Here is a 54,885-nt window from a genome sequence, read left to right on the forward strand (position 1 = left end):
GGGCGAGCCAGAACCCGAGCTGGCGTTCACGACACCGGCGCCGTGAGCGGGCCGGCCGGGATCGCTCCCCCAGACCGAGCACCGTGAGATCCCTGAACACCGGGGACACCAGCAGCATCGGCGATCCGCCTTCCCGCACGACCCTGCGGGAGCTCAGCTCCAGCTGATCCGCTCCCGCAGGAGTCGGTGCTGGGCCGGATTGGCGGTCAGCGTCAGGGCACGCTCGTCGCAGGCGCGGGCCTCGCCCGGACGGCCGAGGCGGCGCAGCAGCTCGGCGCGGGTGGCGTGCAGCAGGGGATAGCGCGCCAGCGCCTCGTCCAGGTCCCGCAGCTCCTCCAGCGCCGTCTCAGGCCCTTCGGCGTAGCCCAGGGCGATGGCCCGGTGCAGCCGGGTGACCGGCGACGGCGCCTGACACAGCAGCATGTCGTACAGCACCACGATCTGCGCCCAGTCGGTGGCCGCGAACGACTCCGCCTCGGCGTGACAGGCCACGATCGCCGCCTGCAGCTGGTACGGCCCGGGCCGGCGATGGGCTCGGGCGGTGCGCACCAGCAGCGCGGTGGCCGCCTCGATCACCGTCCGATCCCACAGGCGCCGATCCTGGTCGGCCAGCGGCACCAGCTCGCCCCGGGCGCCGAACCGGGCCGCGCCCCGCGCCCGATGCAGCCTGATCAGCGTCAGCAGGCCGATCACCTCCGGCTCGCCGGGCATCAGCTCCGCCAGCAGCGCGCTCAGCCACTCGGCGTCGTCGACCAGGTCACGGGCCTGCGCCCGTTCGGCCGTACTGGACAGGTAGCCCTCGTTGACCAGCAGGTAGATGACGGTCAGCACGGCCGCCAGCCGCTCGACGGTTCCGGCAGGCGGAGCCGCGCCAGTTTGGCGCGGTGGTCGGACTCCCGCCGCAGCACGTCCAGGCCGCGCCGGCGGGCCACGGTGAACAGCCAGGCGTCGGGCCGGTCCGGGATACCCTCGGCGGGCCAGCGCCGCAGCGCGGTCTCGATCGCTTCCTGCACCAGGTCCTCGGCGGCGGAGAAGTCGCCCAGCAGCGACACCAGGCTCGCGGCCAGCCGGCCCGCCTGCTCGCGCACCATCCGCGCCAGCACCTCGCCGGTGGCCGCGTCGTGCCGGTTCGCCGGAGCTGTCATGACGCCGGGCGGATCTCCACGACGGGGCAGGCCGGCCAGGATCCGGCCAGCTCCAGCGCCTCGTCCAGGTCGGCGACCTCCACCTCCGCGAACACGAGGACGTACTTCATCCTCGGTCTCCTTCCGTCGCCTGTCTTCCTCTACCCGCGCGGGAGCGCCCGTTCGGCTCGCACGCCGGTCCTCACCAGTGAGACGATCGGCCGGCCCCGCGATACGACATCGGCCGGGCCTTTTTCCCGGTGTCCGTGTGGGGTTGCCTCGCAGCGCCGTCCCAGTGTGCGCCATGGCTTTGACGTACCCGTGCTGCTGAATCGATTGGCGGACCTGCGGCGGCGGGGTCGCGGCCTGGTCGCCGGCGGGCCGAGCCTCGGGGAGACACGAGCGCAGCGGGGGACGCAAGCGCGCCGGGTCGGTGAGGAACACCGGTCCGGCGCGGCCGACCCGGCGAAGGGCCAGGTCAGCTGTCGGCGCATCCTGGAGCCACCGTAAACTGGACAGCTGGGGAAACCCGCGGATCCGGACCGGGGGACCAGGGATCGCTGCCCCAGGAGGACGTCATGCGGCAGACAAGACTGGCCGGGGAATCGGCGGCGTACCTCGCCGCCCGCGAGGAACTACGCCTGGCCGAGATCGACCTCATGCGCCACCGCGAGAGGGTCGCGGCCCAGCGACGGACGCTCCCGCAAGGGCCGCCCGTCGACGACTACGTCTTCATCGAGGGCCCCGCCGACCTCGACGCGGGCGACGCGCCGGTCCGCGAGGTCTCCCTCGGCGGCCTCTTCACCGGGCAGGACCGCCCGCTGATCGTCTACCACTTCATGTACGGCAAGCTGCAGACCGATCCGTGCCCCATGTGCACCCTGTGGATCGACGGCTTCAACGGCATCGCCCACCACATCGCCCGGAACGCCGACTTCGCCGTCGCCGCGGCAGCCGACCCGCCCGCCCTGCGGCAGCACGCCCGCAATCGCGGCTGGCACCGGCTGCGGCTGCTGAGCTGCGGCGACAGCACCTTCAAGTACGACCTCGGCAGTGAGGACAAGGAAGGCGAACAGGACTCCACCATCTCCGTCTTCACCCGCGACGGCGACGGCGCGATCCATCACTTCTACTCCGCCCACCCTCGCATGGCCGACGACATCGACGAGCGCGGCATCGACCTCCTCGCCCCTGTCTGGCACCTCCTCGACCTCACCCCGCGCGGCCGAGGCGACTGGTATCCGCACCTCGACTATTGACCTTCGCCCGATGGGTTCGATCTATCGAACGTTGAGCCTTGCCTTGAAGGTCAAGGTGGGTAGAGCGCCGCTGTGTCCGCGGTCGTCGCGTACTTCTGCTCTGACGGTCATCGAGGGGTGGACGCGGTGCCGCGTGAGGCGGCGTGGTGGGTGACGGCGGTGGCGAAGGCGGTGATGACCGGGTGCGGGCGGGTGCCGTCGCCGGCGAGTTCGGGCTGGAAGAGCGTGCCGAGGAAGAACGGGTGGCCGGGCAGTTCCGCCACCCGCACGGTCCCGTCGTCGGCGTGGCCGGTGAAGACGAGCCCGTGGGCGGTCAGGGTGCGTTCGTGGGCCTCGTTGAGCCCGTAGGAGCAGTTGTAGGCCTCGACGGTGTCACGGCCGCCCATGATGCGCTCGATGAGTGAGCCGGGCTTCAGCCGGACGGCGCCTTCGTGGCCGGCCAGCGAGCACGCCAGCGGCGTCAGCAGGAAGTCCGCCTCCCGATCGGCCCCGCCGTCCTCGGCGTACTCGGCGTGGGCGGCGTCCATCCCGCACACGCCGCGCGCGTACTCCAGCAGCATGTGCTGGAATCCGGCGCAGGTGCCGAGGAACGGGATGCCGCGCTCGCGGGCGGTGCGGGCGGCCGCGACGGCGCCGGCCTGGCTGCGGTAGGGGCTGCCGGGCAGCATCCAGATGCCGTCGAAGGCGGCCAGGTCGCCGGCGTCGGGGGTGGGGATCCAGTAGGGGTCGAGCGCGATCCCGTGGCGCTCGCGCAGCGCCTCGACCAGCAGCGGGATGCGGGTGTGCGAGCGCACGCCGGGCGAACGGTCGGCGACCAGGGCGATGTTCATGCCCCCATGGTGGCCGCCGGACCGGCTTAAGCGCCAACGATGAAATGTGCGGATGCTATAAGCATTACTGATGGATCCTCATTTGCTGCGTACGTTCGTGGCCGTGGCACGTCACGGTTCGTTCTCCGGCGCCGCCGGCGAGCTCGGCTACACGCAGTCGGCGGTCTCCCAGCAGATCGCGGCGCTGGAGGCCGATCTGGGCATGCCGCTGCTGCTGCGCCGTCCGGTGGCGCCGACGGAGGCGGGGGCGCGGCTGCTGGAGCATGCCGGGCCGCTGCTGCTGCGCCTGGTCGCCGCCCGCGCCGACGTGCGCCGGATCGCGGCGGCGCCGGCGCACCGGCTGACGGTGGCGGCGACGCCGCTGGCGCTGAACGCGGTGCTGGCCGTACGGCTGGCGCGGGGGCGGGCGGCTCAGCCGCGGCTGTCGGTGACGGTGCGCACCTGCGGGCGTGAGGAGGTGGCCGGGCGGGTGGCGGCCGGGCAGGCGGAGCTGGGGCTGGCCGACGGCGTCACCGCGCCGAGCGACCCGCTGCGGCCGGCGGACGTGGGGCCGCTGACCACGGCGATGGCGGCCGAGGAGCCGTTGGTGGTGGCGCTGCCGGATGATCATCCGCTGGCGGGGCGGGCGGGGCTTCGGCTGGCCGACCTGGTGGACGCGCGGTGGCTGCAGACGCCGCTGTGCCCGGTGGAGCGGCTGCGTGACCTGGCGGGGGACGGTTTCCGGCCGGGGCTGGCGTATCTGGGTGACGACGTGCACACGGTGCTGAACCTGGTGGCGGCGGGGCATGGGCTGACGTTGCTGCCCGCCTCGGTGGGGCGGGGGGTGCCGCTGGTCGCGCCCCGCCTGGTGCACCGGGTGGAGCTGCTGCACGGGGCTCTGCCGCCGGGCCCGGCGGCGGAGCTGGCGGCGGCGCTGTCGGCTTGAGGTCCGTTGCGGCGAACGTTCAGGCGAGGCGGGTGATGAGCCGGGCGACGGCCTCGGGCCGTTCGGCGAGCATGCCATGGCCGGCGTCGAGCTCGTGGATCTCGATGTTCGGGCGGGCGGCGACCAGGCCGGCGCGGAAGGCGGCCATGAGGCCGGCCAGCTCCGGCGGCGCGGGCAGGTCACAGGTGGCCGTCACGATCAGGAACGGGCCGGTGACCTCGCGGAAGACCGGCAGCGCGTCGGCGAACTCCGGCAGCTCGCGCAGCGCGCCGGTGACGTCGGGGCCGGGCCGCATCCAGGTGTGGCCGTCACGCTCGGTCAGCCCGCGCCGAGCCGCCGCCGCCCCCGCGCCGCTGATCATCTGGTCACCGCTCATGGTCGTCTCCCAGCGTGTCGAGCCGCTCGCGGATCGACGGTGTGGTGACGCCGCCGTCCGGGTGCGCGTGCAGCTTGCCGCGCCGTACGAGATCGTGGACGCCCTGACGGGTGATGCCGAGCATCGCTCCGGCGACGGCGTACGAGACCCGCTCGGCCGACGGGTGGCCGACGCGCCGGGCGATGGCGCGGCCGAGCGGGGTGCGCCACCAGTCGGCGGGCGGGTCGAAGGCGGCGTCGCCGGGGTAGAGCACCGCGACCAGGCGCGCGCCCCTGTGGGTGGCGCGGGCCTGGTCGGGGCCCAGCAGCTCGGCGGCCCAGGCGTCGGCGTCCTGCCGCACCCGGCGGCGCATCGCCTCGATGCCCGGGTCGGCGGCCGTTTCGTCGTCGCTCAGGAGGATGTCGAGCGGGTCCAGCAGCCTGCTGGTCACCAGCCGGATCAGGTCTTGTGCGAGCTCCTCCCGCTCGTGCCGTGTCACGCTGCCTCCGACGTCTCGCCCGGCCACTACTTGACGTACGATAGCAAGCACTTGACGTGTTACGTCAAGTGGCTAGTGCCAGCCTTCGACACCTCCGGGGACCGGCGCGGCCGGGTCGTAGGGGTCACGGGTGAAGATGAAGGTGTTGAGGTCGAGATGGTCGGCCGCCACCCGCAGCGTCTCACCGGCGTAGTAGCCGTCCAGGCCGAGCCAGGTGCCGTCGTCCTGCGGCGCGAATCGGGAGGCGCGCCCGGTGCCGCGCACCGGCTCGAGCGACAGGCCACCGCCGGGCAGCAGCCGCAGCAGGTAGGGGGCGGGCCCCCAGTGCCACAGGCCGGTCAGCGCCAGCAGGGCGGGGTCGGCGCCGGCGGGGGTCCACTCCTGGGGCAGGCGCGGCTCGTGCTCGTCAAGGATGTCGAGCAGGTCGGTGAGCAGCCCTGGCCGCATGCCGGAGGTGGTGTTGGCCACGAACAGCGCGCCGACGCGGTCGCCGGGGTCGGCCCACACGGTCGCCAGGAAGCCGGGCATCGACCCGGTGTGCCCGGCCAGGCGGCGCCCGGCGTGCCGGGTGAGCTGCAGGCCGAGCCCGTAGCCGGAGGTCCAGGCGTCGCCGTCGGCGACGGTGGCGGGCTCACGCATCTCGGCGAGGGTGTCCGCCGACAGCACCCCGCCGGTGTCCCCGGCCACGAACGCCGCCCAGCGGGCCAGGTCGGTGGTGGTGGACCACAGCTGCCCGGCCGGTGACATGGCGCCGGCGTCATGCTCGGGCTCCGGCAGCAGCACGTCGGCGTAGGGGTGGACGGCGTAGCCGGTGGCGTGCGGCGGCCGCGGCCTGGCGGTGGTGTCGTCCATGCCGAGCGGGCCGAGCACCTCGGCTCGCGCCACCCGGTCCCACGGCACGCCACGCAGGCGGGCGACCAGCTCACCGAGCAGGGAGAAGCCGATGTTGGAGTAGTGGTAGCGGCGGCCCGGCCGGTGCTTGACCTCGCCGGGGCCGACACGGGACAGCAGGTCGGCCATGTCGATGCCGGGGGTGCGCTCCCACCAGCCGGTGGGCGGCTCGGCCGTCAGGCCGCCGGTGTGCGAGAGCAGCTGGGCGATCGTGACCTCGCCGAAGCGGGTGTCGGGCAGGTGCTTGCCGATCGGCTCCAGCAGGTCGATCAGGCCCTCGTCACGCAGCCGCATGACGGTCACGGCCACGACGCTCTTGGTGATCGAACCGATCCGGTACTGCGTGCCGGGCTCCGGCGGCCGCCCGTCCACCTGGCCGCGCCCGGCCTGCCACACGATCTCACCGTCGCGCACGATCGCGGCCCGCACCGAGGGGATGCGGCATTCGGCCTGTTCGAGGGCGAGCCTGCGCAGCAGCGCCCGCGCCGTCTGATGTCCTACCTGACTCATGGGGGTCAAGCCTAATCCCGGCCGGACGCCCTCCCGGGTCGTTCGATGCGTTCAGGCCGGCGGGGCGGCGTCGAAGGCGTCCAGGATGAGCCGGGTGGCGTCCAGCTGCCGGTTGGTGGCGCCGAGCCTGGGCACCTCGATCGGGCCCGACCAGGTGTGGCCGCCGCCGCTGATCGTGTACAGGCGCACGCGGACACCGCCGGCACAGCCCGTCCAGGTACGCAGCCGTACCTGAGGAACGGGGGAGGAGGCGGCGGCGGGGGAGCGGCAGCCGAACGCGCCCGCCCAGCCGCCTGTCACCCGCTCCACCGGCTGCAGCGTCACCAGGTCGGCGAGCTTGCGCAGGTCGCCGGAGGCGTCGCTCAGCGGGTGCCCGCCCCGGTAGGGGACGACCCGGTCGGCGGTGCCGTGGAAGGCGACCAGCGTGGCCGGCTCCGGTCGCTGACACGGCTTGACGATGTTGACGCCGCCGACGGCCGCCACCCCGGCCAGCCTGCCGTCCAGGCCGCACACCAGGGCCGTGGCCATGGCGCCGCCGTAGGACAGGCCGGCGGCGAACTCGCGCCGGCGGTCCACGCACAGCCGCTGCTCCAGCCGGTCCAGCAGCGCCCGCAGGAAGCCGGTGTCGTCGGGGCCGAAGCCGTGCGGCAGCGTCCAGGCGAGCCGGTCCTCGGCCACCTGCGGGGTGGCCACGATGTAGCCCCGGCGGCCGCCCTCCTGCGGCAGGCGGCTGTAGGCGGCCTGCTCGCGGGCGTTGGAGCCGAGCCCGTGCAGGTTCAGCAGCACCGGGTGCGGGCCGTCACCCTCGGGCAGCGACAACAGGAAGACGCGCGCCTCGCCGGCGAACTCCAGCTCGTGCCGGCCTTCCTTGAGCGGCTCGCCGCCCGCGCAGCCGTCCGGCGGCGGCGCCGCGGCGGAGGGGGAGGGGCGCGCGGGCGCCGGCGCGCGGACGGCGCACCCGGCCCCGGCCAGCAGCAGCGCCGCCAGGGCCACCCTCAACACGCGTGCGAGCACCCCGGGCTACCGCTCCACCGCGCCCGCACGCTCAGGCCCGGCATGGGGCCTGGCATGGGGACGGCCGGCACCGGCGCGCGGCATGGGCATCCGACTCCTTGGCAGAGGTCAGATGAAACGCTACACGCGACCGCTGACACTCTCTCCCCGTCGCGCCCCCTTATTTCCGGTCAAGGCCCGCATCTCACCGCCGTGGACGAGCAGGGCGTAGATGACGAGGATGTCGACGGCGATGACGATCAGCGACCAGAACGGGTACGCGGGGAACCAGGCGAAGTTGACGATGGCCTGGATCGCCGCCAGGAAGATCCCGACCGCGCGCCCCCACGCCTTGCCCGACATGACGGCCAGGCCCGCGAGGGCGACGATCACCCCGAGGACCAGGTGGGCCACACCCCAGGCCGTATAGGTGACGGGAACGGCCAGGTTGTCCGCCGTGACGACGTAGAAACCGGTGTTGAAGATGCCGACGAGCCCCATCACCGCCTGGAAGCAGCCCACCAGCACCATCGTGAAACCGGCGAACAACACCCAGCCGAGCCACCCGCTCACCCGGGGCTCCGCCTGCTGCGGCGGCCCCGCCTGGGCCGGGCCTTCACGCTGCTGCGGTACGGCCGCCGCCGGGTCCTGGGACGTCTGGCCCGCCTGCGGGTGCCGTTGCTGTGCCATGGTCGGCTCCTTTCCGCCCTGCCCTCCCTTCCATCCGGCATATCACGACACTTTCCGCAGGTGTCCTATGTCCGCGTAAACACGACGCCGCTTCGGCTTGGCCGGACGACCCGCCCCCCTCCTAGGATGACGATCATGCGTCTCACCCCCCTTACTCGCGGCCCTCACCCTGTGCTCGCTCCTCTTAGCCGGCACGGCCCAGGCCGCCACCTACCCCATCCGCGACCGCGCCCTGACCGCGAACAAGCTCTACCGCAGCGGCGAACTACGGCCGAGCCAGTGCACCGAACGCCAGGTCAAGCCGAACGACGTCCCCGCCGCCAAGCGCTACCTGACCACGATCGTGAACTGCCTCAACCGATCCTGGGCCGCCCACTTCGCACGAGCCGGCCTGCCCTTCGCCAAAGTCAGGATCGGATTCATCACCAAACCACGGCGCTTCTGCGAAACAGCGTGGATCGACGCCTCGGCCAGATACTGCGACGACGAGCGGCGCTTCCTCGTCCTGCTGGACCGCGACCTGCTCAGCGAACCGTCGGACCTGTTCCTCTTCGACGTCGCCGCCCACGAGTTCGGCCACCACCTGCAGAACCTCACCGGCATGGGCCGCGCCTTCGACCGCCACCCCTACAAGGGCAAGAGCGAGCTGAACGAGCAACTGCGCCGCTACGAACTGCAGGCCGAATGCCTGGCCGGCGTGTTCATCCGCAGCACCTGGGAATCCCTGGACCGCACCACCCAGGACTGGGAGACACTCCTCGACATCGACCGGAACAGCGGCGACGAGCAGAGCGAGCACCGCACCCACGGCAAGGGGCGCACCATCGCCGCCTGGCTCGACAAGGGCTTCCGCTCCGGCTCACCCGCGGCGTGCAACACCTGGACGGTCCCCTCAGCCCGCGTGTCCTGACCCAGGGAGCGGCAGGCGGTAGACCGACACATGCGAAGGCGACTCGGCCGTGAAGTCGGCCCCGGCCCAGTCGGCCTGCCTGCTCTCCAGCTCGAACCCGGCCAGCTGCGCCATGAGATCCAGCTCCGAGGGCCAGATGTACCGGTGCGGGCTGCGGAACAGCTCGGCCTGCCGGCCCTCACCGAACCTGAAGTGATGCGACACGACATGCTGACGCAGCACGTCGTAGGTGTCCAGACCGATGTAGCCGGGCTCGCAGTTGTAGACCATCGCCTGCTGGCCCGGCGGCAGCCTGCGCAACTCCGGCACCCACAGCTCCACCACGAACCGGCCCCCCGGCACCAGATGCCGGGCCGCATTGCGGAAACACGCCACCTGCTCGGCCTGCGTGAGCAGGTTCGAGATGGTGTTGAAGACGAGATAGACGAGCGTGTACGTCCCCGGCGCGGCAGCCGTCGCCATGTCGCCGGCGACCACCGGGACCGTGGCCTCGTCCACCTTCGCCCGCAACTGCCGGATCATCGGGGCGGACAGCTCGATGCCGGTGACGGGCACCCCCCGCTCGGCCAGCGGCACGGCCACCCGGCCGGTGCCGATGGCGAACTCCAGCGCCCGCCCACCGCCCGCGAGCTCGACGAGGCGGTCCACCGTGGGGTCCAGAACCTCGGGCGCGAACATGCCGGTCCCGGGCGTGTCATATCGCTGGGCCGTCTCGGCGTCCCAGATCTCCTCCTGGCGCATGCCGTCCACCATGGCCACCGACCGCACACGATGTCCAACGATTTCCCGGCACCACCGAGAAGATCGCACCGTCCCGCCGAGCCGGAGGTGCTTCGCCGCGAGCTGGACCGGATGGACACGGCTCTCGAACGGCAGACTGACCTGCTGATCAACGAGGCGATCCAGCGATGGAGCCAGAATCGGGTCCCTGCCGGCCCCGCCGTCGAATGGACGGGGCCGGTGATGGTGGTCCGTCAGTCAGCGCAGATGGCGAAGACGCTGATCCCGACGTCGTTGCTGCCGGTCTGACGGCCGATACCGATCCAGCCGCGTCCATCGTCGGTGGGGAACGACCCCACCAGGATGGCGGCGTTGCCGCGGGCCTCCGCGCCGCCGCCGAGGACGCGCTTCGAGCCCGGGCAGTACAGCGTGCGACGCTGGAAGTTGGGGACGTTGGCGTTGGGCATGGTGACGAGCTGGTAGCCGGGCGGTAGCGCCGAGTGGTGGGTGACCGCCACGGCGGGAGCGGATGCCTGGAGGGCTACGACAGTGGCCGCAACACAGGCCGCCGTGGCCAGGGCGGCGATGGAAAAGGGCAGAGACTTCTTGAATCGCACGGTCTCTCCTTGGCTGATTCCCCTGACAGGCACAATGTCCGGGCAGCGCACGGCAAGCCGGCTTTGCGGCGCTGAGCGGACGGTATGAGATCAGGGGGAAGGGCGCTGACACGCTGAGTATCCGATCCGTTTCTCTCCGTGTCTAGGGGATGTCGAGCCGTTCTTTCGCTCCTCGACGCCGTTGCGCGCAACGCGCGGTGGCAAACCCCGCCAGATCCCTTCGAACCTGACTCGATCGTGCACTGACCTGCGGCTTTGTGACCTGTCCGTATTGCTTGCGTCAAGCAGCGGCGGTGGCCCTGACGATCCGTGCCCGCTCACGCTCGACCGGCCGCCTCGGCGGGGGAGAGGTGCCCACGCGTTCATGATGGATCGTCGGCTCAGCGGCGCGGCGGTTATCGGGTTGCCTGCTCCCGAGCGGTGGGCAACTGGTCGCCCAGGCGTGATCGTCCTTGGTGGAACCGCACGGCTTGCGAGGCCCTGAGCAATGGCCGCACGCTGGAGCGGTGGACATAGGCATGATCAGTCTGGTTGTCACGCTCACCATCGGCGTTGCACAGGTCTACCTCGCCTGGCAACAGCTACGCCATTCACGCAACCAGGCGACACCCCACCAGACGGGCCCGGCCGAGACCGCGTCGCCTCCCCTGTCGCCTCCGAGCGCCACGCTCGCCGAGCCGACGCCCTCCTCCGGCTCCGCGCCACCACCCCACGATGCCCCCGCCGAACCTCCGCCCCATCAGCGCCGCACCCCAGAGCCGCCTCCGCGCCCCGATCCGCAGGCGAAGGAAGCGCAGGCAGGGGAATCGCGCCCGTCCCCGCACCCCGACGCCCCCGTCGAGAACGACGCGCGCGACATCATCCCCGTCCTGCTGGCCTACATCGCGCCGGCGTCCCTGTGGGTGGCGGGCCTGGTCAGCCTCGCCGCCCTCGGCTGGATCTTCGGGTACGACGACCTGGCCGAAGATTACAAGACACCCACGGAACGCGTGCAGTTGTCCTCCAGCCTGTGGTTCATGGCGGCGGCACTCCTGATCAGCAGCACGTCGACCGGGTTCACCGCGTACGCGTGGTCCCGCGAGAAGTCCATCACCGACGACAACGAGGAACGCTTCAACCTGTACGTGGCGACAGCGGTACTCGGTCCGCCGCTCGCGGTGTGGCTCGTGATCGCCCGGCGCGCCGTGATGTTCTGATCCTCCGCCCGCCGCGGTAAGCACTGAAGCGGCTCGCAGAAGCCCCGGACCGGTCGGCGGCGGCGACATCGACCCGGTCACGGGGCTCCACGAGTGGTGCGAGCCGGCCCCGCGCACGAAGGCGGCGGCCAAGCGGTCGGCTGGCACGACCTCCTGACCCGTTGGCCGCTCCTGGAGGCGGACCTGCACCAGGTGTACGGCATCGACCTCGCCGAGCCGGACCTGCTGCGCCGCCGCCCACCGCACTGCAGCCGGTCCTGACCCAGCTCACCCCCCTGGTCGGTCAGATCGCAGGCGCCTTTGGTCAGCTCATCGTCGCGCTGCTGCCGCTGCTGCCGCTGCTGCCGCTGCTGCCGCTGCTGCCTCCGATCGCTCAGCTGGCTTCCACTCTGGCGTCGGCGCTGCTATCGCTCCGCTGATTCCGCTGGTCGGCCAGAAAACCCGTGTCGGCCGTAACCCCGTTCCTGCAACCGCTGGTCCAGCCCGCCACCGCCACCCTGCCTTTGATCACCGTCGTGACCGCCGTGGCGAAGCCTTTCCAGGGCGACTTCAAGGGCGCCGGAGCCCTTGCCCGAGAAGGTGACGGCCGGGGTGCGTCCTCGGCGGGACCAGGTGCGGGCCTTCGGCGGCCTCAGCGATTGTCCTGTTTCGTCAGATGGCAGATCCCACGCGGGGTGTAGGACAGGTGGAACGACCCGCCGACCAGCACCGTGATGCGCGCGAGGGTCCAGCGATGATCCTCGGTCCATCCCCAGGCGGCCGGACCGGCGTCCAACGCGGCCTCTAACCGTTGCACCTGCGCATCGCCGAGCCGGCAGCGCTGCCCGCCCGGCCCTTTCGACTCCAGTGCCCCGGTTCCCGCCGTGCGCCAGGCCTTGTGCCAGACGTAGGCCGACTTGCGGGAGACCCGCAGCTTTCTTGGCCGCCGCAGGCGGCGACATGCCCGCGGCGAACAACCCGGCAGCCTCCAAGCGGACCCGTTCACGCTTTGCTCGCGCCGCCGGGGTCAGACCACCACCATCCGGATAACGCATCCCACCTGCATACTCCCGAACTCCGCCGCGAGCAGGCAACGGCGCGGTGACACCTCAGTCTTTCAACCTCTGTACAGATGATAGCGCAATCTTGAAGTTATCATCGCGAGGCAGGTAAACAATGCCGACGAATCACGTTCATCCTCCCGCCCTTTACTCAATTGGAGCAAAGTTTTTCGTACTTAAAACCTTTCCACCCTATCGCCTTTACTGTTCGGCCTTACGTGAAATCGCCTGTTTGGCGACGACTCGCAGAAGGGAATAATGCTGACACCTGCGGACATTACTTGATCAACCCGTACGGTGATCCATGCAAGTCGAACCGTTTGGATCAGCAAGCGACTCCCCGCCAAAGGTGGATTATCCATGCCCGAGTCGGTATCCGAGTCCGATTACTACTTATTTGACGAAGGGGAGGTCCAAAGCGCCCTCGAGGCGGCAAAGGGAAACCCACTCAGAAATGAAACCGCAGGGGAGTAATGAAATCTCCCTGGCGTCCGTAGGAGAACTCAATGTCTCAGCTGGGTGCATTACCGTCACCGTACGAAACAACCGATTATGCCTGAACCTTCCGCCAGGGCTGGGAAGCCGCTACTTCCGACATACTCCAGTTGAACTCGCAGTTTCCATTTCCCGCGATCACCATGGTTGATGGGCGACCCGGTCGCGGCAAGGCATCCATCGGGTAGATACGGCCGGTACTGCATCTTTTTCAGCTTGCGTTTCACGATGCGAACCAGATCATCGAGATCGGCGACGACGAAGTTGGCCATCTTCCGGCCTCCGGCTCACCCCCACAGGTGTGGGGAGGACAACGAGGAGCCCTCGGCGAAGTCCCCCTGGGACGACCGTCTCCTCGTAGCTCCGCGGCCGTACGGCAGACGTGGCCCGGCCTGTGAACGTGCGGGTCCGAGCACACCGTCATCCCGACCATCCACGCAATGAGACGGATTAGGAAAGGCAGCAGACATGGCCAAGATCAAGGTACTCCTGGAGGTCGAGGCACCCCATGCCGAGGGCTTCGGAGCCTTCCGCGCGGCGCTGGGCTCCGAGACCGAGGCGTACGACCAGGCGGACCGTGTCCTGGACGCGGTCGCCGGACTCGGCGTCGAACCGGACGAGAACCTGGTGCCCGTTCCGATGTTCGCCGCCCACCGAGCGGCGGACGGAACCTACGCGCCGATGCTCGAGCTGAGGGAGTTCGCCTCCCCGGAGACGAACCAAGACATGGCCCCGACCACGATGGTGGTGCCCGTGGAGGTCGACCACACCAGGCTGGAGGAACTACGCGGACGCAACGGTGTCACCGTGTGGCCGAACTCGCGGCAATACCTGTACGAGCACTGGGAGCTCCTGGGAGAGCCGGATCCGGCGGAGGCCGCCGGCTCCGGGCCGTTCGACCTCGCCCGCTCGCGCGCGGTGACCGACTGCAGGCCGTTCCGGCCAGGGGTCGCCCTCCACGTCATCCGGACCCTGCTCGGAGTCTCCAAAGTATGGCAGGACGGCTTTCGCGGGCAGAACGTCGCCGTGGGCATCCTCGACGAAGGCGTCAACGGCACCGTCTACCCGGTCTCCGGCGGATTCGCCCGTCCCGGAGCCCGACTTCAGCCGGGAGCGGCCCCCATCACCAGCCACGGCTCCATGTGCGCCGCTGACGTCCTCCTCGCAGCCCCCGCCGCCCGCCTGTACGACTACCCCTTCCTCGGCGATCCGAACTCCGGCGGCGCCCTGGCGATGTTCCAGGCGGTACTCGACCAGCGGAGGATCGACGGGACCCCGCACCTGACCACCAATAGCTACGGGTTCTACCGCGTACCTTCCCGCGCGCAGGCTCCCGGGCATGAGATCTGGGACATCGACCACCCGCTCCACCGCAAGGTGCGCGAGGTCGTGGCCTCCGGCGCGGCAGTGTTCTTCGCCGCGGGAAACTGCGGTACCCCGTGCCCCAGTCTCAACTGCGACCCGAGCAGTATCGGCCCGGGGAAATCCGTCCACGGCTCCAACAGTCTCGCCGAGGTCATCACCGTCGCCGCGGTCAACAGTCGAAACGAGCGCATCGGGTACTCCTCCCAGGGGCCCGGTATGTTCGAGGTGAGCAAACCGGACCTCGCCGCGTACTCCCACTTTTTCGGCAACTTCGGGCCGGACCGTCCTGGTGGGACGGCGGCGCCCTTCGACAATGGGACCTCGGCAGCGACGCCCGTCGCGGCTGGTGTGGCGGCACTGCTGCTGTCCGCGTTCCCCGGGCTGACCCCGGCGGAGCTGCGCGAGGCTCTGCTGGCCGGGCTGGTTAACACGACGGGCAGGCCTTGGGACCGCGACTACGGGCGTGGGATCCTGAACGCGGCGGCATCCTATTCGTACATGCTGCGGAAGTAAGCTTGAGGGCTGGAGCGTGAGGGTGGCGCTGTACCGTCCGAGGGCTGCCCGATGAGGGGATGATGACCATGGATTGGCTTCTGACGGTGCCCGCCGACACCGACCTGGGCACCCTAGCGGCCAAGCTATCCGCGGTCGGCTGCACGCTGCGTGACCTAGACCCGGTGCCGCTTGGCCCAGACGAGAAGGTCGTGTACGCCCGAGGGCCGCATGACGTCTCCGCCAGGCTGGCGGCCATCGACATTCCGGTGAAGGCGAATCCGGACTCGGAACCCGAGCCTTACCGCGAGCCTGGCCTCTGAGCATTTCGAGTCGGGTGGGCGTGTCTGCTGCTCGCCGAGCGGATCCGCGCGGACGGCTTCAAGGTCACGTACTCCGGCGAGCCCTGCAGAAGACCGACCGGCACATCTACCGGCGCGACCTGATGGCCTCCCAGAGCAGGAAGAACTTCCCCCACGTCAACAAGACGTTCATGGCGTACGACGTCGAGGGGCGCCTCCCGTTCTGCGACCCGGTCGTGGTCCACCTGGCGCTGTCGCTGCAGCAGCACGCCGTGGCGGACACCCGGCCGCGCTCATCCGCGATGAGCTGGTCGGCGGCCAGGACCAACGACCCCTTCGCGAGCTTGAGCCGGGCGGCCTCATTCTCAGTCGCGATTCGCGCCCGCATCGTACGCCGGGTGACCGCCACGGGGGAGTGACCAGCCTGGGCCAGCATCACGTAGATGCCGCCCGGCACCTTCCGCCCGGTCGCGATTGGCGTGCCCTCCACGAGCTCGCGCGGGTAGATCGCCTCATCCAGCTGAACCGGGGCGTCGCCGATGAAACCGACCCGGCCCCGGGACCACGACCGGGGCCGGGTCGGCGCCGTTCCCGGCGACGGAGTTGGTGACCATCCGCCCGTCCAGTCCGGCGAGCTTCCAAGCGGCCAAGGGCCAGGTCAGGTTGGATCACTACCCGGTGCGCGCCTGACGGCCTGGCACCGGCACATCACCCTGGTCATGCTCGCGCCGGCCCTTTCGGCGGCCATGGCCGCCGCCCAGCCACCCGGTGACCAGGACCGCATCCCACTGACACTGCCCGAGATCCGCCGACTGCTCGCCGTACCCGTGCTGACCCAGCACCGCGCCATCACGAGAATTCTGCGCTGGTCACACTGGCGCCGACGCCATCAGGCCATGGCCCGGCACTGCCACTACCAGCGCAGATCCGAACCGTGATCGCGAAATGTCACTGGAGTACTAGTCTCCTCTATGTGGGGAGGCCCGAGGAGAGTCCGGACATGGGCTCCAGAAAAAACGTCACTGTTTTGAACGCAGTACTGGAACGCATCACCTACGCCAACGAGGAGACCGGCTACACGATCGCCCGCGTGGCCACCGCCCGCTCCGGCGCCGAGCTGCTGACCGCGGTCGGGCCGCTGCTCGGCGCGCAGGTGGGGGAGTCGCTGCAGCTCAGCGGACGCTGGACCTCCCACCCCCGCTACGGCAAGCAGTTCGAGGTGTGGTCCTACACCACCGTGCTGCCCGCCACCGTACAGGGCATCCGCCGCTACCTCGGCTCCGGCCTCATCAAGGGGATCGGCCCCAAAATGGCCGAACGGATCGTCGACCACTTCGGCACCGACACCCTGGACGTGATCGAGAACGACCCGCAGCGGCTGGTGGAAGTGCCGGGCCTCGGCCCCAAACGCACCAAGATGATCGGCGCCGCCTGGGAAGAACAGAAGATCATCAAAGAAGTGATGATCTTCCTGCAGGGAGTCGGCGTCTCCACTTCCATCGCCGTACGCATCTTCAAGCAGTACGGCGAACGCTCCATCGACATCGTCCGGGCACAACCGTACAAACTCGCCGACGACGTGTGGGGGATCGGCTTCAAGACCGCCGACACCATCGCCCAGGCCGTCGGCATCCCGCACGACAGCCCCGAACGCGTCAAAGCCGGCCTGCGCTACACCCTGTCGCAAGCCGCCGACGACGGCCACTGCTACCTGCCCGCCCCCAACCTGATCGGCGACGCGGTCAAGATCCTCGAAGTGGACGCCCCCCTGATCGCCACCTGCCTCGAAGACCTCGTCACCGAGGAAGGCGCCGTCCGCGAAGAGATCCCCACCGGCGACAACCTCGTGCCCGCCGTCTACCTGCCACCCTTCCACCGCGCCGAACTCTCCCTGGCCGGCTCCCTGCTCACCCTGCTGCACCACGGCCACGACCGGCTCAAGGCGTTCACCGACGTCGACTGGGACAAGGCCGAACACTGGCTGCACGGCCAGACCGGCGCCGAACTCGCCACCGAACAACGCCAGGCCGTCCGGCTCGCCCTCACCCACAAGGTCGCCGTCCTCACCGGCGGCCCCGGCTGCGGCAAAAGCTTCACCGTCCGCTCCATCGTCACCCTCGCCCGCGCCAAACGCGCCAAAGTGATCCTCGCCGCCCCCACCGGCCGGGCCGCCAAACGGCTCGCCGAGCTCACCGGCCACGAGGCCACCACCGTCCACCGCCTCCTGCAACTACGCCCCGGCGGCGACGCCACCTTCGACCGCGACAACCCCCTCGACGCCGACCTGGTGGTCGTCGACGAGGCCTCCATGCTCGACGTCCTGCTGGCCAACAAACTCGTCAAAGCCGTCGCACCCGGCGCACACCTGCTGTTCGTCGGCGACGTCGACCAGCTGCCCTCCGTCGGCGCGGGGGAGGTGCTCAAAGACCTGCTCGCCGCCGACGACATCCCGCGCGTCCGCCTCACCCAGATCTTCCGCCAGGCCCAGGAATCCGGCGTCGTCGTCAACGCCCACCGCGTCAACACCGGACGCCACCCCGTCCTGGAAGGCATGAAGGACTTCTTCCTCTTCCCCTGCGAGGAACCGGAGGAGATCGCCGCCCTCACCGTCGACGTCGTCGCCCGCCGCATCCCGCGCACCTTCGGCCTCGACCCCCGCCGCGAGGTCCAGGTGCTCGCCCCCATGCACCGCGGCGCCGCCGGAGCCGGCGCGCTCAACATCGCCCTGCAGGAATCCCTCACCCCCGCCCGCGACGGCATGCCCGAACGCCGCTACGGCGGCCGCGTCTTCCGCATCGGCGACAAGGTCACCCAACTGCGCAACAACTACGACAAGGGCGCCGCCGGCGTCTTCAACGGCACCGTCGGCATCGTCACCGGCATCCAGCCCGACGACAACTCCCTCACCGTCCGCACCGACGAGGACGAACAGGTCGACTACGCCTTCGACGAGCTCGACGAACTCGCCCACGCCTACGCCGTCTCCATCCACCGCTCCCAGGGCAGCGAATACCCCGCCGTGGTGATCCCCCTGGCCACCAGCGCCTGGATGATGCTGCAACGCAACCTGCTCTACACCGCCATCACCCGGGCCAAGAGACTCGTGGTGATCGTCGGCTCCCGCCGCGCCCTCGCGCAGGCCGTACGGACCAAGGGCGCCGGACGGCGGCACACGAGCCTCACCCACCGCCTGTCACGTCCCTGACCGGCCCTTCTACCACTTGACCGGGACTTGACCCGGCCCTGACCTGCGCTTTACTTCCAGAAGTGATGGAAATGTGACCGAACTCTCCCATATGATTCCGCGTCTTACATGCAGGAGCATTAAGGTTTTAGTGCGTCTGTCATAGCGGGGAGAGGTTCGAGTTGAACGTTGAGACCGGCTGGAGGAAGGTCGTCGCAGGCGTGGCCCTGGCCACCGCGACAACCCTCACCGCCTCATGCTCCGGCGCCGCCCCCGGATCGGGCCAGGCCGCCGACGGCGACGCGACGATCTCGGCGACCCCCCAAGCCCCCACCATCGCCATCACCCCCCAAGAGGGCAGCACCAAGGTCAGCCCAGGCAAGAGGATCATCGTCACCGCCGCCGGCGGCACCCTGGACGAGGTCGTGGTCGAAGGCGACGGCGAACAGATCGAAGGCAATTACAACACCGACAAGACCCGGTGGATCTCCAAGACCCCACTGAAGCCGTCGGCCGACTACAACGTCACCGCCAAATCCGGCGTCACCACCGCCGCCAGCACCTTCACCACGCAAAAACCCGAACGCGTCCTGGAGATCGCCGACGTCACCCCCAACGTCAAGGGCGAGAAGGTCGGCGTCGGCATGCCGATCATGGTCAGGTTCACCCAGCCCATCACCAACAAGGCCGCCGTCGAACGCGCCCTCAAGGTCGAGTCCGAAAAGCCCGTCGACGGCGCCTGGCGGTGGATCGACGACAAGTACGCCATCTACCGCCCCGCCAAGTACTGGTCCGCCCACCAGACGGTCACCCTCAACGCCGACCTCGACGGCGTCAAAGCGGGCCGGGGCCTGTGGGGGATGAAGGACTACGACTACAGCATGAAGATCGGCGCGAAGATGGTCTCCAAGGTGGCCGCCGACAAGCACATGATGTACGTCTACAAGGACGGCAAACGCGTCGAGACGATGCGCATCAGCGCCGGCATGGCCACCACCCGCGAATACACCACCACCTCCGGCGTCCACCTCACCATGGAGCGCGCCAGCCCGGTCCGCATGATCTCACCCGGCCGCAAGAAGGGCGACCCCGGCTACTACGACGTCATGATCGACCACGCCGTCCGCATCTCCAACAGCGGCGAGTACGTCCACGCCAAGAACAACGTGTGGGCCCAAGGCGTCCGCAACGTCAGCCACGGCTGCATCAACGCCCGCCCCGACCAGGCCAAGTGGTACTTCGACAACTTCCAGCGCGGCGACATCGTCGAGATCACCGGCACCGACCGCGAACTCGAATGGAACAACGGCTGGGGCTACTGGCAGATGTCGTTCAAGCAGTGGAAGAAGGGCAGCGCCCTCGACGGCGACGACGCCTGACCACCCCACCAGACCTCACCCCTGCCGGCCTCACGCCGCACCCTCCGGCCCGGCGCCCTCCGCGATGATGCCCAGCACCAAGCGGACCGCCGGGCCGACCGCCGCCCGCACCGGCGCGCTCAGCTCCTCCCCAGATGAGCCCCCCGGCACCCCGGCCCCCACTGCTGCCGGCTCACAGCACACCACCACCACCCGATCCGGAACCCCGCCGAGCTCGGCCGCCCGCCGCAGCACCCCCACCGGATCCACACCACGCGCCGGCCCCGCCCCGCCCCAATCCGGCAGATCCGACCCCGGCAGATCCGCACGCGGCTGATCCACCTCCACCACCGTGATCGTCCCCGGCACCCGCCCCCGCACCGCCGCGTCCACGATCACCGCCAGGTCATAGCCCCGCCGCAACGCACCCGCCAGCTCCCCGCCACGCACACCGAAGTCGACCACGTCCACACCCGCCCGCCGCACCCCGGCGAGCCGCCGCACCACCTCGGCCCCGAACCCGTCATCGCCGAAGAAGACGTCACCCACCCCCGCCACCAGGATCCGAGCCGCCCCCTCCACACCCGGCTCACACCCCCGCCGCTCCCGCAACCCCATCCCTCACCCCCCGCACCCGGAACACCACCCACAGCGATGCCTACCGAGGTGCCTACCGCACCACAGCCACCATCTAACCCCGCACCCCCGCCCCAGCGGACCCTCGTCATCCGGCCCCAGCGGCGTGTTCGCATCGACTCAGCGCGAGGCCGGCTCTGACGGCGGAGCGGGGCGGCTCGTCCGATGACACGGAACCACCGACTCCAGCCGGCTCACACCACCGTCAACTGCGACGAACGAGGCTCCCGCGGCACCGCCCCCACCGGCCCCGCCGCCAACCCATAACCCCGGCACAACTGCCCGATCTGCCCAAGAATGCGCTGCTCATAGCCGGGGGAGGGGAGCCCCGCCCGGTCGTACAACTCCTCATAACGCGCCACCAGCTCCGGATGCGCCCGCCCCAGCCACTCCACGAACCACCCCCGCGTCCCCACCGGCAACCGCAACACCACCGGCTCCACCGCCACCGCCCCCGCAGCCGCGATCCGCCGCACCGTCGCCGCCAGCTGATCCGCCCCATCACTCAGCAACGGCAACACCGGAGCCATCAACACCCGGCACTCCACCCCCGCCTCCACCAGCGACGACACCAACTCCAACCGCGCCTGCGCACCCACCGCACCCGGCTCCACCGTCCGCCGGATCCGCTCGTCCACGAACGCGATCGACACCGCCACCTGCGCACCCACCTCCGCCAGCAGCCCCGCGTCACGCAACACCAGCGGACTCTTCGTATACACCGTGAACGGCACCCCCGCCCCAGCCAGCGCCGCCACGACCCCCGGCATCAACCGGTACGTACGCTCCGCCTCCTGATAACAGTCACCACTCACCCCCACCGCCAGCGCCTCACCACCCCACCGGCCCAACTCCGCACGCAACCGCTCCACCGCGTTCGCCTTCACCACGACCCGCGTGTCGAAATCAGCCCCCGCGTCCAACCCCAGCCGGCGATGCCCAGCGCGGGCACCGCAGCCGCGGCAGGCATGGGCGCAACCACGGTAGGGGGACACCGCCCACCGCTGCGCGATGCCCGCGGACTGCGGCACCCGCTCGATCATCGTGCGAGCCTGCATCTCATAGAACCCGTCACGCACCACGGCCCGCCGCTCGATCAGCGGCCGCTCATCGACGGCGTCCACCAGAGGTAACGCATCCCAGCCCACCCACCAAGTGGAACACGCATTCGACTCCCATTTCAAGCCGACACCCACCCCACATAAACTGACACCCACGTACCACTTCACCGGAAGGGCCCCATGCCCTGGCTCCTGCTCGCCCTCGCCATCGCCTGCGAAGTCACCGCCACCACCGCACTCAAACTCAGCGACGGCTTCACCCACCTCGGCTGGACCACCCTCACCGCCCTCGGCTACATCGCCTCCTTCACCCTCCTGTCCCAAGCACTCAAACTCCAGCTCGACATGGGCACCGCCTACGCCGTCTGGGCCGGCGCCGGCACCGCCGTCATCGCCCTCATCGGCGCCGCCTTCATGGGCGAAACCCTCACCCCACTCAAAATCGGCGGCATCCTCCTCATCATCGGCGGCGTCGTCGTCCTCAACCTCGCAGGCGCCCACTGACCACCCGCACCAAAACGCCTCGCACCCCGCCCGACCAGCGCCCTACACTGCCCCCGTGCTGAAACCCCACTACCCGATCACCACCGACCGCCTCCTCCTGCGCCCCTTCACCCCCCAAGACCTCCACCCCCTGCACGCCTACGAATCCCGCCCCGACGTCACCCGCCACCTCTACTGGGGACCACGCGACCTCGACACCACCCGCGCCTTCCTCGACAAGAAGATCACCCGCACCGCCCTCCTGCAGGAAGGCGACGCCGTCGACCTCGCCATCACCCTCCCCGGCACCGGCGACCTCATCGGCAACTGCCTGCTCATCTGGACCAGCCAGGAACACCGCCAAGGCGAGATCGGCTACATCCTCAACCCCACCCACCACGGCCACGGCTACGCCCCCGAAGCCGCCCGCGAAATGCTCCGCCTCGGCTTCGAACACCTCGGCCTGCACCGCATCGTCGGCCGCCTCGACGCCCGCAACACCGCCTCCGCCCGCGTCCTGGAAAAACTCGGCATGCGCCGCGAAGCCCACCTCATCGACAACGAACGCGTCAAAGGCGAATGGTCCTCAGAAATGGTCTACGCCATGCTCGAAACCGAATGGACCCCATGACCATCCACCACCTCGCACTCCACACCGACTGGACCCAAGCCCAGAAAACGGGGGAGTACCGCATCTCCACCCTCGGCCGCACCCTCGACCAAGAAGGCTTCATCCACTGCAGCCGCGACCTCGACCAACTCCACGGCGTCCACACCGCCTTCTACGGCCACCTCACCGAACCCCTGCTCATTCTCGACATCGACCCCACCGGCCTCGACATCCGCACCGAGAACGGCTACCCCCACCTGTACGGGCCCCTACCCGTCACCGCCGTCACCGCCACCCACCCCTACACCCGCCCGCACCCATGAACCCCCGAGACGCCGCCCAGCGCTTCGCCGACACCTGGCAACACGGCTGGACCCACCACGACACCGACGCCATCATCGCCCTCTACAGCGACGACGCCGTCCACACCTCCATGCCGTTCAGACCCCCGCACCACGGCAAACAAGCCATCGCCGACTACATCCGCTGGTCCTTCACCGGCGAAAGCGCACCCCACGTCACCTTCACCACCCCCCTCGTCGACGGCGACCGAGCCGCCATCGAATTCCGGGTCCACGCACAAGAAAACGACCAGCCCGTCACCATCGCAGGCTGCGTATTCGCCCGCTTCAACCGTGACGGCCTGGCCGTACAGACCCGCGACTACTGGCACACCACCCAAGGCCACCAGTAGAAAACTCAGCAAACCCGTTCATCAACGCCGCCGCCCCACCCGAGCCCGGCCAGTTCCGGCGGCACCTCAACGCGAAACATGCACTCCCGGAGCCACCGGAATCTGCTGCCCTCGCACCGGACCGGCCGGCGGCACCGGACGCGACTGCTCCTCCTGGTGCTGCTGCGGCTGCTGAGCCGACAGGCCCCGCTCACCCAGACCACGCCGCTCGGCGCAGCCACCCCCGCAGTAGCCATTCGTCACGATCAACCGCCCACGCAGTGGCGTGTACGCCTCACGGCCCGATGCCGGGAGAACCCCCTGGCACACCTGACATAACACAGACTCGTTCCCCACGTGCTGCTCCTCTCGCGGCGCGATAGCAGAAGACCACCCTAAACGCCACACAGAGCCAACGACAGTGAATCAACGACAAGTCAGAGCCGCTGTCAAGCACACAGCGCATCTAACGGCGCAATCACGCAAACCAGGGGAGTGACCCCCAGAACCCCACCCAAGATCTCGAAAGGCACCGACAACACCCACAGTGACCAGCCCTGACATCTCCGACACAAGAGTCACCAACTCTCACACGGATCCGTCACCACCACTCGAGAAACCACAGATCCCATCGGAACGCTCACGCACCGTGAGGTAACGCATCTCACAGGACCCGAATCCGGCAGGCCCAAAACAGCCATATCTGACCAACATCGACTTGCTCCGACAATCGGACCGGCACACCGCAGGGGAGCCCCCACCCCCTCCCGAAGCTGTGCTACTTGACATAATGTCCATTATCAAGCAACCGCAGAGGCGCCGATCCACTCCGCACAGACGCCTGACATATCCGGATCCGGCACGATACGATCCCGCCCATGCCCATGGGAATCTCAGTGATGGAACTGCTGGCCATCGGCATCTTCCTCGTCGGCGCCATCGCCATCACCATGAGCGTCGTGATCAACCGCCGACGCGCAAGCATCACGAAAGCGCCGCCGTACGCACCCGAGGAACTCGACGGCGCCCTACGTGAGCTGATCAGGCGAGACAGAAAGATCCAAGCGATCAAACTCCTGCGCGAGCACACCGGCATGGGCCTCAAACAGGCCAAGGACGCCATCGACGGACTCGCCGCCGGCCGCCCCCTCCACCCGCCCGCCATCACCCAGCAGCACACCCCACCACAAGAAGACCTCGCCACCCGGGTACGCCGCCTCAAGGAGTCCGGCCGCACCGAGCAGGCCGTCTTCCTGGTACGCGGCGAGACCGGCATGGACGAGGCCGGCGCCACCCTGTTCGTCGACAGCCTGTGACCGTACGGGCTTACTGGCGAAACCGCCTCTGATCCGCACGCCGGAACGGCGATACGATCGACACATGCCCAGCCTGGCGATCTCCACCGGCGGCCTCGTCGCCCTCACTGTCGTCGTCACAGCGGCGATCATCCTGCTGATCGTCCTGGCCGTGCGGCTCACCCGCAACCCCCGCAACAGCCCCACCCCCAACCCCGGCCTGGTCGACCAGGCGCGGGAGATGAAGGCGATGGGTCAGATCCAGGAAGCCGTCTTCCTCGTACGCGGCGAGACCGGCATGAGCCACCGCGCGGCCACCCGTTTCGTCAACCGCCTCTAACCACGCCAAATCGCCACAAAAGTACCCATACCAGACAGAAGCTGGATTCTGTCTGGTATGACTTCCGTCGGCCACGGCGACTGACCGGCACCGCGTTCGCCATGTCATGCCCGGCGCCCGAGGTCTCCCGCGAGCCACGAGGCGCCCCCTACGCCCGCACCCGGCGGGTCGGGAAAGCGTTCGCAGGACCCCTTTCCTCCAGGCACTCCCCCGGCGCCATCTCGGCACAGTGATCTTCAACGCCCAGAATGTGGCCCACGCCCCCAGATTTAGGCTGGATCGGCGATGCTCCCACCTGCAGTTATAGCTGACGATGATATTCTGATTACTTATTGTGACCACTTGGTAGGCGTGCAAGGTCAGAGGAACCCGTGATCCGCACGCGTTTCCGCGGAGAAGAGGGCTGCCGCGGATCTACCCCCTCCTGACCCCACCCCCAGGTCCTCAGTCCCCCGAGAACCCCGTCGGAGAACGCTCGACGCCGCCCGTGCCGCGATCGAGCCGGACACACGAAGGGAGGCGACCATGACCAGACAGCGCCGCAGAGGCACACCCGTTACCTCGGCGACCTGATCGACGAAGTACTCGACCGCGTCAGTGGCGTCGAGCACGGACCTGCGCCGTGCCGCGCGTCCGACGACTTGGGCGTCGGCTCCTCCTCCGTGCTCAGAGTCCGTACCTGACGCGCCAGCCCTTCCACCGCCCTGCTCAGGTCGTCCAGTTGCTGGGCCACATCGTCCCTACGAGCCGACCACCCCCGCAGCCCAGCCGCAGCCGCAGCTCGGACAGCATATCGATGATGTCCGCGTACTCGTCGATCGTGCGCTCCTCCCCGCTCCCCGCCCGATAGGCCCGGAACGGACGATCCGCACGCAGATCCTCCGCCAAGTCCTCCAGCGGTGGAGGAGCGTGACTCCGACCGGCGTGGTCGTGGTCGGTTGCGACGACGATGACGACGTCGGTCGTGGGGACCAACGACGAGGGTACGGGCCGGATAAAGGGACGGGGTGGGATCCGGGCCGGTCGATGTTCCTGAGGGGCGGCGGGGCCCGGCGGCTGCGCTGCTCGGCCGGCGGTCGGCTCTTCGATCTGGACGAGCCGTGCCCGGTCACGGTTCGCGGGTGGGGTCGTACGGAGGGTGGGGGTTTTCGGTCGTGTGGCGTGTGAGGTGAGATGCGGAGTTTAGCCACACTTCGCAAGAAAAAATCCCGACAAAAGCTGACGAATGATGCCAACACGGGCGACTTTTTATCGTGATGTGTCAGCAGGCCTTGCCCGGCCATGTCAGCATCGACGGATGAACGGGTCATATGGGGCTGCCGTAAACAGCTGGGGCCACTGGGCTCCCCCGCCGCCCGGCGCCGCCTGACCGCCACCTCTCCCCTCGCCCGATCCCCTCAGAAGGAAACTCCCCTTGCGTATCCTGCTTCTCTGCTCCTCGTTCAACGGCCTGACCCAGCGCGCCTGGCTGGAGCTACGCCGGGCCGGCCACGACGTCAGCGTGGAGCTGGCGCTGTCGGAGCAGGTGATGCTCGAAGCGGCCGAGCTGGCCAAGCCGGACCTGGTGATCTGCCCGTTCCTCAAGGAGAAGGTGCCCGCGCGGCTGTGGCAGACCCAGCGCACGATCATCATCCATCCCGGGCCTCCCGGCGACCGCGGCCCCTCCTCGCTGGACTGGGCCATCGCCGACGCCGAACCCCAGTGGGGCGTGACCGCGCTGCAGGCGGTGGAGGAGATGGACGCCGGCCCCATCTGGGGCTACCGGATGTTCCCGATGCCGGCCGAACCGCCCCGCAAGTCCGCGCTGTACAACGGGCCGGTGGCGGACGCCGCGGTGGAGCTCGTGCTCGAGGTGGCGGCCAAGGCCGCAGACCCGGCGTTCCTGCCCACCCCGCTGGACCCCCGCCGCCCCGAGGTGGTGGGACGGCTGCGCCCGGCGATGCGTCACGCCGACCGCGACGTGTCCTGGGCCGCGCCGACCGAGACGGTGCTGCGGCGGGTGCGGGCGGCCGACGGCGCGCCCGGCGGCCGGGCCACCTTGTGCGGGCTCGCGGTACGTGTGTTCGACGTCTACCGGGGGCCGGTCATGCCCGGCGAGCCGGGCACGATCGCGGGGCGGCGCGAGGGCGCGGTGCTGGTGCGCACCGGCGACGGGACGGTGTGGGTCGGCCATCTGCGGCCGGACGAGCCCGGCGCGGTCAAGCTGCCGGCCGCGGCCGTCCTCGGTGACCGGATCACCGGTGTCGAGGAGGTCGCCGGCTACAGCGAGATCACCTACGACCGCAGTGACGGTGTCGGGGTGGTGAGCTTCGACTTCTACAACGGCGCCATGTCGACCGACCAGTGCCGGCGGCTCGCGGCGGCGCTGCGGTACGCGACCGCGCAGGACACGCGGGTGCTGGTGGTGCGCGGCGGCGAGACGTTCTCCAACGGGATCCACCTGAACGTGATCCAGGCGGCCAAGCATCCGGAGCTGGAGGCGTGGATGAACATCAACGCCATCAACCAGGTCTGCCGCGAGGTGATCTGGTGCACCGGGCAGCTGGTCGTGACGTCGATGGGCGGGAACGCCGGCGCCGGCGGGGTGATGATGGGGCTGGGCGGCGACCGTGTGATCATGCGCGCCGGCGTGGTGCTGAATCCGCACTACCGGACGATGGGGCTGTTCGGCAGCGAGCTGTGGACGTACGCGCTGCCGCGCCGGGTGGGCGCGGAGCAGGCGGCGCGGCTGACGCAGGAGGCGTTGCCGATCGGCGCGCTGGAAGCCGCCGAGCTCGGGCTGGCCGACAAGGTGGTGCCGGGGACGCGGCCGGAGTTCGAGCGGACCGTCCTGGAGTACGCCGAGAAGCTGGCGGTGGATCCGAACTACGCGGGGCTGCTCACGGCCAAGCAGGCGGCGCGGGAGGCTGACGAGCGGCGTAAACCGCTGGACGCGTATCGGGTGGAGGAGCTGGCGGAGATGAGCCGGGACATGTTCGACGACCGGTGCGGCTTCCGGGCGGCGCGGGAAGGGTTCGTGCTGAAGCGGAAGGCGGAGGCCACGCCGGAGCATCTGGCGGTTCATCGGGAGTTGTCCGGCGCGTCGGCCGCGTCGAACGCGAGACCATCTCATATGTGAGATAGGTTGTCGTCTTGTGGCAGACGACTATCTTGTGCGAATCGGCCGGCTCATCCGGGACGCGCGCCAGCATCGTGGTTGGACACAGCTCCAGCTGGCCGACGCGCTGGCGACGAGCCAGAGCGCCGTCAACCGGATCGAGCGCGGCAACCAGAACATCAGTCTTGAGATGATCGCCCGCATCGGCGAGGCGCTCGACAGCGAGATCGTCTCCCTGGGCTACGCGGGCCCCATGCACCTGCGTGTGGTGGGCGGCCGCCGCCTGTCAGGCAGCATCGACGTCAAGACGTCGAAGAACGCCTGCGTGGCCCTGCTGTGCGCGTCACTGCTGAACTCCGGGCGGACGATCCTGCGCAAGGTCGCCCGCATCGAAGAGGTCTACCGGATCCTGGAAGTGCTCGCCTCCATCGGAGTGCGGGCACGCTGGATCAACGAAGGCAGCGACCTGGAGATCGTGCCCACCGCCCGCCTCGACCTGGAGGCGATGGACACCGAGGCGGCCCGCCGCACCCGCAGCGTCATCATGTTCCTCGGGCCGCTCATGCACCGCACCGAGCAGTTCCGCATCCCGTACGCGGGCGGCTGCGACCTCGGCACCCGCACCGTCCAGCCGCACATGTCGGCCTTGAAGCACTTCGGCCTCGACATCACCGCCACCGGCGGCTTCTACCACGCGCGCGTGGACCCCGAGGTGTCCCCCAGACGGCCCATCGTGCTCACCGAACGCGGCGACACCGTGACCGAGAACGCCCTGCTCGCGGCCGCACGCCACGACGGCGTCACCGTGATCCGCAACGCCTCCTCCAACTACATGGTCCAGGACCTCTGCTTCTTCCTGGAGCAGCTCGGCGTGCGCGTGGACGGCATCGGCACCACCACCCTCACCGTGCACGGCGTGCCCTCCATCGAGCGCGACGTCGACTACTCCCCCTCCGAGGACCCGGTGGAGGCGATGAGCCTGCTGGCCGCCGCCGTCGTCACCTCCTCGGAGCTGACCATCTGCCGGGTGCCGGTCGAGTTCCTGGAGATCGAGCTGGCCGTCCTGGAGGAGATGGGCCTCGACCACGACCGGGGCGCCGAATACCCGGCCGCCAACGGCCGCACCCGCCTGGTCGACCTCACCGTCCGGCCGTCGAAGCTCGTCTCCCCCATCGACAAGATCCACCCCATGCCGTTCCCCGGCCTCAACATCGACAACGTGCCCTTCTTCGCGGCCATCGCCGCCGCGGCGCAGGGCTCCACGCTCATCCACGACTGGGTGTACGACAACAGGGCCATCTACCTCACCGAACTCACCCGGCTCGGCGCCTCGGTGAAGCTCCTGGACCCGCACCGGGTGCTGGTCGAAGGCCCCACCCGGTGGCGGTCGGCGGAGATGATGTGCCCGCCCGCGCTCCGGCCCGCCGTCGTGGTGCTGCTCGCCATGATGGCCGCCGAAGGCACCTCGGTGCTCCGGAACGTGTACGTGATCAACCGGGGCTACGAGGACCTGGCCGAGCGGCTGAACGCGCTCGGGGCGCGGATCGAGACCTTCCGCGACATCTGAACATTCTGTCGGTGCGGGCCGCTACCGTCTCCTGATGGATCTTCCATGCCTGATGGATCGTCCACGACAGTGAGGGGGGACGGTGCGGCCTGCGGAGCTCGACCGGCTGACGGTGGTGGAGGCGGCTGATCGCTATGTGGAGCTGGTCCGGGCCAAGACCCTGACCGGGGCGCTGTCCCCCGCCACCGCCGAGGTGTACGCACGAGACGTGGCGACTCTCGTCGCCCTGGCCGGCGAGCGGACCGTGCTGGACGACCTGACCGGCGAGGACGTGGATGCGATCCTGCTCGCGTTCGCCCGCAAACCCGACGGCCGCCGCACCGCCGACCCCGGAGCCCGGCAGTCCGCCTCATCCCAGGCGCGCTTCCGCCGATCGATCTCCGCCCTGTTCAAACACGCCACCCTCGCCGGATGGGTGCAGATCAACCCGATGGCGCTGGCCACCGTGACCGCCAAGGAACGCGGCGGGCTGCGCCCCGAACGACGGGCGCTCACCCGCGAGCAGGCCCAGGGGCTCGTCGGCGCGGCCCGCACCCTGGGCGAGGAGCCACGACGCCCCGGCCGGCGGCGTGATCAGCGCACCGAGTTGCGCGACGGCCTCGTCGTGCTGCTGCTGACGGCGCTGGGCCCACGTGTGTCCGAGCTCGTCCGGGCCAACGTCGAAGACTTCTACACCAACGACGGCGTCCGCTACTGGCGGATCTTCGGCAAGGGCGGCCGCACCCGCGACGTGCCCCTCCCCCACGACGTGGCGACGGTCCTGGAGGCCTACCTGCAGCGGGGCAGGCCCGCGACGCAGGACAAGGCGCTGCTGCTGTCCTGGCGGGGGCGCAGGCTGGCGCGCGGCGACGTGCAGGCGGTCATCGACCGCGTGCTGCGGGAGGTCGATCCGGCACAGCGCCGGTCGGTGACCCCCCACGGTCTCCGGCACACCACCGCGACCCACCTGCTGGCCGACGCCGTCGACATGGACGCGGTCCGGCGGGTCCTCGGGCACAGCGACCTGTCCACGCTGGGCCGCTACCGCGACGAACTTCCAGGGGAGCTGGAGGTGGCGATGCGGGCGCATCCGCTGCTGCGCGACCCGAAACCGGCCGACTGATCCCGGGCGTCAGGTCGGGACCGCGGGGGCGGCCCCCGCGGCGAGCCGGTCGAGAGGCACGTCCAGCACGCCGGCCAGCGCGGCGATGGTGAAGAAGGCCGGCGTCGCGATCCGGCCTGTCTCGATCTTGCGGAGGGTCTCGGCGGACATGCCGGCGGCGGCTGCGACCTCGACGATGCTGCGCTCGCCTCGGGCCTGACGCAGCAGCCTGCCGAGTTCTTCGCCGCGGAGGCGTTCCTGCGGGGTCAGCGGGGGTCGCACCATGAACCCGAGTCTATATCCCCAATAGAAATACCGTTATAGTTATCGCCTACGGTCGGATTCGCCACCGTCAGCGAAGCCGGCCGCCCGCACCGGCTGACGCAGCACCACCCGCGGAGCCGGGTCATCCAACGGCGTCACATACACCTCATGATGCGGCCCGTTCCGCACCAACCCCCGCTCCGCCATGAACGCGTCCATGACCCGCAACGACCGATGCTCCTCACTGAACGGGCCGACGTGCAGCAACTCCACGCACTCCCCCTCCGCCTGCGACGCCACCCGCACCCGATCGACCGCCGCCCCCGACGGCCGCGCCCTCTCCCTGGCCCGCTCCAGCAGACCCGGCTCCGGCACACCCGCCAGCGGCAGCAGCAGATGCCACCGCCACAACTCCCTCGGCACCTCCAACGCCGGCCGTTCGTCCTCCACCCACCACAACCCCTCCAACGGCCCCGCCGCACCCCCCATCCCGGCCGCCACCGCATACAGAGCCCGGATCGCGGCAAGATGCTCCGCCCCACCCGGCTCCCCCATCCCCGACACGTTCACGCACGTCACCTGGCCGTACGTCACCAGCTCAGGACTCACCACTCCTCCTCCAGACACACCATCACCTCGGTCACCAGCTCATCGACCGGCGTCACCGCCGGATCCGACACGTACACCTCCCGGATCGGCCCCCCGACCCGCAACCTCCGCTCCGCAGACCACGCCAGCACCGCGTGCACCGTCAACCCGATCTGGTCGTACGGCCCCACATGCGTGGCACTCGCGAACTGGCCCCCCGGCAACACCCCCTCCCGGACCTCGCCCGGCAACGCCACCCCGGCCGCCAGCACACAGGCGACCTCGACCTCCACCACCTCTCCCAAATCCATCGGAAACAGCCCCACCAGCCGGATCCCAGCCCCCTCCACCGACTCCCCCGGGCCCCTCTCCGCCGGCCCGCCGGACGCCCACGACGGAAGCCCCCGCACAGCCGCCACCACCCGCGCGACCGCGGCCGACGTCGCCCGCGCGATCTCCCGCGGCCCGGCCGCCACCTCACGCACCACCGCCACCTGCCGAGCCGGCTCACTCACCACCCGCACGACCGCCGCCGGCAACCCCTGCGCCATCACCCGCTCAAGCGACGCCAACGTACGACTCCGCCGGGCAAGCTCCTCCTCCAGCGAATCCCGTACCTCGTCCAGAGCCCCCAACGCGCCCGACAGCACCTCACCGATCACCGCCAGCGGCACGTCCAGCGAACGCAGCAACCCGATCGACAGCGCCACCCGCGCCTGCGACGCCCGGTAATAGCGGTAACCCGAATCAGGATCCACATACGCCGGCTCCAGCAACCCCAGCTCGCCGTAATGCCGCAACTGCTTCACACTCAACCGGGCCAGCCGGGCGAACTGCCCGATCGGCAGCAGATCATCTTCCACGCCCACCAGCATGCTCCCTCCCTCCAGGGGAGAGTCCAGCGAGTTGCACCTGACGTAACGTGAGGCCGCATCCTGGGAAGCATGAGTCTGTCTGTCGGCCAGGTATCCGGCCTCGCCGGAATCACCGTGCGCACCCTGCACCACTACGACGAAATCGGCCTGCTCACCCCCGGCGAGCGCACCAGCGCCGGATACCGCCGCTACACCGACGACGACCTCATCCGGCTGCAGCAGATCCTCCTCTACCGCGAACTCGGATTCCCCCTCGACGAGATCGCCGTCATCCTCGACAACCCCGAAGTGGACGAACTCACCCAGCTACGCCGCCAGCACGAGCTCCTCACCCGCAAGTCCGAGCGCCTCCGCGACGTCATCGCCGCCGTCGAACGAGCGATGCAGGCACGCTCGCTCGGCATCGCCCTCACCCCGCAGGAACGCCTGGAACTCTTCGGCGACTTCCATCCCGAGGACCACGAAGCCGAGGTCGAACGCCGCTGGGGCGGCACCGAGGCCTACGCGCAGAGCCGCCGCCGCGTCGCCTCCTACACCAAGGCCGACTGGCAGGAACTCAAGGCCGAGGCCGCCGCCATCACCGAGGACCTCGTCGCGGCCCTCAAGTCGGGCCTGCCGCCCGACAGCGAACAGGCGATGGACCTGGCCGAACGGCACCGGCTGCACATCAGCCGCTGGTTCTACACCTGCGACCACGAGATCCATCGATGCCTGGGCGAGCTGTACGTGTCCGACCCGCGCTTCACCGCCACCTACGACGCCCACGCACCCGGCCTGGCCCGGTACCTGCGTTCAGCCATCGTTGCCAATGTTTGTCTGCGTGGTAGGTGAGTTGCACACACCCACGCCCTTTACAATGTAGATTTATAGGGATAATCGGGTGGCACGCCGCGCCGGACGGTCGCTAGCGTCGCGGCCATGATGCCCCTGCTGTGGTTGTACGGGCCGTCAGGCGCCGGGAAGTCGTCGGTCGGCTGGGAGGTGTACACCCAGCTCAGCCGTAGCGGCGTCAGGACCGCGTTCGTCGACGGCGATCAGATCGGCCTGATGTCCCCCGCTCCCGCCGGCGGCACCCACCGGCTCCGGGCGCGGAACCTGGCCGCCCTGGCGGCCAACTTCCGGCAGGCCGGCGCGCAGTGCCTGGTCCTGTCCGGGTTCGTGCACACCCGCGAGGAGGTCCGCCTGTACGACCAGGTCGGCGCCGCGGTGACGCTGTGCCGGTTGCGGGTCGGCCCGGGCGAGCTGGAGCGGCGGTTCCTCGGGCGGGGGTGGCGGCCGGAGTTGGTGCGGGAGGCGGTCGCGGAGGCCGAGGCGCTGGAGCGCGGTGACTTCGCCGACGTGTGCGTGGACACCGACGGGCTGACGGTGCCCGAGACGGCCCTGCTCGTCCGCGAACGAACCGGCGGATGGCCGCACCTGTCCCCCACCGGCACGCCGGTCATGGACACACCGGCCATGGCCGGCGCGGCCGGCACGCGGATCCCTGTGCTGTGGCTGTGCGGTGCCACCGCCGTCGGCAAGTCAACGGTCGGGTACGAGGTCTTCACCCAGCTCAACCGCGCGGGCGTACGGGCCGCGTACGTCGACATGAAGCAGATCGGCGCGCTGCGCCCCGCGGCGAGCCGTCACCTGCTCAAGGCGCGCAATCTCGCGGCCGTCTGGGCCGGGTACAGCGCGGCGGGGGCCCACTGCCTGATCGTCTCCGGCGAGGCCGACACCACCGGCGCCATCCGCGACTACGCCGCCCTGCTGCCCGGCGCCCCCGTGACGGCCTTCCGCCTGCACGCCCGGCCCGGCACGATGGCCGGACGGGTCGCGCTGCGCGGCCAGGGAGACGGGCCGGCGATTCCGGGGGACGAGCTGCGCGGGCTCGGCCCCGCCGCCCTGCGGCGGGTCAGCCGACAGGCCGCCCGCGCGGCCGAAGCCCTCGACCTCGCCGGTGCGGGCGACCTGCGGATCGACACCGACGACCGGTCACCGCACGAGGTGGCCGCCCGGATCCGCGCCCTCTGGACCCCGTGGAGCACCTCAGAGGAACTCCCGCAGTGAACGCGGTTCGCGACCCAGGATGTCGGCCACGGTCGTGGTCGTGCTCGCCCAGCGCCCATCCCCGATCTGCGCCATGAGTTCGGCCAGGTCGCGGGCCGCTTGGCCGGGCATGCCGCGCTTCTCCAGGTGAACGGCGGCTTCCTCGGGCGACAGGTCCAGGTAACGCACGGTCCGGCCGAGCGCGCGGGTGAGCTCAGCGGCGATCTCGTCATGCGTGGGCGCCGACGGCCCCGTGAGCTCGTACGTGGCGTCGGCACCGACGGGACGCGTGAGCAGCGCGGCCGCGACCGCCGCGATGTCACGCGCGTCGATGTAGCCGACGCCGCCCCTGCCGTACGAGCCGAAGATCCGCCCCTCCTCGTCGACATCGCTCGCGAGATTCTGCATGAAGCCGACGGGTGCCAGGATCGACCACGGCACGCCCGAGGCCTTGAGATGCTCGTCGACCTGCCCGTGCATGCCGAAGCCGAGCAGGCTGCTCGACGTCACGCCGCGCACGGAGACGCTCACCACCTGCGCCGCACCCGCGCCCGCCGCGTGATCGATGACCGCCTGATGCGCCCGCACGAACCCCGGCCACAGCGCGCTGTTGAGAAAGAGCCTGTCACCGGGCTCGATCGGGATGCTCTCCGGCCGCTCCAGGTCGCCGACCACGTAGTCGCATCCCAGCTCCTCGCCCTGTTCCGCGCGCCGTACGACGGCTCGCGCCGCACCGCCGAGCTCCTCGATCAGCGCCCGCCCGATCGTGCCCGTCGCACCGGTCACCACAATCATCGCAACCTCCTTCAAGCGGAATGTCAGTTTCCAGTTCTATACTAGGCGGAATGCTGTCGTCCACTTCAAGGGGGTTCGATGCGCGCCGATGCCCGCCGCAACCGGGACAGGATCTTGGAGGCGGCACGCGACGTGGTGGCCGAGCTCGGCTCGGGCGCGCCGATGGAGCTGATCGCCCGCCGGGCCGGCGTCGGCGTCGGCACGCTCTACCGCCGCTTTCCCGACCGCGGGGTGCTGCTGGCCGCCCTGGCGGAGCATTACGTCCACGAGCTCATGGACGCCCTCGACCGCGCCGAGGCGGCCGAGCCGGACGCGTGGGCGGCCGTTCGCGCGTTCGTCCTCTACAGCGTCGAGAAGAGCCGCGGCGCCGTCGCGGCCGCGCTGGCCGGCACCTCCCCGCCGCAGGCGAGGCAGGCGCTCGTACGGCGACTCGACGAGCTGGTACGGCAGGCGCAGGCGGACGGCGCGCTGCGGTCGGACGTCGGCACCGGTGACCTCATGGACCTGCTCAACGTGTTCGCCTGCCGCCCGGGCGTCATCCCGGAGCACTTCCTGTCCTTCATGCTCGACGGCCTCGACGGCGACGGTGACCAGGCGTTCCCGGCGAGCATCAAGGCGGCCTGGGGCCTGGGAGACCGTCCACGCAAAGGGCCGAAGCGCGGACTGACCCTGGAGCGCATCGTCTCCGCGGCCGTGGAGCTCGCCGACGAGGACGGCCTGGACGCGGTCTCGATGAGCCGCGTGGGCAATCGGCTGGGCAGCTCGACCATGGCGCTTTACCGCTACGTCGCCACCAAGGACGAGCTGCTCACGCTGATGCTGGACGCCGCCGTCGGGCCGCCTCCGCCGCTGCCCGAAGGCCTCGGCTGGCGGCGCGGCCTGGAGTCGTGGGCCATCTCGATGCGCGCGGCGATCCTGGCCCATCCCTGGACGGTCCACCTGCTGACGCCCAAGGGACCGCCCGCCACACCCCACCAGCTCGCCTGGCTCGACCAGTTCCTGCTGATCCTCCAGGACACCGGCCTGCCCGCGAGAGCCAAGCTCGCCACCCAGCTGCTGATCAGCGGGCATGTGTGGAGCCACGTGCGCATCACCGCGGCGATCACGCTCGACACCGAGCCCGAAAACCTGCGGCGCTGGAGCGGGTACGAGCCGTTCCTGCGGCGGGTGACCGGCGCGGGCCGCCTGCCCGGGCTACGCGCCGCGCTCGACGAGGGCGCCTTCGGCGACGACCCGGGAGCTCCTGACGATCACTTCGTCTTCGGCCTGGAACGCGCGCTGGACGGCGTCGAGGCGCACATCCGCTCTCTCAGCCGGCCCAGCCAGGAGGCGTGAAGAGGGCACTTCAGCCACCTGAGAACGTATGCCATACGCAGAATCGTGTATGTTGTACGCAGAAAGGAGGCGCAATGGAAGCACGCATGTTCGCCGAGACCGACCGCGCCCAGCTGCGCGAGCTGTTCGTCCGCGCCGGTGAGGGCGCGCCCACCGCCTCACTCTGGGGACACGAGGAGTCCGAGGCGGCCATCTATCTCAACCCCTACATAGACCTCGAGCCGAGCTCACTGTTCGTCGCCCCGGCCGACGGCCCCCTGGTCGGCTACCTGGCGGGCTGCCTCGACGGCGCGGCCTTCCCCAGCGAGGCCGAGCGCATGGAGAACGCCATCAGGAAGTACCGCCTCTTCCTCCGGCGCGGACCCGCGACCTTCTTCGCACGCAGCCTCGCCGACCTGACGGCCTCGAAGATCCGGCGCAGGCCCTCCGCAGGCGACTTCACCGACGCACGATGGCCGTCGCACCTGCACATCAACGTCGTCCCCGAGGCGCGCGGGACCGGCGCCGCCGACGCCCTGATGGCGCTGTGGCTCGACCGGCTGAAGGCGGCCGGCTCCCCCGGCTGCCACCTCCAGACGGTGGCCGAGAACACCCGGGCGGTGCGCTTCTTCGAGCGCGCCGGATTCGCCGCGCACGGCCCGACGCCGCTGATACCCGGCCTCCGACACGAGGGCAGGCGGGTTCACCAGCAGACGATGGTCAAGAACCTGCGCTGAGGGCCGACGGCCAACGCCCCGGGTCGCAGGCACGGCAGGCGGGGTGCCGACATCCTGGCGGCGGGATTAGAGTCATGGATCGTTTCCGTCTTCGGAGGTTCACGATGGCCGACGTACTGCTGTTCCATCACGCCCTCGGCCTCACCCCGGGCGTGGCCGCCTTCGCCGAGGCACTACGCGGCCATGGGCACAGCGTGCACACCCCTGACCTGTACGACGGCCGTACCTTCGACACCCTCGACGCGGGCTTGGCGTACTCCGACCAGGTCGGCGTCGACGAGATCCTCAACCGCGGCGCGAGAGCAGCGGCGGGCATTCCGGCGGAACCGGTCTACATCGGGTTCTCCCTCGGCGTGCTTCCGGCACAGAAACTCGCCCAGACCCGGCCGGGGGCACGCGGCGCCGTGCTCGTCCACGCCTGCGTGCCGAGCTCCTTCTTCGGGCCATGGCCGGCAGCGGTCCCGGTCCGCATCCACGCCATGGAAGCGGACCGCGTGTTCACCGACGAGGGTGACGCGGACGCCGCCCGCGCGCTCGTCGACCAGGTTCCCGACGCCGAGCTGCACCTCTACCCCGGCGATGAGCACCTGTTCGCCGACAGCTCGCTGCCCTCCTACGACGCCAAGGCCACCGCCCTGCTGCTCGACCGCACGCTGACGTTCCTCCGCACCCCCTGACAGGAAGCAAGGACCGGTGCGGCGTCACCAGTGACCGGCCACCGTAGGCCCCGCCAACCCGCCGCTCGTGACAGCCGCGCACGCGTGCGGTCCCACCAGCTGCGTTTCCGCTTGGACGCTTGTTGGTGTCTTCGCCTGTTGAAGGTCTATTTCCAGGAGATCGCCTTTACATTGTAGATCAAAAACTAACTGGAGCCTGACCAAGCTGGCGGACTCCCGGTTGCCGAGGGGTGGTCGACGACATCAGCCACGAGGGGCTGCGCCCCTACTCCGCGAGGAGGGCGTCTCCTTTTCAACACCTGAAGACCTGGAAGACCTCCCGCGACCCGGGCTATGCCGCGAAGAAGGCCCGCGTCGAGCACCTCTACGCGATCGCCGACGGCGAGGTGGTACCCCAGGAGGGCGAGCCGGGCGTCGTCTTCTGCGGCATCCGCTCGCCGCACTCGACCTGGCCCGGGACAAGCTCTACGGCCACATCCAGCAGATCAAGAAGCGACCCAGTTCCGGAGTTCTGCCGCTACCTGCACAGCCTCTACCCACCCCAGACCCGTATCGCGAGCGTCGGCGACAACTTCTCCCCGCACCTGACCACGCCGAGGTGCCAGCGCGACGGCACCTCGGCGGCCACTAACAACGTCGAGATCGCCTACACCCCGTCGAATTCCTCCTGGCTCAACCGGATCGAAGCCCAGTTCACCGCTCAGCGCTACTTCGCCCTCGACGGCACCGACCACGCCGACCACAAGGAACAGGGCAGCATGATCCGCCGCTACATCATCTGGCGAAACCGCCACGCTCAGTCCGAGCGCCTACGCGAAGTCGTCGCCAGAGCGAACGTCGCCTGACCGGCAACTACTCGGCTTCGCCACGGTGCAGGGAAGAGCGGATGTCGTCGAGCCCGTCGAGGGCTCGTCCGTCGACATCCGCAGGGTCCAGCTCAGCCCGGGTCGCCAGAGCTTCGGCCAGCGCCACCGCTCGCTCACTGAGTTGCCCGAACCTGCGGGCCGCGTGGCCCAGGCACAGGCCGGCCAGCCCGAGCAACTGGCTCCCGCTCTCCGCCCTCATTCCCACCTCGATGCAGCAGTGCTCGATGAACGCGCGATCGTCGTCGTTCAGCGCGATGCCGACCAGAGCCACGGCCGCCGAAGGTTCGTGCGCGGTGTCACCGAGCCCGCGTTCCACCGCCTCGGTGACGACCTCGTGGGGCAGCGCAGGCGGGTTCTCGAACATTCGGTGGGAATGCGTCACGCGGAGAGGCTACGCGGTGCACACGGCGATGCATCGCGGAGTCTCACCCCGGCGACGGAAACCAACGGGGCGAACATCGTCTGATGCGGCACTAGCTCGTGGGCGGCGGTTCGCAGGTGGTGGCGGGTGGGGGTAGGCGGAGGTAGGTGAGGTAGCGGTTGGCGTGGGAGATGGTGCACTGGTTGCCGGAGAGGTAGAGGCCGTGTCCGTGGCCGTTGTAGCGGACGGTGGACGAGCCGGGCACGTCCTTGACGATGTTGGCCGCGTCGGCGTGCTCGATCCAGGTGCCGGCGCCGAGAAGCGGCGGGAGCCGGTCAGCGGGTAGCGGGGCGGCGGGGTTGGTAACGGGGGACGGCCAGCCGACGCAGGCGAGCGGATGCCAGAGCTGGTTTCCGGCGAAGTTGGGAGAGATCCGCTCGCCGAGCCTTCTCATCCGCTGGAACTCCTCGTAGCTGTCGAAGGCGAGTCCGTCAGCGCAGTGGGTCACGTTCATGCCTCTGAACGAGGGCACCTTGAGGCTCTGCGTGACCGGCTTGACGATGTCGGCGAAGCCGGAGGCGTCTCCTTGCACGGCCTGGTCGATGGCTCGGGCGAACCGCTGCCAGTTGGGGAAGTCAGGCGCGGGGCCGGGGCTGGTCACGTCCGCCGAGGCGGCGACCTTGAGGTCGAACCCGCTATAGGCGGCCCGCTCCCCCTTCACCGGCACGGGTGAGCGATCAGCGGCGGCGGTGAGGGCACGCCACAGCGCACCGGGATCGCGCCCGTGCAGCGCGCATTCGGCGGCCGACTCGCACCACGCGACGAACCGGGCGAACTGCGCCTCGATCGACCCGGATCTCAGCCGGGCTCGCGTGGCATGGTCGGCGAGGTGGTCGACAGCGCCGTCGATGTACATCGCACGGACGCGATCGGGAAACAGCCGGGCATACGTGGTGGCCACCACACCACCGTAGGAGGTGGCGACGAAGCTCAGCTCGTCCTCGCCGAGGGCCACCCGAATCGCCTCGATGTCCCTGGCGACCGAGCCCGAGTCGAGATTGTCGAAGTATTCGGGGTCGCTCTTGCGGCATTGCTCGGCGGACGCCCTGTTTCGTGCGGCCAGCCGGTCGTATGCGGCGCGGCTGCTGGGCACGGTGATCCAGGGGCCGGTGGACAGGCACTCGAACGGGATGACACCGAGATCGGTGGTGTTGCGCGGGGCGTCACTGACCACGTCGAACCGCTGGCGGAGCTTGCCGAAGCTGCCGCCCTTCTCCTTCAGATCCTCGATGCCCGAGCCGCCCGGTCCGCCGGGAATCGCGAACACTGTGCCGATCCTACGGTGGGTTCCCGTGGCCGGCAGCCGGGCGACCTGGAGCGAGACCTTCCGCCCGGACGGTTTCGACCAGTCGACGGGCACCTCGACCAAGGCGCACTCCAGATCTCCGCCACACGACTTCCACGACAGCGTGGACGCCGCCGCGCCTGACGGAACCAGCAGCACCGAGGCCAGCAGCGCGGCCAGCAGCCCTCCCACGACCAGCGGCCGGGCCCCGCGGCCCCGCACGGCGATCGCCACCGCTCCCCCGGTGAGCGCCACCACCGGGTAGGCGAGCAACACGGCGCAGGCCGCGAGCGGGGAGAGGATGCCTGGGGCGGCTCCGGCGACGATCTGGTCCGGCAGGTTCTCCACCATGAAGGAGCCGATCCGCGACCGCCACGGTGACGGCAGCGTCTGCGCCACCACCGGCAGCACGAACAGCATCATGATCAGCGCGACGAGTGAGCCCGCGGTGGACCGGATGACCGCCCCCAGGCCGAGCCCGACCAGGGCGACCAAGGGCATGGCCGCACCGGCGACGAGCAGCCCGGGCAGCACGCCCGGATCGGACAGCGACGTGCCGAGGGTCTGCCCGTCGAGCAGGACCTGCCCGGCTCGATCTCCCAGCACGGCCTGCGCGGCGACGTGCATGGCGAACACGAGCACCTGCCCCGCGACCAGCGCGACGACAACCAGCGCCGGGATCTTGGCGAACAGGAAGCGCTGCCGCCTCGGTACCACCACCAGGCTCGTGTGGATATGACCAGTGGTGTACTCGGAAGTGATGGACAGGGCGCCCAGCGCGGCCATCGCGAAGTAGGCGACCGGCAGGCCCATGCCCAACCCCGCGCCCATGCTCTCGAAGATCAGCCGGTCATCGCCCGTCTGATTGTCGAAGCCCCTGGTGACCATGAACATCACCCCGGCGCAGAGCACCACGGACAGCACCGAGAACGCCAGGAGGTGGAGATTGGATCTCAGCGAACGCAGCTTCAGCCATTCGGAGACGATCACGTCGGTCATCATGCGGCCCTTCCCGCGCCGAACTCGACGCTTTCCCCGGTCAACTGCATGAACGCCTCCTCGAGCGAGGCACTGCGCGGCGTCAGCTCACGCAGCGCGATCCCGCCCACGAGGGCCAACTCGCCGATCCGTGCGGGGGTGAGGCCGCTCACCGACAGCCCGCCCTCCTCCTCGACCACGCTCGCGCCATCCGCACGCAGCACTCCGGCCAGCGTCCGCTGATCGGCCGCGCGGACCAGCACGCCTCGCGCAAAGCGCTCGACCAGCTCCGGCATGGTGGTGTCGGCGATCAGCCGGCCGCGCCCGATGACCACGACGTGGTCGGCGGTGAGCGCCATCTCACTCATCAGATGACTGGAGACCAGCACGGTGCGCCCCTCCCCCGCCAGCAGCCGCATCAGCTCGCGGATCCACCGGATGCCCTCGGGATCCAGCCCGTTGACCGGCTCGTCGAACATCAGCACGCCGGGGTCGCCGAGCAGCGCGGCGGCGATGCCGAGCCGCTGGCGCATGCCCAGCGAGAACCCGGCGATCCGCCGGCCGGCGACCTCGGCCAGCCCCACCTGCTCCAGCACCTCGCCGACCCGGCCGCGGCCGATGCCGTTACTCCGGGCCAGACACCACAGGTGCGCTGCGGCGGTCCGGCCGCCGTGCACCGCGGCCGCGTCGAGCAACGCGCCCACCTGGCGCATCGGCTCCTTCAATGAAAGGTACGGCCGGCCGTTCACGAGGGCGATCCCCCGGTCGGGCGCCTCCAGGCCGAGGATCACCCGCATGGTGGTGGACTTGCCCGCACCGTTGGGGCCGAGGAAACCGGTCACCAGGCCCGGTTTCACCGCGAAGGTCAGGTCGTCGACCGCCAACGCGTCGCCGTACCGCATCGTCAGGCCGGTCACTTCAATCACAGACATCCCCTCGTTTCGGTATCGGCCTCCAGTTTTGAGGTGTCGCCCGGCTTCCTCCATCGCCCTGCGCCCACCGCGAAGGTAGGATTTCTCCCTCGTCGTGGTGGGGCTAGCTCCCTCGCCCGCGCACCGCCGAACGGGCAGACTGCTGGTGTGCGCAGGATCCGTCTCATCGTCGAACCTCCCGCTGGGCTGCTGCTGAACGCCGCCACCGGCGCGGCGGCATGGATGCTGCTCGCCCTGCTGGGAGTGGCCGCGGCGTTGATCCCGGTCGGCGGGGCCGGGCGGCGCCCGCTGTCCCGTGTGCTCGTCGCGGTCCGCGCCCTGACCGGCGCGCATCGGGCGCGGGCGGCTCAGGTGCTCGGGCGCCGGATCCCGGAGCCGCACCGGCATGATCGCACCGCGCGCGAGGTCGCCTGGCTGGCCGTGCATGCCGTCGTCGGACCGGCCTGTCTGATGGCCGTCGGCGCGACGCTGTCCGCCGCACTCGCGATTCTCAGGCTCCGTACGGCGGAAAACGGCCCGTCGGTGACGCTCAACCTGTCGCTGGCCATCGTGGCCCTCACGGCGATCGGGTTGGCGGCCGTCCCGCTGCTGCACACGCTCCAGGCACGCTTGGCCGAGCGGCTCCTGGGGCCCGCGTCCTCCCTGGCAGGACGGGTCAGAGAGCTGACCGAGTCAAGGGCGGCGGCGGTCGACGCGCAGGCGGCCGAGGTGCGCCGCATCGAGCGCGATCTGCATGACGGCGCGCAAGCCAGGCTCATCTCCATGCGGATGAACCTCGGGCTGGCCAAGAGTGCGAGCGACCCCGATCAGGTTCGCGAGCTGGTGCGGGAGGCGTGGGAGTCGGCCGGGCAAGCCCTCATCGACCTGCGCGACCTGGTGCGCGGCATCCACCCGCCGGTGCTCGCCGACCGCGGGCTCGCCGGCGCCATCCAGGCCGCCGCACTGCTCTGCCCGGTGCCGGTACGGATCGACATCGACCTGCCCGCCCGTCCTGAGCCGCCCGTCGAGTCCGCCGTGTACTTCGCGGCCGCCGAAGCCCTCACCAACGTGGCCAAGCACAGCGCCGCCACCCGCGCGTGGGTGCGCCTGCACCACTCCGAAGGCGTTTTACGATTGGCGGTGGGCGATGATGGACGCGGCGGCGCCCACCCGCCGACCAGCACCACCACCGACGCCGAGACCGGCACCGGCCTCGGCGGGATCCGGCGGCGCCTGTCAGCCTTCGACGGGACGCTCACGGTGCGCAGTCCCCCGGGCGGCCCCACCGTACTCACCATGGAGCTACCGTGCGCGTTGTCATCGCCGAAGATCTCGCACTCCTGAGGGACGGCCTCGTCCGCCTGCTGACGGCGCACGGTTTCGAGGTGGTCGAGGCCGTCGACAACGGGCCGATGCTGCTCGACGCGCTGATCCGGCACCGGCCCGACGTGGCCGTGATCGACGTCCGGCTGCCGCCGACCCTGACGGACGAGGGGCTGCGGATCGCCCTGGAGGCACGGAGGAGGCAGCCGGGGCTGCCCGTGCTGATCCTCTCGCAGTATGTCGAGCAGCTCTACGCCCGCGAGCTGCTGTCCGACCGGTCGGGCGCGGTCGGCTACCTGCTGAAGGACAGGATCGGCGACGTCGAGCAGTTCGTCGAGTCGGTGCGCCGGGTGGCCGAGGGCGGCACCGCGATGGACTCCGAGGTGATCTCCCAGCTCCTCACCCGCAGAGGCAGGGACGAGCCCCTCGGCGAGCTGACGCCGAAAGAGCGTGAGGTGCTCGCGATGATGGCCGAAGGGATGTCCAATGCCGCGATCGCCACCCGCCTGTTCGTCACCGACAAGGCGATCAGCAAGCACACCAACAACATCTTCACCAAGCTGGGGCTGCCGCCCTCCGATGATCACAACCGCCGGGTGATGGCAGTCCTGGCCTACCTGGAGGCGGACCCGAGCCCCAGCCGATGACCCGAGCTTCAGGAGGGAGATAAGGGGTGACCCGGTTCAGCCTGCCCTTGGTGGGTCCCCGCTTTGGCGGGTTCCCCGCTTGGCGGGGTCGCGAGCACTGCGGGTTGAAGGACGGGACGCTGGCCCGTAGGTCCTGCCTGGACGGCCCCCGTAACTGGGCGCCGCTCACAGCAACTGTGCGGCGAGCTGCTCCCATCTACGCAGTGGCGGCTCGTCTGGTGTGGCCGTAAGCACGTGCAGGCTGACATGGTCCGCGCCGGCGTCGAGATGCTCCTCGACTCGCCGGGCGATGTCCTCGGGCCCGCCGGTGGCCACCAGGGCATCGACCAGCCGGTCGTCGAGGGAGTCGGCATCGTCGAATCCCAGATCGCGCAGCAGGGTGAGCCGGTTGGGCAGGGCGGCGGCCGCGTGGGCGCGGGCCAGGTCGGCCGCGACACGGCGGGACGGGTCCAGGACGACGAGCTGGGTGACCGCCAGCATTGCCTGCGGCCCGAGCAGGCTTCTGGCGTGGCGGGTGTGTTCGATCGGCATGCCCAGCGGGTGGGCGCCCCAGGCGTGTTCGGCGGCGAGCTGGAGCATCTTCGGGCCCAGCGCGGCCAGGACCCGGGGCACTGTGGGGATCGCCGTGCCGAACGGGGCGGCGCCCATCGCGTTCAGGACCTCCGGGCCGAACGGGGCGGTGTCCATCGCGTTCAGGTAGGCACGCATGGTCGCCACCGGCGGGCCGAACCGGTGGCCGCGCACGTCGGTGACCAGGGCGGGGTGGCTGACGCCGAGGCCGAGCAGGAACCGCCCGGGGAATGCCTCGGCAAGGGTGCTCTGTGCGGCCGCGGCGGTAATCGCGTCGCGGGCGTAGATGCTCGCGGTACCGGTGGCGATGACCGTCTGCCGGGTGGCCGACAACAGCAGAGCGGCCTGGGCCATGGCCTCGCGGCCGGTCGTCTCGGGAAACCACAGGGCTCGGAAGCCGAGGTCCTCGATGGCGGCGACTGCTCGGCGTACGACGGGGGCAGGATAGCGATCCATCTCGCCCGCCCAGATGCCGACCCGTCCGAGGTCGAACGCGCTCACCGGTCCTGCTGGGTGGTGTTCTGAGCGGTCAGGAAGCCGGCGATCTGGGCGGCTCCGGTCCGCTGCAGCCAGGTGCGCAGGTCCAGCAGGCCGGGGTGCAGCGAGCGGGTGAAGGCTATATCGGCGCGATAGCCGCGTTCGTTGAGCCAGGTGTAGGCGAAGGCGAAGACCTCGCCGATCTGCGCGATCTCTTCGATCGGGATCTGGACGTAGGGCAGCGGCCGGCCGACGGCCTCGGAGATGGCCGCGGCGATCTGCACGGGGGTCAGTTCGTCCCCGGCCAGGTCGACCGCGCGCCCGATCCAGTCGCCCGGCTGGGCGAAGGCCAGCGCGGCGAAGACGCCGACGTCGTCGACGGCCATGATCTGCTGCGGCACGTCGGCGGCGAACGCGGTGGCGACGGTGCCGTCGTGCAGGTGGTAGCCGCCGGTGTAGTTCTCCATGAAGGAGACCGGGCGCAGGAACGTCGCGGGCAGGCCCAGCCGGGTGATGTGCTGTTCGATCCGCCACTTGTTGATCGTGTTCTGCGGGAGCTTCTCGGTGTTGTGGCGACCGGCGCCGGCGAGCGAGGCGTAGACCAGGTGCCGCACACCGGCGGCGTGCGCCGCGTCGGCGACGTTGCAGCCCCAGCGGACCTCGTCCTCGGCGGAAAAGCTCGCCAGGGTGCCCGGGGAGCCGACGGTGGGCTGCACGCTGAACAGGCCGTCAGCGTCTTCGGCTACGGCGATGAGCGAGTCGACGTCGTCCATCTCGGCGCTGACGACTTCGGCACCCGCCCGCGCCAGCTCCCGGGCCACCGGAGCGTCCGGATTGCGCGTCACCGCTCGTACCCGCCGGCCGTCGGCGAGCAGATGCGCCGTCACGGCCCGGCCCTGCTGGCCGGTCGCCCCCACCACCACGATGGTCTTCACGATGTGTCTCCAGACGTAGGCATGCGAAGGCCACCCACATAAGTGGGGTGCCACTCCGGTTCTGAATGAGTACGATATGGAGGACCGCCCCACTTTGCAAGCCCACCGGAGATCACATGCCGCCAGACAGCCGTACGACCTCGCCCACGAGGCCGATGCGCGCGGACGCGCGCCGCAACTACGACCGCATCCTGGCCGCGGCCGCCGAGGCCATCGCCGAGCATGGAGCCGAGGCCTCACTGGAGGAGATCGCCCGGCGCGCCGGCGTCGGCTCGGCCACGCTGCACCGGCACTTCCCCTCCCGACAGCTGCTACTGGAGGCCGTCTTCCGCGACAAGGTCGAGGCACTGTGCGCCATCGCCGCCGACCTGGCCGCCGACCCGGATCCCGGACGCGCGCTGGCGACCTGGCTGGGAGCCGTCGCCAGGCACGCCGTGTCCAACCGGGGCCTGGCCGCCTCATTGATGCGGGGGGCCCACGACGGCGACCCCGCCTTCGGCGGCACCTGCCACACGATGATCACCAACGCCGGAGCGGGCTTGCTGGCCCGTGCCCGCCACGCGAACGTCGTCCGCACCGACGTCTCCATCACGGACCTGCTCAAGCTCGTCAACGCCATCTGCCTGGCCATCGAGCAGGAACCTGACAGCGCAGCCCAGGCCGACCGGCTGCTCACCCTCGCCCTGACCGGCGTGCACCCCACAGAAGCAACAACGGGGCGAGAGGTGTGACACCAAATGTGCATGTGAGGGCACGCTGACTGAGGACGGGTCGCTCCCACCAAGCTCGACCCACACCGCCAGGACCCACACCGTCAGCGGTGGGCCCTGCACCAGCTGCGGCGCTCGGCGCTGCAGAATCTGGCCCCGTCCGGCCGGACTACCCCGGAGCTGCAGACCAAGAGCCGCCACGCCCATCAGGCGGGCTCGGCCGCTGCCTACAGCTGGGCGACGAGACCTCCGCGCGCAGCATCACCACCGAAGCGGACCCTGGCCGAACGGCGCCGCGTCAGCTGACTCCGAAGCACGCCACCTCGCCGGGACGGTTGCTTTTCATCGCGGATAGTCTCAGCGCCAAGCCAACCCGCCTTTACAATGTAGATCACCACAGCGTCGGCGGATTCCGTCCGAGGTCGCGCGCTCGTCGACGGCCTCGGTGGTGTCGTAGGCGGCCCAGCCAGGCGATCCCCCGGCGACGAAGTCGACCCAGACCTTGACACGTGGTCGGCGAGGCTCACGTTGTCGAAGGCGTACGGGATCTCCCCCGCGTGGCAGGCGATTGCACTCAGTTCGGGGGCGATCTGAGCAGTACGTCCAGATGACGGCGGTTCCGTGGCCAGGTTCGCGCCTCGGCGACCCAAATGGCGGGAATGCCGAAGAGCAGTTGATCGTCGAGATCCTCTGGTCGCTGATCTCCCAGACCGTCCAGAGTCGGCGATCGACAGGGAGGAACGGTGGCCGGCCCTTCGTGGGGGTGGTCGTCACTGAGACGGTGCCCTGCGTCATCACCAACACCGCCATGCAGTGCTTCCTCGAACGCCCACGCGAAGGCGAACGCCCACGCCCACGCCCACGCGACATCGCGCTACGCCGGCCCGGGCGGGCCGGCGACGAAGGCCACCGGCTTCGAGGCCCGCCTGGTCGTGCTCGTCGGCCCGGCTCCTCACCAAGGGCATCGCGGCGGGGCGGCTGGAGCCCGTCGCCCCGCGCGCGATCTGCCTGATGTCCTCGTCCGGAGCATGGAGTCGTACATCCATCTGGGGCTGATCACCGGCACCCCTCCCGAGCCCGGTGGCACCGCCCGGGTGATCGACGCGCTCAGGCGGCGGCGTTCTTGTAGGGGGCGAGGAAGCGCGTCAGTGCGTCGAGCAGGATCTCGGGGGCCTCTTCGGGGACGTAGTGGCCGCAGTCGGGGATGACCAGGCCGGTGACGTCCTCCGCGACGCTGCGCATCTCGACCTCCACGCCGTCGCCGCAGGCGGTCGCGCCGCCGATGGCCAGTACCGGGATGGTGATCTTGCGCTGTCTGCGTCGGCGGCTCTGCTCGATCGTCTCGTCGATGGCCCGGTAGTAGTCGAAGCTGGCCCGTAGCGCATGCGGGTCGCGCAGGGTGTCGACGTAGACCTGCACGGCGTAGTCCGGGATGGAGGTGGGGGTGGCCGCCTTGGTGGCGAACTGGTGGCCGAAGTAGATCTCTTCCCGGCCTTGGACCAGGCGTTCGTTGACCTCGTGGGCGCGGTTGAAGGTGAAGTGCCACAGCAGGTCGCTGAGCCGGCGGCTGCCGAGGAGCGGCGGTGAGGGCGAGATGCCGGGGATGATGGCCTCGGCGACGGCGAGCCGTTCGATCCGGCCGGGGTGGTCGGCGGCCATGGCGTAACCGGTCCACATGCCGATGTCGTGGCCGACCATGGCGAAGCGCGGGTGGCCGAGTTCCTCCATCAGGGCGACGAGGTCGGTGGCGAGGGTCGCGGAGTCGTAGCCGATGTCGGGCTTGTCGGACAGGCCGACGCCGCGCGGGTCGACGGCGACGACGGAGAAGTCCCTGGCCAGGGCAGGCATGACGAAACGCCAGGCGTACCAGGTCTGCGGCCAGCCGCCGAGCAGCAGCAACGCGGGCCCCTGCCCGCCGGTGACCACGTGCAGCCGCAGGCCGTTCGCGGTGACGAACCGGCTCCGGAAGGTGCCGGTGAACCCTTCGGGCAGGTTCGGCACGCCGGTCACCGAGCCGAAACCGGTCGGGGTCGCGACGGAGGACGGGGTGGTGTGCGCGGTCATGGCGGGCTCCCAAGCGTCGGCCTATTTCATGTTGTCCATTACAAAACACCGCGGAGACGGTCATGGGCAACGCGATTCCCTTTTTTGTGTCGTACAGCACAAAAGCGGCCGTACGATGGGGAAAGGTGTTCACCGGAGGTGGTCATGGCGGATGGCGGCGGCGCGCGGCGGGGACGGCCGCGGGTCTTCGACGAGGACGAGGTGCTGGACCGGGCCATGCACCTGTTCTGGGAGAAGGGCTACGACGGCACGTCGATGGTCGACCTGGTCCGCGCCATGGGGATCAACTCGCCGAGCATCTACGGCGCCTTCGGCAGCAAGGAACGGCTCTACCTGCGGGCGATGGCCCGCTACACGAAGATCGGGGAGGGCATCACCGGCCGGGCCCTGGCCGAGCAGCCCACCGCCAGGCAGGCGATCGAGGTCATGCTCAAGCAGCATGTGGAGCTGTTCACCGGGTTCGCCTCTCCTCGGGGATGCCTGGTCGTGCTGGGAGCGGCGAACACCTCCCAGGCCGGTCCCGAGGTGCGCGAGGCGCTGCGCCGCCAGCGCGGCCGGATCCGGGAGGCCATCCGCGACCGCCTGGCCCAGGCCGTCGAGGACGGCGAACTGCCGGCGGACAGCGATGTCGACGCGCTGGCCACCGAATATCACACCTTCCTCAACGGCCTCTCCCTCCAGACCTCCGACGGGGTCCCCGCCCAGGTCCTCCTCAACGCCATCGACAACGTGATGACGGGCTGGGGTCGCACCCCGCCACGGTAGATGTCTTTTCAGGCATATAACCGGCCTGGTATATTCGGGGGCATGCGCTTCGACGTGCTGGCAGAACCCGCCCGGCGGCAGATCCTCGACCTGCTGCTCGAACGCCCCCACCTGGTCGGCGAGCTCACCGAGCGGCTCGGCCTGACCCAGCCTGGCACCTCGAAACACCTGCGCGTCCTGCGCGAGGCGGGGCTGGTGGCCGTGCGCAAGGACGCCCAACGCCGCTGGTACGAGATCCGCCCGCAACCGCTCGCCGAGATCGACGCCTGGCTCGCCCCCTACCGGCGGCTGTGGACAGGCAGCCTCGACCGGCTCGAACGACACCTCGACACGATGGAGGACCAGTGAACGAGCACCTCACCATCCGCCCGGACGGCCGCACCATCCTGCACCTGGAGCGCCGGCTGCCGCACCCGCTGGACAAGGTGTGGCGGGCCATCACCCAGCCGGAGCACCTCAAACACTGGTTCCCCGCCGAGATGACGATCGCCGGCGACCGCGTCTCCTACGAGTTCGGCCCCGACGGGAGAGTGACCGAGCTGGACCCGCCGCGGGTGTTCGCCCACACGTGGGGCGACGACGAGCTGCGCTGGGAGGTACGGCCTGACGGGGACGGCAGCGTGCTGGTGCTCACGCACACGTTCGGGGACCGCTTCGGCGCGGCCAGTTTCGCCGCCGGCTGGCACACCTGCGTCGCCGCCCTGCTGGCCCTGCTCGACGACCGCCGGCCCACCACCCCCGACACCGCCCAGCTGCACGAGGACTACGTGGCGATCCTCGGCCTCACCTCCGGCGAGACCGCCGACGGCACCGTACGCGTGGAGCGCCAGCTCACCCGCCCGGCCGAGGCGGTGTGGCGGGCGCTGGACGGCGACCAGGCCCGGACCGGCGCGGCGCCGCCCGCCCCGTTCACCGTCCCCGGCGTGCCGGCCGGCGCGGTCACCCGCGCCGAGCCCGGCAAGCTCCTCGAGTACGCAGCGGCGAGCGGCACGGCGGGCGGCACGATCCGTTGGGAACTGGCAGAAGGCACCGGCCACGGCGCGCGCCTCATCCTCACCCACACCGGCGACACCACCGCACTGCAGGCCTGGCGAGCGCGCGTCGAGAGCCTCGCCGCCTCCCTCCTGTCCGCCTGACCGCTCCAGCGGCCGCGTGGTTCAGGCGGTGAGGCCCAGGGCCGCCGCGGTCACGGTCCTGGCGCGGCCCGGTCTCATCAGCAGGTCGACGGAGTCGGAGAGCTGGTCGACGCATCCCACCGGCGGCAACCGCTTGATCAACGGGTCCGACACCCCGGCCATCAGCGCGTCGGCGAACCGGTCTCCGCCGATCACCTGGAACGGCCGGTCGTGGAAGCCGCGCACCCGCTCGTCGAGCCGTCCGGCCAGCCCGATCCGGTTCTGCAGGGCGGCCAGCCGTGAGTACGCCGCCGACAGGCCGTCCTGCCGATCCCACCATGACCGGGCCGCCAGCGCCGCCCCGAGCGACTCCCCCAGCTCGGTGGAGCCGGGCATCCGGGCCAGCGCGCTGCCGAGCCATTTGGCGTACGGCGGGTAGCGCCGGCGCAGCAGCAGCGCCAGGCGCATCACGTCCCGGGCCAGCCGTGCCCCCTCGACGGCCGAGCCGAGCTCGTCGCCCACCTCGCCGCAACGGCCGGGGAACGGCTCCTCCTGGGCGATGCGCCGCCACTGACAGGCGAGCACATAACGCCACACGTCCTCCGGATACCAGCGCAACGCCCGCCGGACCGCCTCCAGCCCGCCCGTCGCGGACGCCTCGTCCGCCAGCCCGTCGTGGAACACGTCGCCCTGAGTCACCTCGGCCAGCCGCTGCCACGGCACCGACAGCCAGTCCAGCAGCGACATGCCCCGCCGCGGGTCGAATCCGAGCTGCCCCTCCAGCCACTCCCCCAGCTCGGCGACCACGACACCGGGCCGCACCTCCCCGTGATAGTCGAACACGGTCGCGAAGCCGCGGAAACGCGCGGGCAGCCCGGCGGCGACCTCGGCCTCGGCAGCGGTCACCAGCCCACCGGGAACGAAGACGAGCACCCGCGGCCCCCAGTCATGATCGGCGGACCGGCTCGTGTCGAAGGACAGCACTTCGGAGCCCGGCCCGATCAACGCGGCGCTGTGCGGCACTCCGGCCAGCAGCGGCGCCACCGCCTCGGCGTAAAAGGCGCGGGACAGTTCGATACCAGGTACAAAATCGGTCATCACCCGTCCACTGTGCCTGACCACCCTGCACAAGCTCATCCGAATTAAGCGCGACCAGGTCAGCGGCGAGATGCCACGGGGCTGGACGGTGGCACGTCAGGGAGAGCAGCCGGGCCACCGGCTTCTGGAAGCTCGCGGTACAGGGCTTGTCCCCCAATCCGAGGCGTACCCGCGATCAGTTCATGACCGCAGACAGCACGAGGCGGCGGCGGTAGCCGAGGCGTTCGTAAAGGGCGATGGCCGTGGCGTTGCCGTCGTCGACCATCAAGGCCGCCCGCCCGTGCTCGGCCACCAGTTCCCGCGACACCCACCGGCACACCCGCTCGGCCAGCCCCTGTCCCCGCCACCGCGCCGCCGTGGCCACCCCCGCCAGCAGCCCCACCGACGGCGCCGACCAGGCATCGGCCGCGACCGCGGCCGGCCTCCCGCCGATGCGCACCCCGGCCCAGCGCCGCACTCCCACTACACCCGGGACCGCGTACGACCCGGGTGCGTGCCGGGCGAGCAACGCCGCGACCTCGTCCTCTTCGTCCAGCCAGCCGACCTCCCCGGCGCTGCCCTCCTCAGCACCGACCTCCCCGGCACCGGGGTCCACCGCCCCGGCCGCGCCGACGTCCGGACCGGCGTGCGTCGCCTGCCTGCCCCCGGCGGGGCCGGCGGGTGTCAGGCGGGCAGGACCGGCCAGGCGGGCAGAGCCGGCAGCTGCCGTACCAGGCTCCGAGCGGGCGACGGCGGCTTCCGCTGTCGCGGGTCCCGAATGGGCGGTGGCCGGTGGCGAGGAGACGGTGGCCGGTGGCGGGGGGACGGTGAGACTCATCCAGGAGAACTCACCCGAGACCTTCAGCTCGGTCAGCTCCGCCATGACCCGCGTCATCAGCTCCCGCTCCCCGAACGGGCGGTAGGTGGGCCCCAGCTCTGTGAGCGCGTGACGTACCAGCTCCACCGCGCAGTCCGGACCGCCCCAGACGGCGATCCGGTCGTGGCGGGAGATGTCCGGGGCGGCGGCCACCACGGCGTCGCCGAGCGCCCACGCCCGCGACCGGCGGCCGATCAAGTCCTGCGCCGCCCACACCAGCAGGTCGTCATCGCAGGCGGCCCGCAGCTCCGCCAGGCTGGTGAACTCGCGTATCAACGCCCCTCCCGGGCCTCCGCACCCGACGCGAACCAGCCGCCGGTCACAGGATCGCGCCCGGCCGATAGGCCGCCGCGCCGGGGTGGGCGGCCACGACCTGGGCCACCTGCTCGGCCACCGCCGCCACCTGGCCGCCCGCCGCGCCGGTGAACGACACCCGGTCGGCCAGCAGCGCGTCCAGCGCCGCCCGGTCCAGGGGGAACCGGTCGTCGGCGGCCAGCCGGTCGAGCAACTCGTTGGCGGCGCCGCGCGAGCGCATCGCCAGCGCCGAGCCCACCGCGTGCTCCTTGATCAGCTCGTGGGCCTGCTCGCGGCCCATCCCGGAGCGGACGGCCGCCATCAGCATCTTGGTCGTGGCCAGGAAGGGCAGGTAGCGGTCGAGCTCGGCGGAGATGACCGCCGGGAACGCGCCGAACTCGTCCAGGACCGTCAGCATCGTCTCCACCAGCCCGTCGAAGGCGAAGAACGCGTCCGGCAGCGCCACCCGGCGCACCACCGAGCACGACACGTCGCCCTCGTTCCACTGGTCGCCGGCCAGCTCCCCGACCATGGAGGCGTAGCCGCGCAGCACCACGGTCAGGCCGTTGACGCGTTCGCAGGAGCGGGTGTTCATCTTGTGGGGCATCGCCGAGGAGCCGACCTGCCCCTCCTTGAACCCTTCGGTGACCAGCTCGTGCCCGGCCATCAGGCGGATCGTCCTGGCCAGCGAGGAGGGCGCGGCGGCGAGCTGGACCAGGGCGGTCACCACCTCGAAGTCCAGCGAGCGGGGGTAGACCTGGCCGACGCTGGTGAATCGGTGGGTGAAGCCGAGGTGGCCGGCCACCCGGTCCTCCAGCTCGGCGAGCTTGGCCGGGTCGCCGCCCAGCAGGTCGAGCATGTCCTGCGCGGTGCCGACGGGGCCCTTGACGCCGCGCAGCGGGTAGCGGGCGATGAGCTCGTCCAGCCTGCGGTAGGCGACGAGCAGCTCGTCGGCGGCAGAGGCGAACCGCTTGCCAAGGGTGGTGGCCTGCGCCGCCACGTTGTGCGAGCGGCCGGCCATCACGGTGGCCTCGTGCGAGGTGGCCAGCGCGGCGAGGCGGGCCAGCAGGGCGACCACACGGTCGCGGGCCAGCAGCAGGCTGTCACGCACCTGCAGCTGCTCGACGTTCTCCGTCAGGTCGCGGGAGGTCATGCCCTTGTGCACCTGCTCGTGCCCGGCCAGCGCGTTGAACTCCTCGATGCGCGCCTTCACGTCGTGGCGCGTCACCCGCTCCCGCGCGGCGATCGAGGCCAGGTCGACCTGGTCGACGACCTTGTCGTAGTCGCCGATCGCCTGCTCGGGGACCGCCACGCCGAGCTCGGCCTGGGCACGCAGGACCGCCAGCCACAGCCGCCGCTCCGCGACCACCTTGTACTCGGGCGACCACAGGCGGGCCAGGTCCGGTGAGGCGTAGCGGGCGGCCAGAACATCGGGGATACGCGGCTTCGAAGTCACGTCGGACAAGTGTATTCACACGCGTCCGCCCGTACGACACGCAGGTCGCACGGGCGGACAACCCTCCTTCAGGGGCTCACGACGTCGGCGTCAGCACCTTGCTCTCGGTCTTGGCCGGGGCGGGGGTGCGGCGCAGCCGCTCCTTGCCCCGCTCGACCATCGTGTAGAGCGTCGGCACCAGAACGAGCGTCAGCAGCGTCGAGGTGACCAGGCCGCCGATCACCACGATCGCCAGCGG

Annotated in this window: 61 protein-coding genes and 1 pseudogene (2 of these 62 only partly in view); 32 read left to right on the forward strand and 30 right to left on the reverse strand. The window is 70.3% G+C overall.

Annotated features, from left to right (window positions below):
* On the forward strand, positions 1-46 hold the end of the coding sequence (locus tag ACTMTF_RS32110) for an alpha/beta fold hydrolase (RefSeq protein ID WP_441114044.1). The gene continues 737 nt to the left of window position 1, outside the view; the window shows 46 of its 783 coding nt (coding positions 738-783); its start codon lies off the left edge, out of view; its stop codon occupies positions 44-46.
* A 107-nt stretch (positions 47-153) separates the two neighbouring features.
* On the opposite strand, the gene ACTMTF_RS32115 is transcribed toward ACTMTF_RS32110, so the two are convergent.
* Both ACTMTF_RS32115 and ACTMTF_RS32120 read right to left on the reverse strand, forming a co-directional pair.
* On the reverse strand, positions 154-831 hold the full coding sequence (locus ACTMTF_RS32115; protein ID WP_441114045.1) for an RNA polymerase sigma factor: 678 nt from the start codon (positions 829-831) through the stop codon (positions 154-156).
* Positions 825-1,145: a sigma factor gene (locus ACTMTF_RS32120; protein ID WP_441114046.1), complete on the reverse strand. Its 321-nt coding sequence runs from the start codon at positions 1,143-1,145 to the stop codon at positions 825-827. The genes ACTMTF_RS32115 and ACTMTF_RS32120 overlap by 7 nt, the downstream gene beginning before the upstream one ends.
* A gap of 557 nt (positions 1,146-1,702) precedes the next feature.
* Here ACTMTF_RS32120 and ACTMTF_RS32125 point away from each other — a divergent pair.
* Positions 1,703-2,383: a DUF899 family protein gene (locus tag ACTMTF_RS32125; RefSeq protein ID WP_441114047.1), complete on the forward strand. Its 681-nt coding sequence runs from the start codon at positions 1,703-1,705 to the stop codon at positions 2,381-2,383.
* A 107-nt stretch (positions 2,384-2,490) separates the two neighbouring features.
* Here the strand turns inward: ACTMTF_RS32125 and ACTMTF_RS32130 are convergent, their stop codons facing one another.
* A complete protein-coding gene (locus ACTMTF_RS32130; protein ID WP_441114048.1) occupies positions 2,491-3,213 on the reverse strand; it encodes a CTP synthase C-terminal region-related (seleno)protein in 723 nt (240 codons plus the stop codon).
* A 70-nt stretch (positions 3,214-3,283) separates the two neighbouring features.
* On the opposite strand from ACTMTF_RS32130, the gene ACTMTF_RS32135 reads away from it, so the two are divergent.
* Positions 3,284-4,138 (forward strand): LysR family transcriptional regulator, encoded by an 855-nt coding sequence (locus tag ACTMTF_RS32135; RefSeq protein ID WP_397014901.1) that lies wholly within the window; start codon positions 3,284-3,286, stop codon positions 4,136-4,138.
* A 19-nt stretch (positions 4,139-4,157) separates the two neighbouring features.
* Here the strand turns inward: ACTMTF_RS32135 and ACTMTF_RS32140 are convergent, their stop codons facing one another.
* The 5 genes from ACTMTF_RS32140 to ACTMTF_RS32160 form a co-directional block, all read right to left on the reverse strand.
* The gene (locus ACTMTF_RS32140; protein WP_441114049.1) at positions 4,158-4,514 is read right to left on the reverse strand and encodes an alpha/beta fold hydrolase; all 357 of its coding nucleotides are present in this window, start codon (positions 4,512-4,514) and stop codon (positions 4,158-4,160) included.
* On the reverse strand, positions 4,504-4,992 hold the full coding sequence (locus tag ACTMTF_RS32145) for a hypothetical protein (protein ID WP_441114050.1): 489 nt from the start codon (positions 4,990-4,992) through the stop codon (positions 4,504-4,506). The genes ACTMTF_RS32140 and ACTMTF_RS32145 overlap by 11 nt, the downstream gene beginning before the upstream one ends.
* Positions 4,993-5,064: 72 nt before the next feature.
* Positions 5,065-6,393 carry a serine hydrolase domain-containing protein gene (locus ACTMTF_RS32150; RefSeq protein ID WP_441114051.1) on the reverse strand — a complete coding sequence of 443 codons (1,329 nt, stop codon included), beginning with the start codon at positions 6,391-6,393 and terminating at the stop codon, positions 5,065-5,067.
* Between the two features lie 51 nt (positions 6,394-6,444).
* A complete protein-coding gene (locus ACTMTF_RS32155; protein WP_441114052.1) occupies positions 6,445-7,395 on the reverse strand; it encodes an alpha/beta hydrolase family esterase in 951 nt (316 codons plus the stop codon).
* A gap of 132 nt (positions 7,396-7,527) precedes the next feature.
* Positions 7,528-8,076, reverse strand: coding sequence for a DUF7144 family membrane protein (locus ACTMTF_RS32160; RefSeq protein WP_441114053.1), 549 nt, complete (start codon positions 8,074-8,076; stop codon positions 7,528-7,530).
* Positions 8,077-8,308: 232 nt separating this feature from the next.
* On the opposite strand from ACTMTF_RS32160, the gene ACTMTF_RS32165 reads away from it, so the two are divergent.
* A complete protein-coding gene (locus ACTMTF_RS32165) occupies positions 8,309-8,986 on the forward strand; it encodes a neutral zinc metallopeptidase (protein WP_441114150.1) in 678 nt (225 codons plus the stop codon).
* Here the strand turns inward: ACTMTF_RS32165 and ACTMTF_RS32170 are convergent.
* Positions 8,969-9,727: a class I SAM-dependent methyltransferase gene (locus ACTMTF_RS32170; protein ID WP_441114151.1), complete on the reverse strand. Its 759-nt coding sequence runs from the start codon at positions 9,725-9,727 to the stop codon at positions 8,969-8,971. The genes ACTMTF_RS32165 and ACTMTF_RS32170 overlap by 18 nt on opposite strands.
* A 233-nt stretch (positions 9,728-9,960) precedes the next feature.
* On the reverse strand, positions 9,961-10,323 hold the full coding sequence (locus tag ACTMTF_RS32175; protein ID WP_441114054.1) for a hypothetical protein: 363 nt from the start codon (positions 10,321-10,323) through the stop codon (positions 9,961-9,963).
* A 518-nt stretch (positions 10,324-10,841) separates the two neighbouring features.
* Between ACTMTF_RS32175 and ACTMTF_RS32180 the strand changes: the two genes are divergently transcribed.
* Together ACTMTF_RS32180 and ACTMTF_RS32185 are read left to right on the forward strand one after the other, a co-directional pair.
* Positions 10,842-11,519 (forward strand): hypothetical protein, encoded by a 678-nt coding sequence (locus ACTMTF_RS32180; protein ID WP_441114055.1) that lies wholly within the window; start codon positions 10,842-10,844, stop codon positions 11,517-11,519.
* A 96-nt stretch (positions 11,520-11,615) separates the two neighbouring features.
* Positions 11,616-11,780 (forward strand): hypothetical protein, encoded by a 165-nt coding sequence (locus ACTMTF_RS32185; protein ID WP_441114056.1) that lies wholly within the window; start codon positions 11,616-11,618, stop codon positions 11,778-11,780.
* Between the two features lie 370 nt (positions 11,781-12,150).
* Here ACTMTF_RS32185 and ACTMTF_RS32190 read toward each other — a convergent pair whose 3' ends face one another.
* Positions 12,151-12,315 carry a hypothetical protein gene (locus tag ACTMTF_RS32190; protein ID WP_441114057.1) on the reverse strand — a complete coding sequence of 55 codons (165 nt, stop codon included), beginning with the start codon at positions 12,313-12,315 and terminating at the stop codon, positions 12,151-12,153.
* A gap of 774 nt (positions 12,316-13,089) precedes the next feature.
* Positions 13,090-13,326: a hypothetical protein gene (locus ACTMTF_RS32195; protein WP_441114058.1), complete on the reverse strand. Its 237-nt coding sequence runs from the start codon at positions 13,324-13,326 to the stop codon at positions 13,090-13,092.
* Between the two features lie 196 nt (positions 13,327-13,522).
* Between ACTMTF_RS32195 and ACTMTF_RS32200 the strand changes: the two genes are divergently transcribed.
* Positions 13,523-14,932: a S8 family serine peptidase gene (locus ACTMTF_RS32200; protein WP_441114059.1), complete on the forward strand. Its 1,410-nt coding sequence runs from the start codon at positions 13,523-13,525 to the stop codon at positions 14,930-14,932.
* Positions 14,933-14,991: 59 nt separating this feature from the next.
* On the forward strand, positions 14,992-15,234 hold the full coding sequence (locus ACTMTF_RS32205) for a hypothetical protein (protein ID WP_441114060.1): 243 nt from the start codon (positions 14,992-14,994) through the stop codon (positions 15,232-15,234).
* A 106-nt stretch (positions 15,235-15,340) separates the two neighbouring features.
* Here ACTMTF_RS32205 and ACTMTF_RS32210 read toward each other — a convergent pair whose 3' ends face one another.
* A complete protein-coding gene (locus tag ACTMTF_RS32210) occupies positions 15,341-15,754 on the reverse strand; it encodes a UTRA domain-containing protein (RefSeq protein WP_441114152.1) in 414 nt (137 codons plus the stop codon).
* A 44-nt stretch (positions 15,755-15,798) separates the two neighbouring features.
* Between ACTMTF_RS32210 and ACTMTF_RS32215 the strand changes: the two are divergent.
* From ACTMTF_RS32215 to ACTMTF_RS32225, 3 genes and pseudogenes are all read left to right on the forward strand, one after another.
* Positions 15,799-16,151: pseudogene (locus ACTMTF_RS32215) on the forward strand (IS701 family transposase); the annotation flags it as partial.
* A gap of 62 nt (positions 16,152-16,213) precedes the next feature.
* Complete coding sequence (recD2, locus tag ACTMTF_RS32220) at positions 16,214-18,418, forward strand: SF1B family DNA helicase RecD2 (protein WP_441114061.1); 2,205 nt, start codon at positions 16,214-16,216, stop codon at positions 18,416-18,418.
* 161 nt (positions 18,419-18,579) lie between these two features.
* Positions 18,580-19,776 (forward strand): Ig-like domain-containing protein, encoded by a 1,197-nt coding sequence (locus ACTMTF_RS32225; RefSeq protein ID WP_441114062.1) that lies wholly within the window; start codon positions 18,580-18,582, stop codon positions 19,774-19,776.
* A gap of 30 nt (positions 19,777-19,806) precedes the next feature.
* Here the strand turns inward: ACTMTF_RS32225 and ACTMTF_RS32230 are convergent, their stop codons facing one another.
* A complete protein-coding gene (locus ACTMTF_RS32230) occupies positions 19,807-20,337 on the reverse strand; it encodes a hydrogenase maturation protease (RefSeq protein ID WP_441114063.1) in 531 nt (176 codons plus the stop codon).
* 248 nt (positions 20,338-20,585) lie between these two features.
* Entirely contained in the window at positions 20,586-21,515 is a 930-nt protein-coding gene (locus ACTMTF_RS32235; RefSeq protein ID WP_441114064.1) for a radical SAM protein, read from the reverse strand.
* A gap of 117 nt (positions 21,516-21,632) precedes the next feature.
* On the opposite strand from ACTMTF_RS32235, the gene ACTMTF_RS32240 reads away from it, so the two are divergent.
* From ACTMTF_RS32240 to ACTMTF_RS32265, 6 genes are all read left to right on the forward strand, one after another.
* Positions 21,633-21,956: a DMT family transporter gene (locus tag ACTMTF_RS32240; protein WP_397014875.1), complete on the forward strand. Its 324-nt coding sequence runs from the start codon at positions 21,633-21,635 to the stop codon at positions 21,954-21,956.
* Positions 21,957-22,011: 55 nt separating this feature from the next.
* A complete protein-coding gene (locus ACTMTF_RS32245; RefSeq protein WP_441114065.1) occupies positions 22,012-22,566 on the forward strand; it encodes a GNAT family N-acetyltransferase in 555 nt (184 codons plus the stop codon).
* Complete coding sequence (locus ACTMTF_RS32250; protein WP_441114066.1) at positions 22,563-22,868, forward strand: DUF952 domain-containing protein; 306 nt, start codon at positions 22,563-22,565, stop codon at positions 22,866-22,868. The genes ACTMTF_RS32245 and ACTMTF_RS32250 overlap by 4 nt, the downstream gene beginning before the upstream one ends.
* Entirely contained in the window at positions 22,865-23,239 is a 375-nt protein-coding gene (locus tag ACTMTF_RS32255; RefSeq protein WP_441114067.1) for a nuclear transport factor 2 family protein, read from the forward strand. Before ACTMTF_RS32250 ends, ACTMTF_RS32255 begins: the two co-directional genes overlap by 4 nt.
* 857 nt (positions 23,240-24,096) lie before the next feature.
* Positions 24,097-24,534: a ribosomal protein L7/L12 gene (locus ACTMTF_RS32260; RefSeq protein WP_441114068.1), complete on the forward strand. Its 438-nt coding sequence runs from the start codon at positions 24,097-24,099 to the stop codon at positions 24,532-24,534.
* Between the two features lie 64 nt (positions 24,535-24,598).
* Positions 24,599-24,853, forward strand: a complete 255-nt coding sequence (locus ACTMTF_RS32265; protein ID WP_397014866.1) for a hypothetical protein — start codon at positions 24,599-24,601, stop codon at positions 24,851-24,853.
* 708 nt (positions 24,854-25,561) lie between these two features.
* Here the strand turns inward: ACTMTF_RS32265 and ACTMTF_RS32270 are convergent.
* Positions 25,562-25,828 (reverse strand): hypothetical protein, encoded by a 267-nt coding sequence (locus tag ACTMTF_RS32270; RefSeq protein WP_441114069.1) that lies wholly within the window; start codon positions 25,826-25,828, stop codon positions 25,562-25,564.
* Between the two features lie 439 nt (positions 25,829-26,267).
* Between ACTMTF_RS32270 and ACTMTF_RS32275 the strand changes: the two genes are divergently transcribed.
* The 3 genes from ACTMTF_RS32275 (at position 26,268) to ACTMTF_RS32285 (ending at position 30,619) form a co-directional block, all read left to right on the forward strand.
* Positions 26,268-27,971, forward strand: a complete 1,704-nt coding sequence (locus ACTMTF_RS32275; protein WP_441114070.1) for an enoyl-CoA hydratase-related protein — start codon at positions 26,268-26,270, stop codon at positions 27,969-27,971.
* Positions 27,972-27,987: 16 nt separating this feature from the next.
* Positions 27,988-29,517: a helix-turn-helix domain-containing protein gene (locus ACTMTF_RS32280; RefSeq protein ID WP_441114071.1), complete on the forward strand. Its 1,530-nt coding sequence runs from the start codon at positions 27,988-27,990 to the stop codon at positions 29,515-29,517.
* Positions 29,518-29,599: 82 nt separating this feature from the next.
* Positions 29,600-30,619: a tyrosine-type recombinase/integrase gene (locus tag ACTMTF_RS32285; protein WP_441114072.1), complete on the forward strand. Its 1,020-nt coding sequence runs from the start codon at positions 29,600-29,602 to the stop codon at positions 30,617-30,619.
* Positions 30,620-30,628: 9 nt separating this feature from the next.
* Here ACTMTF_RS32285 and ACTMTF_RS32290 read toward each other — a convergent pair whose 3' ends face one another.
* The 3 genes from ACTMTF_RS32290 to ACTMTF_RS32300 are packed head-to-tail and all read right to left on the reverse strand — an operon-like array spanning position 30,629 to position 32,325.
* A complete protein-coding gene (locus tag ACTMTF_RS32290) occupies positions 30,629-30,883 on the reverse strand; it encodes a helix-turn-helix domain-containing protein (RefSeq protein ID WP_397014858.1) in 255 nt (84 codons plus the stop codon).
* A 39-nt stretch (positions 30,884-30,922) separates the two neighbouring features.
* Positions 30,923-31,471 (reverse strand): hypothetical protein, encoded by a 549-nt coding sequence (locus tag ACTMTF_RS32295; RefSeq protein WP_441114073.1) that lies wholly within the window; start codon positions 31,469-31,471, stop codon positions 30,923-30,925.
* Positions 31,468-32,325 carry a MerR family transcriptional regulator gene (locus tag ACTMTF_RS32300; RefSeq protein ID WP_441114074.1) on the reverse strand — a complete coding sequence of 286 codons (858 nt, stop codon included), beginning with the start codon at positions 32,323-32,325 and terminating at the stop codon, positions 31,468-31,470. The genes ACTMTF_RS32295 and ACTMTF_RS32300 overlap by 4 nt, the downstream gene beginning before the upstream one ends.
* A gap of 69 nt (positions 32,326-32,394) precedes the next feature.
* Here ACTMTF_RS32300 and ACTMTF_RS32305 point away from each other — a divergent pair, with 69 nt between their 5' ends.
* Positions 32,395-33,156 (forward strand): MerR family transcriptional regulator, encoded by a 762-nt coding sequence (locus tag ACTMTF_RS32305; RefSeq protein WP_441114075.1) that lies wholly within the window; start codon positions 32,395-32,397, stop codon positions 33,154-33,156.
* Between the two features lie 87 nt (positions 33,157-33,243).
* A complete protein-coding gene (locus ACTMTF_RS32310; protein ID WP_441114076.1) occupies positions 33,244-34,374 on the forward strand; it encodes an adenylyl-sulfate kinase in 1,131 nt (376 codons plus the stop codon).
* Here ACTMTF_RS32310 and ACTMTF_RS32315 read toward each other — a convergent pair.
* Positions 34,354-35,148 carry an NAD(P)H-binding protein gene (locus tag ACTMTF_RS32315; RefSeq protein ID WP_441114077.1) on the reverse strand — a complete coding sequence of 265 codons (795 nt, stop codon included), beginning with the start codon at positions 35,146-35,148 and terminating at the stop codon, positions 34,354-34,356. The two genes, ACTMTF_RS32310 and ACTMTF_RS32315, sit on opposite strands and share 21 nt — an antisense overlap.
* Positions 35,149-35,226: 78 nt before the next feature.
* Here ACTMTF_RS32315 and ACTMTF_RS32320 point away from each other — a divergent pair, with 78 nt between their 5' ends.
* From ACTMTF_RS32320 to ACTMTF_RS32335, 4 genes are all read left to right on the forward strand, one after another.
* Complete coding sequence (locus ACTMTF_RS32320) at positions 35,227-36,483, forward strand: TetR/AcrR family transcriptional regulator (RefSeq protein ID WP_441114078.1); 1,257 nt, start codon at positions 35,227-35,229, stop codon at positions 36,481-36,483.
* A 74-nt stretch (positions 36,484-36,557) separates the two neighbouring features.
* A complete protein-coding gene (locus ACTMTF_RS32325; RefSeq protein WP_441114079.1) occupies positions 36,558-37,199 on the forward strand; it encodes a GNAT family N-acetyltransferase in 642 nt (213 codons plus the stop codon).
* A 104-nt stretch (positions 37,200-37,303) separates the two neighbouring features.
* On the forward strand, positions 37,304-37,876 hold the full coding sequence (locus ACTMTF_RS32330; RefSeq protein WP_441114080.1) for a dienelactone hydrolase family protein: 573 nt from the start codon (positions 37,304-37,306) through the stop codon (positions 37,874-37,876).
* 230 nt (positions 37,877-38,106) lie between these two features.
* Positions 38,107-38,721, forward strand: coding sequence for a hypothetical protein (locus ACTMTF_RS32335; protein ID WP_441114081.1), 615 nt, complete (start codon positions 38,107-38,109; stop codon positions 38,719-38,721).
* Positions 38,722-38,728: 7 nt separating this feature from the next.
* Here ACTMTF_RS32335 and ACTMTF_RS32340 read toward each other — a convergent pair whose 3' ends face one another.
* The 3 genes from ACTMTF_RS32340 to ACTMTF_RS32350 all read right to left on the reverse strand — a co-directional run bounded on the left by ACTMTF_RS32340 (position 38,729) and on the right by ACTMTF_RS32350 (position 42,352).
* Complete coding sequence (locus ACTMTF_RS32340; protein ID WP_441114082.1) at positions 38,729-39,124, reverse strand: hypothetical protein; 396 nt, start codon at positions 39,122-39,124, stop codon at positions 38,729-38,731.
* Between the two features lie 91 nt (positions 39,125-39,215).
* Positions 39,216-41,450 carry an alpha/beta fold hydrolase gene (locus ACTMTF_RS32345; protein WP_441114083.1) on the reverse strand — a complete coding sequence of 745 codons (2,235 nt, stop codon included), beginning with the start codon at positions 41,448-41,450 and terminating at the stop codon, positions 39,216-39,218.
* Entirely contained in the window at positions 41,447-42,352 is a 906-nt protein-coding gene (locus ACTMTF_RS32350) for an ABC transporter ATP-binding protein (RefSeq protein WP_397014834.1), read from the reverse strand. The genes ACTMTF_RS32345 and ACTMTF_RS32350 overlap by 4 nt, the downstream gene beginning before the upstream one ends.
* A gap of 153 nt (positions 42,353-42,505) precedes the next feature.
* Between ACTMTF_RS32350 and ACTMTF_RS32355 the strand changes: the two genes are divergently transcribed.
* Both ACTMTF_RS32355 and ACTMTF_RS32360 read left to right on the forward strand, forming a co-directional pair.
* Positions 42,506-43,681, forward strand: a complete 1,176-nt coding sequence (locus tag ACTMTF_RS32355; RefSeq protein ID WP_441114084.1) for a histidine kinase — start codon at positions 42,506-42,508, stop codon at positions 43,679-43,681.
* On the forward strand, positions 43,645-44,307 hold the full coding sequence (locus ACTMTF_RS32360; protein ID WP_441114085.1) for a response regulator transcription factor: 663 nt from the start codon (positions 43,645-43,647) through the stop codon (positions 44,305-44,307). Before ACTMTF_RS32355 ends, ACTMTF_RS32360 begins: the two co-directional genes overlap by 37 nt.
* Positions 44,308-44,472: 165 nt before the next feature.
* Here ACTMTF_RS32360 and ACTMTF_RS32365 read toward each other — a convergent pair whose 3' ends face one another.
* Positions 44,473-45,378, reverse strand: coding sequence for a TIGR03620 family F420-dependent LLM class oxidoreductase (locus ACTMTF_RS32365; protein ID WP_441114086.1), 906 nt, complete (start codon positions 45,376-45,378; stop codon positions 44,473-44,475).
* Positions 45,375-46,289 carry an NmrA family NAD(P)-binding protein gene (locus ACTMTF_RS32370; RefSeq protein WP_441114087.1) on the reverse strand — a complete coding sequence of 305 codons (915 nt, stop codon included), beginning with the start codon at positions 46,287-46,289 and terminating at the stop codon, positions 45,375-45,377. Before ACTMTF_RS32370 ends, ACTMTF_RS32365 begins: the two co-directional genes overlap by 4 nt.
* Before the next feature lie 116 nt (positions 46,290-46,405).
* Between ACTMTF_RS32370 and ACTMTF_RS32375 the strand changes: the two genes are divergently transcribed.
* Positions 46,406-47,020, forward strand: coding sequence for a TetR/AcrR family transcriptional regulator (locus ACTMTF_RS32375; RefSeq protein WP_441114088.1), 615 nt, complete (start codon positions 46,406-46,408; stop codon positions 47,018-47,020).
* A 1,086-nt stretch (positions 47,021-48,106) separates the two neighbouring features.
* Here the strand turns inward: ACTMTF_RS32375 and ACTMTF_RS32380 are convergent.
* Positions 48,107-49,063: an alpha/beta fold hydrolase gene (locus ACTMTF_RS32380; protein WP_441114089.1), complete on the reverse strand. Its 957-nt coding sequence runs from the start codon at positions 49,061-49,063 to the stop codon at positions 48,107-48,109.
* 144 nt (positions 49,064-49,207) lie between these two features.
* Between ACTMTF_RS32380 and ACTMTF_RS32385 the strand changes: the two genes are divergently transcribed.
* From ACTMTF_RS32385 to ACTMTF_RS32395, 3 genes are read left to right on the forward strand one after another with little or no spacing between them, the layout of a single operon-like run.
* On the forward strand, positions 49,208-49,828 hold the full coding sequence (locus ACTMTF_RS32385) for a TetR/AcrR family transcriptional regulator (RefSeq protein WP_441114153.1): 621 nt from the start codon (positions 49,208-49,210) through the stop codon (positions 49,826-49,828).
* Between the two features lie 42 nt (positions 49,829-49,870).
* The gene (locus tag ACTMTF_RS32390) at positions 49,871-50,176 is read left to right on the forward strand and encodes an ArsR/SmtB family transcription factor (RefSeq protein ID WP_397014820.1); all 306 of its coding nucleotides are present in this window, start codon (positions 49,871-49,873) and stop codon (positions 50,174-50,176) included.
* Complete coding sequence (locus ACTMTF_RS32395; protein ID WP_441114090.1) at positions 50,173-50,964, forward strand: SRPBCC family protein; 792 nt, start codon at positions 50,173-50,175, stop codon at positions 50,962-50,964. Before ACTMTF_RS32390 ends, ACTMTF_RS32395 begins: the two co-directional genes overlap by 4 nt.
* A 21-nt stretch (positions 50,965-50,985) precedes the next feature.
* On the opposite strand, the gene ACTMTF_RS32400 is transcribed toward ACTMTF_RS32395, so the two are convergent.
* The 4 genes from ACTMTF_RS32400 to ACTMTF_RS32415 form a co-directional block, all read right to left on the reverse strand.
* Positions 50,986-52,041, reverse strand: coding sequence for a DUF4037 domain-containing protein (locus ACTMTF_RS32400; RefSeq protein ID WP_441114091.1), 1,056 nt, complete (start codon positions 52,039-52,041; stop codon positions 50,986-50,988).
* 175 nt (positions 52,042-52,216) lie between these two features.
* A complete protein-coding gene (locus ACTMTF_RS32405) occupies positions 52,217-53,173 on the reverse strand; it encodes a GNAT family N-acetyltransferase (RefSeq protein WP_441114092.1) in 957 nt (318 codons plus the stop codon).
* Positions 53,174-53,216: 43 nt separating this feature from the next.
* The gene (gene purB, locus ACTMTF_RS32410) at positions 53,217-54,647 is read right to left on the reverse strand and encodes an adenylosuccinate lyase (RefSeq protein ID WP_441114093.1); all 1,431 of its coding nucleotides are present in this window, start codon (positions 54,645-54,647) and stop codon (positions 53,217-53,219) included.
* Between the two features lie 76 nt (positions 54,648-54,723).
* Positions 54,724-54,885 carry the end of an efflux RND transporter permease subunit gene (locus tag ACTMTF_RS32415; RefSeq protein ID WP_441114094.1) on the reverse strand. The gene runs 3,045 nt beyond the window's last position, so 162 of the gene's 3,207 nt are visible here — the last part of the coding sequence; the start codon falls outside the window, past its right edge; the stop codon is at positions 54,724-54,726.

Origin of the sequence: Nonomuraea sp. ZG12, from assembly GCF_052068115.1 — a bacterium.
In the GTDB taxonomy this organism is placed as follows: Bacteria; Actinomycetota; Actinomycetes; order Streptosporangiales; family Streptosporangiaceae; genus Nonomuraea.

What these genes read in the sequence shown, in the direction of transcription:
- ACTMTF_RS32120 (WP_441114046.1), bottom strand. Translation starts at nt 1,145, where the DNA reads ATGACAGCTCCGGCGAACCGGCACGACGCGGCCACCGGCGAGGTGCTG.
- ACTMTF_RS32125 (WP_441114047.1), top strand. Translation starts at nt 1,703, where the DNA reads ATGCGGCAGACAAGACTGGCCGGGGAATCGGCGGCGTACCTCGCCGCC.
- ACTMTF_RS32130 (WP_441114048.1), bottom strand. Translation starts at nt 3,213, where the DNA reads ATGAACATCGCCCTGGTCGCCGACCGTTCGCCCGGCGTGCGCTCGCAC.
- ACTMTF_RS32135 (WP_397014901.1), top strand. Translation starts at nt 3,284, where the DNA reads ATGGATCCTCATTTGCTGCGTACGTTCGTGGCCGTGGCACGTCACGGT.
- ACTMTF_RS32140 (WP_441114049.1), bottom strand. Translation starts at nt 4,514, where the DNA reads ATGAGCGGTGACCAGATGATCAGCGGCGCGGGGGCGGCGGCGGCTCGG.
- ACTMTF_RS32150 (WP_441114051.1), bottom strand. Translation starts at nt 6,393, where the DNA reads ATGAGTCAGGTAGGACATCAGACGGCGCGGGCGCTGCTGCGCAGGCTC.
- ACTMTF_RS32160 (WP_441114053.1), bottom strand. Translation starts at nt 8,076, where the DNA reads ATGGCACAGCAACGGCACCCGCAGGCGGGCCAGACGTCCCAGGACCCG.
- ACTMTF_RS32170 (WP_441114151.1), bottom strand. Translation starts at nt 9,727, where the DNA reads ATGCGCCAGGAGGAGATCTGGGACGCCGAGACGGCCCAGCGATATGAC.
- ACTMTF_RS32180 (WP_441114055.1), top strand. Translation starts at nt 10,842, where the DNA reads ATGATCAGTCTGGTTGTCACGCTCACCATCGGCGTTGCACAGGTCTAC.
- ACTMTF_RS32195 (WP_441114058.1), bottom strand. Translation starts at nt 13,326, where the DNA reads ATGGCCAACTTCGTCGTCGCCGATCTCGATGATCTGGTTCGCATCGTG.
- ACTMTF_RS32200 (WP_441114059.1), top strand. Translation starts at nt 13,523, where the DNA reads ATGGCCAAGATCAAGGTACTCCTGGAGGTCGAGGCACCCCATGCCGAG.
- ACTMTF_RS32205 (WP_441114060.1), top strand. Translation starts at nt 14,992, where the DNA reads ATGATGACCATGGATTGGCTTCTGACGGTGCCCGCCGACACCGACCTG.
- recD2 (WP_441114061.1), top strand. Translation starts at nt 16,214, where the DNA reads ATGGGCTCCAGAAAAAACGTCACTGTTTTGAACGCAGTACTGGAACGC.
- ACTMTF_RS32240 (WP_397014875.1), top strand. Translation starts at nt 21,633, where the DNA reads ATGCCCTGGCTCCTGCTCGCCCTCGCCATCGCCTGCGAAGTCACCGCC.
- ACTMTF_RS32250 (WP_441114066.1), top strand. Translation starts at nt 22,563, where the DNA reads ATGACCATCCACCACCTCGCACTCCACACCGACTGGACCCAAGCCCAG.
- ACTMTF_RS32255 (WP_441114067.1), top strand. Translation starts at nt 22,865, where the DNA reads ATGAACCCCCGAGACGCCGCCCAGCGCTTCGCCGACACCTGGCAACAC.
- ACTMTF_RS32260 (WP_441114068.1), top strand. Translation starts at nt 24,097, where the DNA reads ATGCCCATGGGAATCTCAGTGATGGAACTGCTGGCCATCGGCATCTTC.
- ACTMTF_RS32265 (WP_397014866.1), top strand. Translation starts at nt 24,599, where the DNA reads ATGCCCAGCCTGGCGATCTCCACCGGCGGCCTCGTCGCCCTCACTGTC.
- ACTMTF_RS32290 (WP_397014858.1), bottom strand. Translation starts at nt 30,883, where the DNA reads ATGGTGCGACCCCCGCTGACCCCGCAGGAACGCCTCCGCGGCGAAGAA.
- ACTMTF_RS32300 (WP_441114074.1), bottom strand. Translation starts at nt 32,325, where the DNA reads ATGCTGGTGGGCGTGGAAGATGATCTGCTGCCGATCGGGCAGTTCGCC.
- ACTMTF_RS32305 (WP_441114075.1), top strand. Translation starts at nt 32,395, where the DNA reads ATGAGTCTGTCTGTCGGCCAGGTATCCGGCCTCGCCGGAATCACCGTG.
- ACTMTF_RS32310 (WP_441114076.1), top strand. Translation starts at nt 33,244, where the DNA reads ATGATGCCCCTGCTGTGGTTGTACGGGCCGTCAGGCGCCGGGAAGTCG.
- ACTMTF_RS32315 (WP_441114077.1), bottom strand. Translation starts at nt 35,148, where the DNA reads ATGATTGTGGTGACCGGTGCGACGGGCACGATCGGGCGGGCGCTGATC.
- ACTMTF_RS32320 (WP_441114078.1), top strand. Translation starts at nt 35,227, where the DNA reads ATGCGCGCCGATGCCCGCCGCAACCGGGACAGGATCTTGGAGGCGGCA.
- ACTMTF_RS32325 (WP_441114079.1), top strand. Translation starts at nt 36,558, where the DNA reads ATGGAAGCACGCATGTTCGCCGAGACCGACCGCGCCCAGCTGCGCGAG.
- ACTMTF_RS32330 (WP_441114080.1), top strand. Translation starts at nt 37,304, where the DNA reads ATGGCCGACGTACTGCTGTTCCATCACGCCCTCGGCCTCACCCCGGGC.
- ACTMTF_RS32345 (WP_441114083.1), bottom strand. Translation starts at nt 41,450, where the DNA reads ATGATGACCGACGTGATCGTCTCCGAATGGCTGAAGCTGCGTTCGCTG.
- ACTMTF_RS32375 (WP_441114088.1), top strand. Translation starts at nt 46,406, where the DNA reads ATGCCGCCAGACAGCCGTACGACCTCGCCCACGAGGCCGATGCGCGCG.
- ACTMTF_RS32380 (WP_441114089.1), bottom strand. Translation starts at nt 49,063, where the DNA reads ATGACCGCGCACACCACCCCGTCCTCCGTCGCGACCCCGACCGGTTTC.
- ACTMTF_RS32385 (WP_441114153.1), top strand. Translation starts at nt 49,208, where the DNA reads ATGGCGGATGGCGGCGGCGCGCGGCGGGGACGGCCGCGGGTCTTCGAC.
- ACTMTF_RS32390 (WP_397014820.1), top strand. Translation starts at nt 49,871, where the DNA reads ATGCGCTTCGACGTGCTGGCAGAACCCGCCCGGCGGCAGATCCTCGAC.
- ACTMTF_RS32400 (WP_441114091.1), bottom strand. Translation starts at nt 52,041, where the DNA reads ATGACCGATTTTGTACCTGGTATCGAACTGTCCCGCGCCTTTTACGCC.